43 protein-coding genes are annotated in these 46,811 nt (G+C 70.6%); 27 read left to right on the forward strand and 16 right to left on the reverse strand.

Annotated elements, in window-relative coordinates; translation table 11 throughout:
* A partial coding sequence (locus LY13_RS22575) for an integrase core domain-containing protein (RefSeq protein WP_253830564.1) occupies positions 1-307 on the forward strand: 307 nt, incomplete at its 5' end.
* A gap of 260 nt (positions 308-567) precedes the next feature.
* Here LY13_RS22575 and LY13_RS22580 read toward each other — a convergent pair.
* From LY13_RS22580 to LY13_RS22590, 3 genes are read right to left on the reverse strand one after another with little or no spacing between them, the layout of a single operon-like run.
* A complete protein-coding gene (locus LY13_RS22580) occupies positions 568-1,452 on the reverse strand; it encodes an ABC transporter permease (protein ID WP_253830565.1) in 885 nt (294 codons plus the stop codon).
* On the reverse strand, positions 1,440-2,426 hold the full coding sequence (locus tag LY13_RS22585) for an ABC transporter ATP-binding protein (protein WP_253830566.1): 987 nt from the start codon (positions 2,424-2,426) through the stop codon (positions 1,440-1,442). Before LY13_RS22585 ends, LY13_RS22580 begins: the two co-directional genes overlap by 13 nt.
* Entirely contained in the window at positions 2,423-3,478 is a 1,056-nt protein-coding gene (locus tag LY13_RS22590; protein WP_253830567.1) for a sigma-E factor regulatory protein RseB domain-containing protein, read from the reverse strand. Before LY13_RS22590 ends, LY13_RS22585 begins: the two co-directional genes overlap by 4 nt.
* Positions 3,479-3,645: 167 nt before the next feature.
* Here LY13_RS22590 and LY13_RS22595 point away from each other — a divergent pair, with 167 nt between their 5' ends.
* The 6 genes from LY13_RS22595 (at position 3,646) to LY13_RS22620 (ending at position 7,504) form a co-directional block, all read left to right on the forward strand.
* Positions 3,646-4,350, forward strand: a complete 705-nt coding sequence (locus LY13_RS22595; protein ID WP_372493879.1) for a response regulator transcription factor — start codon at positions 3,646-3,648, stop codon at positions 4,348-4,350.
* Positions 4,351-4,403: 53 nt separating this feature from the next.
* A complete protein-coding gene (locus tag LY13_RS22600) occupies positions 4,404-5,711 on the forward strand; it encodes a HAMP domain-containing sensor histidine kinase (protein ID WP_253830568.1) in 1,308 nt (435 codons plus the stop codon).
* Between the two features lie 8 nt (positions 5,712-5,719).
* Complete coding sequence (locus LY13_RS22605) at positions 5,720-6,112, forward strand: (deoxy)nucleoside triphosphate pyrophosphohydrolase (RefSeq protein WP_253830569.1); 393 nt, start codon at positions 5,720-5,722, stop codon at positions 6,110-6,112.
* Positions 6,113-6,216: 104 nt separating this feature from the next.
* Positions 6,217-6,516, forward strand: coding sequence for a YciI family protein (locus LY13_RS22610; RefSeq protein ID WP_253830570.1), 300 nt, complete (start codon positions 6,217-6,219; stop codon positions 6,514-6,516).
* A 132-nt stretch (positions 6,517-6,648) separates the two neighbouring features.
* On the forward strand, positions 6,649-7,134 hold the full coding sequence (locus LY13_RS22615; RefSeq protein ID WP_253830571.1) for a hypothetical protein: 486 nt from the start codon (positions 6,649-6,651) through the stop codon (positions 7,132-7,134).
* A gap of 76 nt (positions 7,135-7,210) precedes the next feature.
* The gene (locus LY13_RS22620) at positions 7,211-7,504 is read left to right on the forward strand and encodes a hypothetical protein (protein WP_253830572.1); all 294 of its coding nucleotides are present in this window, start codon (positions 7,211-7,213) and stop codon (positions 7,502-7,504) included.
* A gap of 66 nt (positions 7,505-7,570) precedes the next feature.
* On the opposite strand, the gene LY13_RS22625 is transcribed toward LY13_RS22620, so the two are convergent.
* The 3 genes from LY13_RS22625 to LY13_RS22635 form a co-directional block, all read right to left on the reverse strand.
* Positions 7,571-7,792 carry a hypothetical protein gene (locus LY13_RS22625; RefSeq protein ID WP_253830573.1) on the reverse strand — a complete coding sequence of 74 codons (222 nt, stop codon included), beginning with the start codon at positions 7,790-7,792 and terminating at the stop codon, positions 7,571-7,573.
* Positions 7,793-7,912: 120 nt separating this feature from the next.
* Positions 7,913-8,311 (reverse strand): hypothetical protein, encoded by a 399-nt coding sequence (locus LY13_RS22630; RefSeq protein ID WP_253830574.1) that lies wholly within the window; start codon positions 8,309-8,311, stop codon positions 7,913-7,915.
* A gap of 305 nt (positions 8,312-8,616) precedes the next feature.
* Positions 8,617-8,805, reverse strand: coding sequence for a hypothetical protein (locus tag LY13_RS22635; RefSeq protein ID WP_253830575.1), 189 nt, complete (start codon positions 8,803-8,805; stop codon positions 8,617-8,619).
* A gap of 290 nt (positions 8,806-9,095) precedes the next feature.
* On the opposite strand from LY13_RS22635, the gene typA reads away from it, so the two are divergent.
* The 5 genes from typA (at position 9,096) to LY13_RS22660 (ending at position 17,428) form a co-directional block, all read left to right on the forward strand.
* Complete coding sequence (gene typA / locus LY13_RS22640) at positions 9,096-11,006, forward strand: translational GTPase TypA (protein WP_253830576.1); 1,911 nt, start codon at positions 9,096-9,098, stop codon at positions 11,004-11,006.
* Between the two features lie 250 nt (positions 11,007-11,256).
* Positions 11,257-13,203, forward strand: a complete 1,947-nt coding sequence (locus LY13_RS22645; RefSeq protein WP_253830577.1) for an ABC transporter family substrate-binding protein — start codon at positions 11,257-11,259, stop codon at positions 13,201-13,203.
* 332 nt (positions 13,204-13,535) lie between these two features.
* Positions 13,536-15,296, forward strand: a complete 1,761-nt coding sequence (locus LY13_RS22650) for an ABC transporter family substrate-binding protein (protein WP_253830578.1) — start codon at positions 13,536-13,538, stop codon at positions 15,294-15,296.
* 187 nt (positions 15,297-15,483) lie between these two features.
* A complete protein-coding gene (locus LY13_RS22655; RefSeq protein WP_253830579.1) occupies positions 15,484-16,500 on the forward strand; it encodes an ABC transporter permease in 1,017 nt (338 codons plus the stop codon).
* A gap of 1 nt (position 16,501) precedes the next feature.
* On the forward strand, positions 16,502-17,428 hold the full coding sequence (locus tag LY13_RS22660; protein ID WP_253830602.1) for an ABC transporter permease: 927 nt from the start codon (positions 16,502-16,504) through the stop codon (positions 17,426-17,428).
* 108 nt (positions 17,429-17,536) lie between these two features.
* Here the strand turns inward: LY13_RS22660 and LY13_RS22665 are convergent, their stop codons facing one another.
* On the reverse strand, positions 17,537-19,324 hold the full coding sequence (locus LY13_RS22665) for an ABC transporter ATP-binding protein (RefSeq protein WP_253830580.1): 1,788 nt from the start codon (positions 19,322-19,324) through the stop codon (positions 17,537-17,539).
* A gap of 118 nt (positions 19,325-19,442) precedes the next feature.
* On the opposite strand from LY13_RS22665, the gene mshB reads away from it, so the two are divergent.
* Genes mshB through LY13_RS22680 form a run of 3 tightly spaced genes read left to right on the forward strand, consistent with a single transcriptional unit; the run spans position 19,443 to position 21,546 of the window.
* Complete coding sequence (gene mshB, locus LY13_RS22670) at positions 19,443-20,276, forward strand: N-acetyl-1-D-myo-inositol-2-amino-2-deoxy-alpha-D-glucopyranoside deacetylase (RefSeq protein WP_253830603.1); 834 nt, start codon at positions 19,443-19,445, stop codon at positions 20,274-20,276.
* Entirely contained in the window at positions 20,273-20,740 is a 468-nt protein-coding gene (locus tag LY13_RS22675) for a hypothetical protein (RefSeq protein WP_253830581.1), read from the forward strand. Before mshB ends, LY13_RS22675 begins: the two co-directional genes overlap by 4 nt.
* Positions 20,741-20,748: 8 nt before the next feature.
* Entirely contained in the window at positions 20,749-21,546 is a 798-nt protein-coding gene (locus LY13_RS22680) for a hypothetical protein (protein ID WP_253830582.1), read from the forward strand.
* A 25-nt stretch (positions 21,547-21,571) separates the two neighbouring features.
* Here LY13_RS22680 and LY13_RS22685 read toward each other — a convergent pair whose 3' ends face one another.
* Complete coding sequence (locus LY13_RS22685) at positions 21,572-22,354, reverse strand: site-2 protease family protein (protein ID WP_253830583.1); 783 nt, start codon at positions 22,352-22,354, stop codon at positions 21,572-21,574.
* 376 nt (positions 22,355-22,730) lie between these two features.
* Here LY13_RS22685 and LY13_RS22690 point away from each other — a divergent pair, with 376 nt between their 5' ends.
* Both LY13_RS22690 and LY13_RS22695 read left to right on the forward strand, forming a co-directional pair.
* Complete coding sequence (locus LY13_RS22690) at positions 22,731-23,054, forward strand: WhiB family transcriptional regulator (protein ID WP_253830584.1); 324 nt, start codon at positions 22,731-22,733, stop codon at positions 23,052-23,054.
* A gap of 161 nt (positions 23,055-23,215) precedes the next feature.
* Entirely contained in the window at positions 23,216-25,531 is a 2,316-nt protein-coding gene (locus LY13_RS22695; RefSeq protein WP_253830585.1) for a hypothetical protein, read from the forward strand.
* 13 nt (positions 25,532-25,544) lie between these two features.
* Here LY13_RS22695 and LY13_RS22700 read toward each other — a convergent pair whose 3' ends face one another.
* Complete coding sequence (locus tag LY13_RS22700) at positions 25,545-25,979, reverse strand: metallopeptidase family protein (protein ID WP_183650370.1); 435 nt, start codon at positions 25,977-25,979, stop codon at positions 25,545-25,547.
* A gap of 177 nt (positions 25,980-26,156) precedes the next feature.
* Here LY13_RS22700 and LY13_RS22705 point away from each other — a divergent pair, with 177 nt between their 5' ends.
* The 8 genes from LY13_RS22705 to lacZ all read left to right on the forward strand — a co-directional run bounded on the left by LY13_RS22705 (position 26,157) and on the right by lacZ (position 36,813).
* Complete coding sequence (locus LY13_RS22705) at positions 26,157-26,558, forward strand: DUF3499 domain-containing protein (protein ID WP_253830586.1); 402 nt, start codon at positions 26,157-26,159, stop codon at positions 26,556-26,558.
* A gap of 191 nt (positions 26,559-26,749) precedes the next feature.
* A complete protein-coding gene (locus tag LY13_RS22710; protein ID WP_253830587.1) occupies positions 26,750-28,102 on the forward strand; it encodes a phosphomannomutase/phosphoglucomutase in 1,353 nt (450 codons plus the stop codon).
* Positions 28,103-28,189: 87 nt separating this feature from the next.
* Positions 28,190-28,447 (forward strand): Trm112 family protein, encoded by a 258-nt coding sequence (locus LY13_RS22715; RefSeq protein WP_253830588.1) that lies wholly within the window; start codon positions 28,190-28,192, stop codon positions 28,445-28,447.
* Positions 28,440-29,534 (forward strand): hypothetical protein, encoded by a 1,095-nt coding sequence (locus LY13_RS22720; protein WP_253830589.1) that lies wholly within the window; start codon positions 28,440-28,442, stop codon positions 29,532-29,534. Before LY13_RS22715 ends, LY13_RS22720 begins: the two co-directional genes overlap by 8 nt.
* Before the next feature lie 43 nt (positions 29,535-29,577).
* Positions 29,578-30,813, forward strand: a complete 1,236-nt coding sequence (manA, locus tag LY13_RS22725) for a mannose-6-phosphate isomerase, class I (RefSeq protein WP_253830604.1) — start codon at positions 29,578-29,580, stop codon at positions 30,811-30,813.
* Positions 30,814-31,313: 500 nt separating this feature from the next.
* Positions 31,314-32,090 carry an LPXTG cell wall anchor domain-containing protein gene (locus LY13_RS22730; protein WP_253830590.1) on the forward strand — a complete coding sequence of 259 codons (777 nt, stop codon included), beginning with the start codon at positions 31,314-31,316 and terminating at the stop codon, positions 32,088-32,090.
* A 755-nt stretch (positions 32,091-32,845) separates the two neighbouring features.
* A complete protein-coding gene (locus LY13_RS22735) occupies positions 32,846-33,355 on the forward strand; it encodes a hypothetical protein (protein ID WP_253830591.1) in 510 nt (169 codons plus the stop codon).
* 134 nt (positions 33,356-33,489) lie between these two features.
* On the forward strand, positions 33,490-36,813 hold the full coding sequence (lacZ, locus tag LY13_RS22740) for a beta-galactosidase, LacZ type (RefSeq protein ID WP_253830592.1): 3,324 nt from the start codon (positions 33,490-33,492) through the stop codon (positions 36,811-36,813).
* Positions 36,814-36,909: 96 nt separating this feature from the next.
* Here the strand turns inward: lacZ and LY13_RS26065 are convergent, their stop codons facing one another.
* Together LY13_RS26065 and LY13_RS22750 are read right to left on the reverse strand one after the other, a co-directional pair.
* Positions 36,910-37,821: an O-acetyl-ADP-ribose deacetylase gene (locus tag LY13_RS26065; RefSeq protein WP_308216382.1), complete on the reverse strand. Its 912-nt coding sequence runs from the start codon at positions 37,819-37,821 to the stop codon at positions 36,910-36,912.
* A 123-nt stretch (positions 37,822-37,944) separates the two neighbouring features.
* Positions 37,945-40,257 carry a hypothetical protein gene (locus LY13_RS22750; RefSeq protein WP_253830593.1) on the reverse strand — a complete coding sequence of 771 codons (2,313 nt, stop codon included), beginning with the start codon at positions 40,255-40,257 and terminating at the stop codon, positions 37,945-37,947.
* A 232-nt stretch (positions 40,258-40,489) separates the two neighbouring features.
* On the opposite strand from LY13_RS22750, the gene LY13_RS22755 reads away from it, so the two are divergent.
* Positions 40,490-41,134 carry a dTMP kinase gene (locus LY13_RS22755; protein WP_253830594.1) on the forward strand — a complete coding sequence of 215 codons (645 nt, stop codon included), beginning with the start codon at positions 40,490-40,492 and terminating at the stop codon, positions 41,132-41,134.
* A gap of 386 nt (positions 41,135-41,520) precedes the next feature.
* Here the strand turns inward: LY13_RS22755 and LY13_RS22760 are convergent, their stop codons facing one another.
* Both LY13_RS22760 and LY13_RS22765 read right to left on the reverse strand, forming a co-directional pair.
* Entirely contained in the window at positions 41,521-41,772 is a 252-nt protein-coding gene (locus tag LY13_RS22760; RefSeq protein WP_253830595.1) for a hypothetical protein, read from the reverse strand.
* 405 nt (positions 41,773-42,177) lie between these two features.
* Positions 42,178-43,560 carry an FAD-binding oxidoreductase gene (locus tag LY13_RS22765; RefSeq protein WP_253830596.1) on the reverse strand — a complete coding sequence of 461 codons (1,383 nt, stop codon included), beginning with the start codon at positions 43,558-43,560 and terminating at the stop codon, positions 42,178-42,180.
* A gap of 63 nt (positions 43,561-43,623) precedes the next feature.
* Between LY13_RS22765 and LY13_RS22770 the strand changes: the two genes are divergently transcribed.
* Positions 43,624-44,646: a helix-turn-helix transcriptional regulator gene (locus LY13_RS22770; protein WP_253830597.1), complete on the forward strand. Its 1,023-nt coding sequence runs from the start codon at positions 43,624-43,626 to the stop codon at positions 44,644-44,646.
* Between the two features lie 97 nt (positions 44,647-44,743).
* Here LY13_RS22770 and LY13_RS22775 read toward each other — a convergent pair whose 3' ends face one another.
* The 3 genes from LY13_RS22775 to hxlA all read right to left on the reverse strand — a co-directional run bounded on the left by LY13_RS22775 (position 44,744) and on the right by hxlA (position 46,689).
* On the reverse strand, positions 44,744-45,358 hold the full coding sequence (locus LY13_RS22775) for a GPR1/FUN34/YaaH family transporter (RefSeq protein WP_253830598.1): 615 nt from the start codon (positions 45,356-45,358) through the stop codon (positions 44,744-44,746).
* A gap of 268 nt (positions 45,359-45,626) precedes the next feature.
* The gene (locus LY13_RS22780) at positions 45,627-45,920 is read right to left on the reverse strand and encodes a hypothetical protein (protein ID WP_253830599.1); all 294 of its coding nucleotides are present in this window, start codon (positions 45,918-45,920) and stop codon (positions 45,627-45,629) included.
* A 139-nt stretch (positions 45,921-46,059) separates the two neighbouring features.
* On the reverse strand, positions 46,060-46,689 hold the full coding sequence (gene hxlA, locus LY13_RS22785; protein WP_253830600.1) for a 3-hexulose-6-phosphate synthase: 630 nt from the start codon (positions 46,687-46,689) through the stop codon (positions 46,060-46,062).
* Positions 46,690-46,811: the final 122 nt, after the last annotated feature.

The raw sequence follows: 46,811 nt of genomic DNA on the forward strand, positions 1-46,811 counted from the left end.
TTCCGATCGCGGTGCGCAATACACCGCGTCGGATTTTGCCCGCTACTGCGAGAAGAACCGGGTCACCACCAGCCTGGGCAGCACCGGCGTGTGCTGGGACAACGCCGCCGCCGAGTCGTTCTTCGCGAGCCTGAAAAACGAGTGCTATCACCGCCGCCGGCACGAGACCCGGGCCCGGGCGCGATTCACCGTCGCCGAGTACATCGAGGTCTTCTACAACCGCAGACGGCTGCACAGCAGCCTCGGCTACCGAACCCCAGCCGAAGCCCTACAAGCCCACCACGCCCCCGCAACAGCAGCGGCCTAACCAGCAGAAACCAGAGGAACTGTCCAAAATCTTTGACACAGCTCAGTGGTCCCGCGAGAGGCGAACTCCGGAACCCGGCCGCCCCCGGAACCCGGCCGTCCCACGAAGCGAAACCCCGGGAACACGAAACGACCCCGGAGAACGGGGCGCGCTCCGTCAACGGAACGCGCCCCGAAAACCCCTCATCGCAAATCCCCACGCGAAAAGCCTCACCGAAACCCCGGAATACGGTCGACCCCCGCTTCACCCGCAGCCCCGCATCACCCGTCCTTCGACACCAGCCGGGCATAGGCGAGCGATCCGCCGATGGCCAGGTAGCACGCGGCCTTCAGTGCGCCGCCGATCAGGTCGCCCGTGGGGATCGGGTCGCGCAGTACGTCGACGATCGACCACCACACCTCGGTGATCAGGAACGGGTGCAGCCAGGACAGGGCGTCGAGGCTGCCGAGCACGGTGAACACGATGATGCCGCCGAGTACCGAGGCGAGCACGACCATCGGATGTTCGGTCAGTGCCGAGATGGCGAGTGCGATCGCCCCGACGGCCCACAGTTGCAGCGTCACCCAGGCCACGGCCAGTGCGATGCGGCCGAACGCGTCCGGCAGCGAGAGCGTCGTGCCCGACAGCGTGTACAGCGTGTCGGCCCCGTTGATGACGAGCGCGGTGAGGATTCCGGTCATCGCGATCACGGTGGCCGCCACGAGCGTGAACGTCGCCACGCCCAGTGCCTTGACCAGCAACAGCCTGCCACGGCTGACCGGTGCGAGCAGCCATCCTCGCAGTGTGCCGGTGGAGGTCTCGCCCGCGAGTGCGTCTGCACCGGACATCGCGGCGGCCAGCGGGAGGAGCATGCTCAACGTCATCGCCAGCGCGGCGATCGGCAGGATGAGCACGCTGCCGGCAGCCGTCGTCAACAGCCCGCCGCCGCCACCACCGGGGCCGCCACCGGGACCACCGCCCGGGCCGCCGCCCGAGGGTGCCGTCGGATCGGACACCGCCAGTGCGATACCCATGATCACCGGGATCAGGGCGAGCAGGCCGAGCACGGCGAGGGTGCGCGGTCTGCGGAAGATCCAGCGCAGTTCGGCCCGTACGAGTCGCGACACGGGGGCCGTGCGCCGAGCCGGTGTCGTCATGACGTCCATGTCGGCGCCTCCTCACTGTCCTGGGTCAGCCGGGCGAACAGGTCCTCGAGTCCGGTGCGGCTGCGCCGCGCCTCGTGCACCGGTACGCCCGCGCCGACGAGCGTGGCGATCACGTCGGGTGCGGTGGCCCTGGTCAGTTCGACGCGCACACCGTCCGGAGTCGGCCGGGCGGTCAGGTGCGCGGCGCGCAGGGCCTCGACCGCCGGTGTCGCGTCCGGTGTGGACACCTCGAGGCCGGGCGACTCGGATTCGAGCAGCTCGGCCAGGTCGCCCTGCGCGACGAGCGTGCCCTCGTTCAGCACCGCCACGTGCGTGCAGGTCGCCTCCACCTCGGCGAGCAGGTGCGACGAGACGAGCACGGTGACGCCGTCGTGGTGCAGGTCGGCGATGACCGACCGGATCTCTCGCGTCCCCGCGGGGTCGAGCCCGTTGGTGGGTTCGTCCAGCACGACGAGCCTGCGCGGCACGAGCAGTGCGCCCGCCAGTCCGAGTCGTTGCTTCATGCCCAGCGAGTAGCCGCGGTAGCGGCGGCCGCCCGCGCGGGTCAGGCCGACGCGTTCGAGCGCGTCGTCGACAGCCGCGGGGATCCGTTTCGCCGTCAGCCGTGGTTCCGCGGCCGCGAGGCGCAGCAGGTTCTCCCGTCCCGACAGGAACGGGTGGAACCCGGGCCCCTCCACCAGCGCCCCGACATCGGGCAGCGCGTCGGCCGCCCGGTCCGGCATCGCGTGGCCGAGCAGCTGCACCTCGCCCTCGGTCGGCTGCACCAGGCCGAGCAGCATGCGGATCGTCGTGGTCTTTCCCGAGCCGTTCGGACCGAGCATTCCCAGCACCGCGCCCTCGGGGACGTCGAGGTCCACGTGGTCGACCGCGACCGTGTGGCCGTAGGTCTTACGCAGTCCTCGGGTGCGGGCCGCGAGGGCGGGCCCCTCCTGGAGGGAGGGACCCGCCACTGCGGGCTCGGCCTGGGCGGTCACCGGTTCTCCAGCGTCTGCTGCAGGACCTGCTGAGGCACGGCGCCCGCCGCGATCCGGCCGTCGTCGGTGATCAGCGCGGTGCCGATGCGGGTCTCGATGACGTGCCCGGAGCCGAACTCGCCCTGCACGGGCTTGCCGAACCGTTCGAGCATGCCGTTGACGTCCACGCCGTCGCTCTCGGCGCGCTCGCGCAGTTCCTGCGGCACGCGTCCGACCGCGACGGTGTCCCAGCCGTCGCCCGTGACCTCGAGCTCCGGCGCGCCCTCGGCGTCACCACGGGGTCCGTCCGGCCGGTCGCCCTCGGGCTCGGTGACCTTCGTGCCCTCCGGCGGGGAGAACTCGAACAGCCGGTCCGGCTGCGGACCGAACTCGATCTCGGAGAAGCCCATCTCGAACGCCGGGTCGGTCGTGCCGTGCGTGAGCACGGACAGCCGCAGCGGCAACCGCTTCTCCGCGTCGACAGCGACGCGCACCTCGCGTACGAGCGTCCGCTCGTCCGGTTTCGGCGTCAGCACCAGTTCGTACGCGGCGCGGCCCGCCACGCGTGCCGTCCCGTCGACCGAGACGTTCGACGACTCCTTCAGCTTGTCGACCACCTGTGTGGCGGCCTTCGCGGGATCGGCGCCGTTCGCCTTCGGGGCGCGGTGCTTCGCGCCGGCCTCGGCCGGGAGCTCGGCACGCGTCGCCGTGCCCGCCGCGGAGTCGTAGGACCAGAACTCCCGCTCGCCGAGCACGTAGGTCATCTCGCTCGACTGCTGTTCCAGCGCGACACGGCCTCTGCCGTCACCGTCGTAGTAGACGCGAGCCGACTGCGCGTCGAGTGCCGGCATGCCCGGCATCGCCGGGAGCCCGAGCTGGTTGTCGACGGTCGCCGTGCCCGACATCGCGGGCGGCTCCGCCTTCAGCACCGAGCCGACGAGCTGTTGCGCCCCGACCTCGGGCAGTTCGGGAGCGCTTTCCGCTCCCGCGGGCATCGCCAGCAGTCCCATGCCGAGTGCACCCACAGCCGTGCCCGCCACCGCCACCGTCGCCGCTTTCCGTTTCGTGTTCACGAGTCCTCCTCGTCACCCGAGCTGCCGCCAGTTTCCCAGTCACCGGCGTTTCCTGACACCGATGAGTCTTCGGGGTCGCCGCTGAGACCGGGCTGAGAAGGCTCGCCGCGCTGAGAAGCCGCTGAGAGATCCCGCGCTCGGGCCGGGAAACCGGCATCCTGACAGATGTGGAACCGCGAGTACTGGTCGTCGACGACGAAGTGGGCGTGCGCAAGGCGCTGAGCCGAGGGCTGGGCGCCGAGGGGATGGACGTGACCGTGGCAGCCGACGGCCCGACGGCGCTGAACCTCGCCGGGACCGGGGCGTTCGACGTCGTGCTGCTCGACATCATGCTGCCCGGCCTGTCCGGGTACCGCGTGCTCGAACGCCTCCGTGCGGACGGCGTCACGACGCCGGTGTTGCTCATCTCGGCCAAGGACGGCGAGATCGACCAGGCGGACGGACTCGACCTCGGTGCCGACGGATACGTCGTCAAGCCGTTCTCGTTCGTCGTGCTGGTGGCGCAGGTGCGCGCCACGCTGCGGCGCGCCGCAGCCGAAGGCGCCCACGGACAGTTACGGATCGGACCGCTCGTGCTCGACCGCGGGAGCCGCGAGGTGTACTGGCGCGGCGAACCGGTGCCGCTCAGTCCCCGCGAGTACGCGTTGCTCGATGCGCTCGCAGGCAGGGCGGGCACGGTCGTGACCAAGGAGGAGTTGCTGCGGGCCGTGTGGGGCGATCAGCGGGCGGCCACGCGCAACGTCGTCGAGGTGTACGTGGGGTATCTGCGGCGCAAGCTGGACGCGGTGGGCGCAACCGCGTTCGTGCGCACGGTGCGCGGCCACGGGTACATCGCAGGCGACCCCGAAGCGGAACGCGTGACGGGCGCGTGACGGACACATCCCGTCGCGCGAGCGGCCCGCGTCGCTGGTGGCGCAGGAGAAGTGTGCGCCTGCGCATCACGACGGTGACCACCGCCGTCGCGGCCACCGTCCTGGTCGGTCTCGCGCTCGTGGCCGGGCGGCTCGTGGGTCCGTGGCTGCTCGACGGGGTCGACGCGGACCTGCGGGCAGCCGTGGCGACGGGCACGCGTGCCGTCGCATCCGGTGCCACCCCGTCCACGTCGGACGGCCTGCGGATCCGCGTCCTCGACACGGCGGGCGAACCCGTCGACGGCGGCGCACGTCCCGCGCTCGGCGACGACCACGTCGGCGACCTCAAGGCCGGCCTCGCCGTGACCGTCGACGGCCGCGGTGACGCGGTGCCCGTGCGCTGGGCGGGCACCGTGGCCACGGCACCGGACGGCGCGCAACGCCTCGTCGCGGCGCAGGCCCCGCTGGCCGGTGTCACGGCGACGATCGCCGACGGCGGCCGGTTGCTGCTCGGACTCGCCGTCGCGGCCGCGGCGTTGGTCGGCGTCGTGACGTGGCTCGTGACCGGTGCGGCGTTGCGTCCCGTGGGCCGGATGCGCCGGTCGGTGCGGGCACTGCCGAGCGGAGGGCGGCTGCCCGAACCGGGTTCGGCCGACGAGCTCGGGGCGCTGGCGGCCGAGTTCAACGGGCTGCTCGCCCGCTACGACGAGGTCGGGCAGCGGCTCCGGAGGTTCACCGGCGACGCGGCCCACGAACTGCGCTCGCCGGTGGCGTCGATTCGTGTGCAGGCCGAGGTCGGTGTCGCGGCCTCCGACGGTGACCTCGCGCAGGAGACGCTCGCCGACATCCTGGTCGAGACCGAGCGGCTGTCGACGCTCCTCGACGGGCTGCTGACCCTCGCCAGGGCCGACGCGGGGGAGGTGCCCGCCGCCGAACCCGTCGAGCTGGTGACGGAGGTGCGCGCGGCGGTCGAGCGGGTCGGCGCCGAGGAGCCCGACGTGCGGGTCAGCGCACTGGTGCCGTCGGCGTGGGCGCTGGCCGCTCCGTCGGAGGTCGAACTCGTGCTGGACAATCTGCTCCGCAACGCCTGCAGGCACGCGACGAGCGGCATCGTCGTGTCGGTGCTCGCCACCCGCGCGTGGGTGCGCGTGGTCGTCGACGACGACGGCTCCGGCATCGACCCGGAACACCGCGGGCACGTGTTCGACCGGTTCTACCGGGCCTCCGACGACCGCGCGCGCAGTTCCGGCGGCACAGGGCTCGGACTCGCGCTCGTCGCCGAGGCGGTCCGCAGACGCGGGGGACGCGTCGTCGTGGGCGAATCGCCGGACGGCGGCGCCCGGTTCGAAGTGAGCTGGCGCAGGCACGACCGCCGACCGTGAGGAGCGACATGGAACGGGTGATCGTCGGCGCGGCGATCGTCGACGACGGGAGGCTGCTCGCCGCCCAGCGCAGCTACCCCGACGACGTCGCAGGGCTGTGGGAACTGCCGGGCGGCCGTGTCGAACCGGGCGAGACCGAGCATGCCGCGCTCGTCCGCGAGTGCCGCGAGGAGCTCGGGGTCGACGTCACCGTCGGCGAACGGGTGGGCCCGGACGTGCCGTTGCCGGGCGGCCGGGTGCTGCGGATCCATGCGGCGGCGCTGCGCGGCGGAGCCGAGCCGCGGGCGGTGGAGCACAAGGCGCTGCGCTGGGTCACGGCGGACGAGGTGGCCTGCGTCGACTGGTTGCCCGCCGACCGTGTACTCGTTCCGGACCTGGAGGCTCTGCTCTCCCGACCGTGACGGCCCGAGTGCAGGACACGCGGTGTGGAGAGTCGGCGTTGCGCTGCGGGACGCCGTGCCGTCGAGGCACTGCGTCGGGGGTCTGAGCGGCCTACCGTGGAGGTATGTACGTAGTACTGGTCACCTACACGGCTCCGGTGTCGGACGTGGACTACGCCCTCCCGGACCATTCCGAGTGGCTCACCAAGCAGTACGAGCAGGAGCGGTTGATCGCTTCGGGGCGCAGGGATCTGCACCGCGGCGAAGTGATGATCACGCGGCCGATGTCGCGGCTGAAGCTCGACGCGATGCTGGCGTCCGACCCGCTGTCGGTCCAGCACCTCGCCTCGTACGAGGTCATCGAGTTCTCCGCGAGCCGCACCTGCCACGAGCTGTATCGGATCAACGAGCTGCTGGCCGGCTGACGCCGAGCACGGGAGCCGAGCGGGACGGACGCCGACCCGCCCGGGCGGAGCACCGCGGTCTCGCGCGGGTCGCCGGCCTCGACGGCGAGGCATTGCTCGACCCTCCGCGAGTTCTGAACTAATATGTAACCTATGGCTGGTGCTCTCCCTGAGATGAACTACTCCGACCTGTCCCGGCGCAGCCATGTCGTCGCGGATGCGGTCGAGGCCGCGCCGGGGCGCGCCGTGCGGATTCGTCGGCGAGACGCGGCCGACGGGGACCTGGTGCTCAAGACCGAAGAGCGCGAGAGGGAAGAGCACGAGGTCATGTCCGCCACGACGAGCCTCTTCGTGGCCATGATGCGGGACGACGAGCGTGCCCGGAGACTGCTTGTGGAGGTCGTGCCCACCGCGTTCCCGTGGGTGCGGTTCCTGCCCCGTGAGGATGTGCAGGCTTTCGTCGTCGAGCTGGTCGAGACGCTCGAGGCTGCCGACGGGATCGATCAGAACCCGGCCCCGGTGTTGCAGGTGATCAACGAATGGCGCAACACGGCCAACGTCTGGGCCGACCCTGAGCTGATCGAGCAGCTGAACGCACCGGCAGGTGACTTCGGACCGGTTCCCGAGACGCAGGCGTGAGCCCGAAACGAGGCGACCGGGTCGCGCCGCCCCACCCGGATCGTCACCGCCGCCGCCCGAAGGCTCGGAATGGGAGGTGCGGTTCGCTACCGGTCCGGCGGTCAAGGGCTGGGACGAGTTGCAGCGCCAGGCGCCGGCCAACACCACACGTGCGTGGCAGCAGATGCGGACCAACCCGGGCGGGGACCGGTCCCGGCGGCACATGCCGCTGAAAGGAACCCTCGGCACGGTCGAGATCGGCGGAAGACCTCTTCCCCGCTGGCAGTACGAGGTCACCGCGGGCGGTCGGGTCTGGTACGCGATCGATGTCGAACGGCGCACCGTGTGGGTCGTTTTCGCAGGAACTGGACATCCCAAGGCAACGGAGTGACACGCGCACTCCGTCGGTGATTCGGTGACGGCCGGCCGCCACCGACCTGGGCCCCGACGGGGGTCGTCAGGCGGCCTTCGAGACCTTCGACCGCATCGTCTTGGCGGTCTGCAACGCCATGACCGGGCACTTCTTGCACCGCGGCTTCGACTTGCAGCACTTCTTCTTCAGCTGACCCGCCTTGATCATGCCGCGGACGGCGGACTTCGGGTCGTCCTCCTGTGCGAGCGCCACCGCCAGCTTGGTGCTGGCCTTGATGTGCTTGCCGGACTTGTGCTTCTTGCCCACGGGCACGCTCCAGAGGCGACGTCGATTGCCCCTGTTAGGTTAGGCCAACCTCAGTTCCTGTGAAGTGTGGTACTGCGCACAACAATCCGGTGATGGCCCGGAGGGGGCAGCTGGTTGTACCTACCGCGCACGAAGCATGCTCCGATTCTGGGCCGGTGGATCGGCTGCCGCTGTGACGGTGTAACCCTGTCTGCGCAGCACCTCGGCGGCGATCTCCGGTGAGTCGCGTACAACCGCACGCGTTTGGGTTTCGCGCCACGTCTGGCGCCCGTTCTCGACTGCGTTCTCCCACCCGGGTCGTGCGTCGATGTTGAACTCGACGACCAGCCTTTCGAGGAAGTCTTCCAGACACGGGCGGTACCGGGGGCCGCCGACGGGAATATGGACCTGTGAAAGCAAGCCTTCGTGCCGCGGGTTGCAGCGAGCGAGCAGTACCGAGGTCGCGCCACGTTCGGCATGGACGGTCCAGTGCGCGACGGGCGTTGAATGGGCCACGTGCAAGTAGTCCAGCCGCAGCAACGGTGTGCCCTCTTGGACCGAGGACAGTTGAAACGTCGATTTTCGCACCGCGAGGACTGGCGATCCTGGTCCGGTTCGCAATAGAACTCGATCCGCAGGTTGGCCACGTGCCGTTCGTCGTGATGAATGGGCAGCGGCCCTTTCTCCGGCTTCGTGGCGGACCGGATCACTCACCGATCCTCAAGTGGAACGATCTTCAGTCGTCGCAGGCCATCGGCTACTGACGGTGGGGTGCCGTAGGACGTTGTCCAGCAGGCTTTGGAGGGTTTCGGCGAACTCGATCGCGTTGTCGTCGAGGTCGAAGGTCACGCCCACTCGCCCAGGAGGAAGGCGATCTCGTCCAGGCGGTCGAGGGCGTCACGCTCCTCGACCGTCGCCGCTTCGCGGATGACGCGCCTGCGTAGTTCGTCGTGAGTCAGCCCCAGCTGGGCCAGCAGAGTGGCTCGATCCGCGACGAGCTCGTCGCGGGTAACGTTGATCACGTCGACCGTCATGGCATGCCCTCCTCTCGTCGTCGTTCAAGTACCAGTATCCGGCTCGGACCGACGTTCTGGGCGTCACACGGAGCGGTCGTAGCACGCTTCACACGAATGCCGTAACCCGGAGTTCGGACGCGGTCGCCGCGATCGCGGGGCGTCCGGCCTGGCGGGGCGGCGTGTGCGACGACGGTCACGAGGTGTGGCGCCGGGCACATCGGCGCCGCCGGTACGCTGGGAAAAGACCTGGTGTCGCTGCGACGGCGCAGGTCACCCCTCAACCCTCTTTTCGTATCAGGAGTTCTCGCGTGCCTGCACTCACCTCCGAGAAGGTCAGGACAGACCTCCGGAACATCGCGATCGTGGCTCACGTCGACCACGGCAAGACGACGCTGGTGGACGCCATGCTGCGGCAGTCGGGCGCGTTCAACGAGCGCGACGAGCTGGTGGACCGCGTCATGGACTCCGGGGACCTGGAGCGGGAGAAGGGCATCACGATCCTGGCCAAGAACACGGCCATCCGCCGCAACACCCCGGACGGTCCGGTGACGATCAACGTCATCGACACCCCGGGCCACGCCGACTTCGGCGGTGAGGTCGAGCGCGGCATGTCGATGGTCGACGGCGTCGTGCTGCTCGTGGACTCGAGCGAGGGCCCGCTTCCGCAGACGCGGTTCGTGCTGCGCAAGGCCCTCGAAGCGGGCCTGCCGGTCGTGCTCGTGGTGAACAAGGTCGACCGGGCCGACGCGCGGATCGCCGAGGTCGTGGAGGAGACCCACGACCTGCTGCTCGAACTCGCAGGCGACGTCGACGGCATGACCGACGAGGCGATGGACGCCGTGCTGAACATGCCGGTGATCTACGCGGCCGCCCGCGACGGGCGCGCGAGCCTCGAACGTCCCGTCGACGGGCAGGCGCCCGCCAGCGAGAACCTCGACCCGCTGTTCGGCACCCTGCTCGAGCACATGCCGCCGCCCGCGGCCGACCCGGACGCGCCGCTCAGCGCGCTGGTGACCAACCTCGACGCGTCCAGCTTCCTCGGCAGGATCGCGCTGGTGCGCGTCTACGCGGGCAAGATCCGCAAGGGGCAGACCGTTGCGTGGATCCGCGAAGGGGGAGAGATCCAGCAGGTCCGGATCTCGGAGCTGCTGGTGACGCAGGCCCTGGAACGCGTACCCGCGCAGGAGGCGACCGCGGGCGACATCGTCGCGATCGCGGGCATCCCCGACATCACCATCGGCGACACGCTCGCCGACCCGGAACACGCCGAGGCGCTGCCGCGGATCAGCGTCGACGAGCCCGCGATCTCGATGACCATCGGCGTCAACACCTCCCCGCTGGCGGGCCGCGGCGGTGGCGACAAGGTGACCGCACGCCTCGTGAAGTCGCGGCTCGACCAGGAGCTCATCGGTAACGTCAGCGTGCGCGTGCTGCCCACCGAGCGCCCCGACACCTGGGAGGTGCAGGGCCGCGGCGAGTTGGCGCTGGCCGTGCTCGTCGAGCAGATGCGCCGCGAGGGCTTCGAGCTCACCGTCGGCAAGCCGCAGGTGGTCACCAAGACCGTCGACGGCAAGCTGCACGAGCCGTTCGAGCGCCTCTACATCGACGCGCCCGAGGAGTACATGGGTGCGATCACCCAGCTGCTCGCGGCGCGCAAGGGCCGCATGGAGGAGATGGAGGGCTCCGGCACGGGTCGCATCAAGCTGGAGTACGTGCTGCCCTCGCGGGGTCTCATCGGCTTCCGCACGGACTTCCTCACCGAGACCCGTGGTGCCGGCATCGCCAACCACGTCTTCGAGGGCTACTTCCCGTGGGCGGGCGAGATCCGCACGCGGAACTCCGGTTCGCTGGTCGCCGACCGCTCGGGCCCGGTGACGACGTACGCGATGCTGCAGCTCGCCGACCGCGGCGAGTTCTTCGTCGAGCCCGGTGCCGAGGTGTACGAGGGCATGGTCGTGGGCGAGAACCCGCGTGCCGAGGACCTCGACATCAACATCACCAAGGAGAAGAAGCTCACCAACATGCGCTCGGCCAGCGGCGACGAGCTGGAGCGGCTCGCCCGGCCGCGCAAGCTCGGTCTCGAGGAGGCGCTGGAGTTCTGCTCGAGCGATGAATGCGTCGAGGTCGCGCCGAAGGTCGTGCGAGTCCGCAAGATGACCCTCGACGGCCCGGAGCGGGCCAAGGAGCGTTCGCGCGCGAAGGCCCGCGACCGCTCCTGAGGTAGCCGGCTGCCGCGGGTGTGCGTGTCCGGACGGGAGGGGAAGTCCGGGCACGCACCGGGGTGCGGATCCGCAGGCGGCCGCGGAGCCGTCGGCCACGGCGGGACCGCGATCGGGGGAACCACTCGACCCGGTCGTGCGTCGGCAATGGTGGCCTTGCCGCGAGTTGACATCCGGTCTGGCAGGCTCGAGCCGGTCCGGTGGTGGGTTTCGCGCCGGATGTTGCGACACGCGAGGGGAGTAGCGGCAGGTGCGCGCGATCGTTGGGGGGCGAGCAGGCCGGAAGGCGGCCGTGCTCGTGTTCGCGCTGGTGTCCGTGCTGGTGACGGCGTGTACGAACATGCCGCCCCCACCGGTGGTCAGCTCACCCGTCGCGGAGACGTCGAAGGCGGCGCCCGGTGACAGCTCGGACATCGCTGTGGCCGTGGACTCCATCGGCGGCGGTTACAACCCGCACATCCTGGCGGACCAGTCCACGACGACCCACGCGCTGGCGACGATGCTGCTGCCGTCGGTCTTCCGGAAGGGTGACGACGGCAGGCGGGTGCTGGACGAGCGGCTCATGCGCTCGGCCGAGGTCACCGCGCACGATCCGTTCACCGTCTCGTACCGGATCCGCCCCGACGCGTCCTGGTCGGACGGTGCCCCCATCGCCGTCGAGGACTTCGTCTACCTGCACGACGCGATGACGTCCCAACCCGGCGTCGTGGGCGCCGCGGGATACCGGCTGATCTCCGAGATCCGCCCCGCCGACGGCGGTAAACGTGTCGACGTCGAGTTCTCCGAGCCGTACCCGGGCTGGCGGACGTTGTTCGACCACCTGCTGCCGCAGCACCTGATGAAGGACGTTCCCGGCGGCTGGCAGAACGCCCTCAGCGACAGTTTCCCCGCCTACGGCGGTCCGTTCGCGATCACGACGGTCGACTCGGCACGCGGTGAGATCGTCCTCGAACGCAACGAGCGGTACTGGGAGGAGCCCGCCGCCGTCGACCGCGTCGTGCTCCGCCGCACCGATCCGTCGGCCCTCGCGGGGGCGCTGGGCAGTGGTACGGACCAGTTGGCCGTCGTCGGCACCGACGAGACGGGCAGGCAGCGTCTCGACGGGCTCGGCGACGACGTGTCCGTGTCGCAGGTGCCGCGGCCCTACGTGGTCTCGACGCTGCTGCGACCGGTGGCCACGCTCGCCGACGACCAGGTGCGGGAAGCCGTCGAGGCCCTCATCGACCGGGACGCGCTCATCGAGGCAGGCGCCGAGGGCGGGCCGTCGGGCCACGACAGAGCGGGGGCACACGTCCGGGCCCCTTCGGACACCGACTACCGCGCGACGTTGCCCGCGAACGCGTCGCCGCTGCATCCGCAACCGCGCAAGGCGCGCAGGCTGCTGGAGGAGGCGGGCTACGAGCGCGTCGCGGGCACCTGGACCCGCGATGGGCAGCCGTTGTCACTCGCGTTGGCCGCGCCGGGCCAGCGACAACCGTTCAAGGCGGTCGCCGACGAGTTGACGCGCCAGCTGGTCGAAGCGGGCATCGAGGTCAGGGACACGACCCCGGAATCGTCGCGGGAGCTGTTCAACCGCCTGCTGGCACCGGGGGAGAACTCCGACGGTGCGGTGCAGGTCGACATCGCCGTCGTCGGCCGACCCGTCAGCGGTGATCCGGCGTCGACGCTCGCCTCGTCCTACGGTTGCGCCCCGCTCGTCACCGGCGGTGCCGACGGCCGAGAAGACGAGGACGGTTCCGGGGAAGGAAGTACCGACGAAAGTACGGAATCGGCCGACGGTCGCTCCGAAGAACGCACCCCCGGCGGGACCGGTGACGGTTCTGCGGACGGCGCGGCGGAATCCGGCGAATCCGGCGACGGAACCGGCCAGGAATCCGAATCCGGCTCCGCGACGGACGAAACCGAAAGCGCGCAGAGCGGCGATGAGGAAGGCGGCCCCGTGCGGCCCGCGAATCCCGCCGGATACTGCGACCCCGAGCTGCAGCCTGCCGTCGTCGATGCGCTGACCGGCTCGAAGCCGCTCGACGAGGTGCTGCGGACGGTCGAACCGGCCCTGTGGGAGGCCGGCGTGACGATCCCGCTGTTCCAGCCCGCTGACACGGTGGCCGTCACCTCCGACGTCGAGGGTGTGCGAACCGCACCGATGCCCGCAGGACCCTTCGCGTCGGCGGTCGAGTGGAGCCGCGGCGAGAAGTGAGCCGGGCGGCCCGGACGCCCGCCGGACCTTTCCGGGGTTTCGATACCCGTGCTTGCGCCTCAGGGTTTACATTGCTCCTCACATGCCACTCGGTGGGCGGCAAATGTTTACCGAACGTAAGAAGTGGATGTCCGGACGCTAGGCGGAAGTCACCCTTTGGTCACGATCCCTAGGGAGATGGTGACTCGCAGTGCCTCATCTTCCTAGCGTTCCTCCGCATATGCGCCAAACGAGTGGCTTGGCGTGTCATATGCTCCGGCCAGACCGGCCGGAGGGTGTGGACTCTGCGGTGCGGACAACCGCAGAGTCTTCAGTGCTAGGAGGGCACACGAATGAGGAGATCCAAAGCAATCTCCGCCATGGCTGTGACGGCGGTGTCGGCTCTCGTGCTGACCGCCTGCGGCGGCGGAGAAGAGAACTCGGGCGGCGGCTCGACGGGCGACGTCTCGGGCATGGCCGAGGGCAAGGCACAGGAAGGCGACGTCTTCACGCTCGCCGACGTGCCTGAGATGGACCCGGTGACGGTCGCGATCGACGACCAGTTCACCGCGTACAACAATGACACCGCGGACGCGAACAGCTCGTACAACAACTACGTGCTGACCTCGGTGCTCGCTGCGCCGACCCTGCTCGACGGCAACAACAAGGTCCTGACCAACGGCGACGTCATGGAGTCGATCGAGGTCACCTCCGAGGACCCCTTCACCGTCGAATGGAAGATCAAGGACGGCGCCAAGTGGTCCGACGGTGAGGCGTGGGACTGCTCCGACTTCTACCTCGCCTGGCTGGCTCACTCCGGTAAGGCCGACGGGTTCAACGTCGCCTTCAGCACCGGCTACGAGCTGATCGACCAGCCCGAGTGCACGGACGCGCAGACGTTCACCGCCGAGTTCTCGCAGCCCTACATCGACTACAAGGGCCTATTTTCCTCCGGCGCCATCCTGCCTGCGCACATCCTCGAGCAGGAGGCCGGCGTCGACGACATCATGTCGGTCACCCCGGATTCGTCGAACGTCTCCGACGTCGCCGAGTTCTGGGCAGGCGGCTGGAAGGGCTTCGACGAAGACCTGATGCCGGGCTCCGGTCCGTACAAGATCAAGAGCTTCGACCGTAACTCCGGCCGGGTCGTGCTCGACAAGAACCCGGAGTGGATCGGCGCCAAGGGCGGTCCCTCGGAGGTCACCGTCCGCGCGATCCCGGACACGCAGGCCATGGCCACCGCGCTGGAGAACGGCGAGATCAACGTCGCCGCATCGACGCAGCCGGACGCCACCGCCGCCAACACGTTGCAGAACCTGGAGTCCCAGGGCGTCACCTACGGTTCCGCACCGCAGCTGACCTACGAGCACCTGGACCTGAACTTCGACCGCATCTTCTCCGACGAGGCCGCGCGCAAGGCGTTCTTCGCGATCGTGCCGCGGCAGGAGATCATCGACAAGCTGCTGAAGGGTGTCCAGCCGGACGCCGAGGTGCTGCAGAGCATCGTGTTCTTCCAGGGTGAGGACGGCTACCAGGACGTCTACAGCGACAAGGCCGGCCAGGGCGCCGAAGCGGCCGAGCAGATCCTGCAGGACGGCGGCTGGGAGAAGGGCGACGACGGCATCTACGCCAAGAACGGTGAGCGCTTCTCGATCGAGATCTCGCACAACGAGAACGAGCGCCGGCAGCAGACCGTCGAGATCATCCAGTCGGCGGCGGCGAATGCCGGTATCGAGGTCACCGACGACCAGGACGCCAACTTCCTTGCCGGCCGGGTCGACAAGGGTGACTACGACGTCGCGCTGTTCGGCTGGTCCTCGGAGCCGTTCAAGACCACGCAGAAGAACCTCTACTCGTCCGACGGCGGGCAGAACTGGCAGGGTTTGGAGAGCGAGGAGGTCGACCAGGCCTACGAGCAGGCCGTTGCGTCGACCAAGGAGGACGAGGCCCGGCAGCACTACCAGGAGGCCGACAAGGCGCTGGCGAACGCGTATGCGACGCTCCCGCTGTTCGCCACGCCGTCGATGTGGGGCTTCCGCGGTATCGACCGGGTGTACATGCAGTCCTACAACGGTGCGTTGTGGAATGTCGGTGAATGGGAGGCCGCCGAGTAATCTCGGCAGCTCGCCCGCCGCAGTGCCGTGAGCACTCGACCGCGCTGACGTGGACGTCGGGGGTCGGACCGATCGTCCGGCCCCCGACGTCCGACGTAAGTACCTGTTTACTCTGCAGTGGTAACCACTATCGTGGCGCGAGCAGTAGCGCATGATTCCGGGCGGGGCTCGGACTAGGAGCAAGTCGTTGAACCTGGTTGTCTACATCCTTCGCCGATTGGCGATTTCGATTCCGATCCTCTTTGTCGGAAGTTTCCTGGTTTTCTGCATGGTGGCGGCCGCGGGTGATCCTCTCGGCGAACTGAGAACGCAACCAGGGGTGAGTCAGGAGTCGATCAATCAGCTGTCGCAGCAGCTGGGGCTCGACAAGGGCATCGTGCCGAGATACTTCGACTGGCTCGGTGGCTTCCTCACCGGCGACTGGGGTATCTCCATCGCCCAGGGCTCGAACATGCAGCCCGTCTTTCCGAAGATCATGAGCGCCTTCGAGGTCACGATCCAGCTGATCCTGGCCGCCGAGATCATCGCGCTGCTGCTGGGTGTGGCCGTCGGTGTGCTCGCGGCGGTGAAGCAGTACTCGCCGATCGACTACATCGCGACCACCATGGCGTTCATCTTCTTCTCGATGCCGATTTTCTGCGTGGCGATCGTGCTGAAGATGTACGGCATCGACCTGAACCTGATGATCAACGATCTGGGCTGGGATTCCTGGCTCGGCAACCCGTTCCTGAAGACCACGAGCCCCGAGTCGCTGAGCGGGGACGGTTTCTTCGACTCGATCATCGGCTACATCGGCGGGTTGTTGTTGCCGACCCTGTCGATCATGTTCATCAGCTTCGCCGCCTACAGCCGGTTCCAGCGCTCGTCGATGCTGGAGACGATGAACATGGACTACGTCCGAACGGCGCAGGCCAAGGGCATTTCGCAGGGTCGCGTGATCATGCGGCACGCGTTCCGCAACGCGCTGATCCCGGTGACGACGCTGTTCTCGGTGAACTTCGTGACGGTCGTGACCGGCGCGATCATCACCGAGCGGGTGTTCGCGTGGAACGGCATGGGTTCGGTGCTCGTCGAGGCCGTGAACAAGAACGACCCGAACACGCTGATGGGCTGGATCGTGGTCATCGCCGTCGCGGTGGTCGTCGCCAACCTCATCGCAGACCTGGTTTACGGCATTCTGGACCCGAGGATTCGCGTTGGCTGACTTGAACTCGATGGAGGCCGGTGCCGAATCCGGCCGCGACAAGAACACCGGCGGAAGCGGAGCCGAGGCGCTTCCCGAGGCCCGTAGTCAGGGCACGATGGTGCTGCGGAAGTTCCTGCGGCACAAGCTGGCCATGGGCAGCGTGGTCGTACTCGCGCTGATCATTCTGGCCTCGATTATCCTGCCGCTGTTCTACCCGCACAGCTACGCCGACGCCTCGTTCTCCTCCTATGTGGAGCCGAGTGGAGAGCATCCGCTGGGTACCACGCAGGTCGGCAAGGACATGATGGCCCAGGTGCTCAGGGGGACACAGTTCTCCTTGCTCATCGCGATCACGGTGGCGTTTCTGACGACGATCGTCGGCGTCGTCCTCGGCGCGCTCGCCGGCTATCTCCGCGGGTTCGCGGACTCGGCGATCTCGCGGCTGACGGACCTGTTCCTGATCGTGCCGTCGATCGCGGCGGCGGCGATCATGGTCCGGGTGTTCGACGGCAGCTGGTACGTCGTCGCGCTCGTGCTGGCGATGTTCGCGTGGATGCCGATCGCCAGGATCACCCGTGCCGAGGCGATGTCGTTGTCGCAGCGGGAGTTCATCGAGGCGGCGCGTGCGTCCGGTGCCGGAACCGGGCGCGTGGTGTTCAAGCACCTCGTGCCGAACATGGTCGGCACGATCACCGTGAACGCCACGCTCGCCGTGGCGCAGGCCGTGCTCGCCGAGGCCGCCCTGTCGTTCATCGGCCTGGGCGTGCAGCTCCCGGACACCTCGCTCGGCCTGGTGATCTCGGACAACTACGAGCAGATGCAGGGCAGGCCGTGGCTGTTCTTCGGCGCCTTCACGGTCCTGGTGCTGATCTCGCTGACGATCAACTTCATCGGCGACGGGCTGCGGGACGCCTTCGACCCGCGGCAGCGCGGCGTCAAGGCCTGACCCACGGCGCGGCGTCACGGCTGACCCACAGCCCGGCACACGAAAGGGCGGTTGCCGTTTCCTCGGGGAAACGACAACCGCCCTTCTCGTGTGTGGCGTCCGGCAGGCTCACTCGGCGAGCGTGTACCTGCCCGCTTCCCAGGCCTCGCGGCGCTCACGCTGCTTGGCCGGGTCGGCCACCGGGGCGGCGGCCAGCAGCCGCTTGGTGTAGTCGTGCTGCGGGTCGTGCAGCACCTGGTCCCGCTCGCCGACCTCGACCAGCTCGCCCTTGCGCATCACGGCGACGCGGTCGGCCAGCAGGTCCACGACGGCGAGGTCGTGGCTGATGAACAGGCACGCGAAGTTGAGCCGCTGCTGCAGGTCCAGGAACAGGTCGAGCACCTTCGCCTGCACCGACACGTCCAGTGCGGACGTCGGCTCGTCGGCGATGAGCAGCTTCGGGTCCAGCGCCAGGGCCCGCGCGATGGCGATGCGCTGGCGCTGACCGCCGGAGAGTTCGTGCGGGTAGCGGTTGCGATAGTGCGCGGACAGCTGCACCTGGTCGAGCAGTTCCGTTACGCGCGCGGTGAGGGCGTTGCCGGACAGCACCTTGTGCAGTACCAGCGGTTCGGCGATCGACTCGCCGATCGTCATCTTCGGGTCCAGTGTGGACGCCGGGTCCTGGAAGACGATCGAGAAGTACCGGCGGAAGGGCCGGAGCTTCTTCGTCGACAGCTTCGTGATGTCACGGCCGCCGACGGACACCGTCCCCGACGTCGGGTCGAGCAGCCGGATCGCGCACCGGCCGACGGTCGACTTGCCGGAGCCGGATTCGCCGACCAGGCCGAGGATCTCGCCCCGCTCGATGCTCAGCGACACGTCGTCGACGGCGCGGACCTTGTTCTTGCGGCCACGGCCGGGGAACTCCAGCACGAGGTTCTTCAGCTCGAGCGCGGGCGCCTCGTCCTGGACGTCACCGGCAAGCTCCTGCTCGACCTCCTTGAGCCGCTCCGCGACCTCGGTATCGGAGATCTCCGGTTCGGGGGATACGTCCGGTTCGGATTCGAGGAGCCTGCGGCCCGCGGGGCGGGAACCGAGCACGGGAACCGCGGCGAGGAGACGCTTCGTGTAGTCCTCCTGCGGGTCCGCGAACAGGTCCGCGACCGGCGCCTGTTCGACGATCTCGCCGTTGTACATCACGAGCACGCGGTCGGCGAGGTCGGCGACGACCCCCATGTCGTGCGTGATGAGCACGATCGACGTGTTGAGCTCGTCGCGCAGCCGGCGCAGCAGGCCGAGGATCTCGGCCTGCACGGTCACGTCGAGCGCGGTCGTCGGCTCGTCGGCGATGATGATCTTCGGGTCGCACGAGATGGCCATCGCGATGACGACGCGCTGGCGCAGACCGCCGGAGAGCTGGTGCGGGTACTGCGTGATCCGCTTGTCCGGCTCGGGAAAGCCGACCAGCTCGAGGAGTTCGACGGCGCGCTTGTCGGCGGCGGCCTTCGACATGTCCTTGTGGTGCGCCTGCAGCGACTCCCGCAGCTGCCAGCCGATGGTGTACATCGGGTTCAGCGCGGTCATGGGCTCCTGGAAGATCATCGCCACGTCGTTGCCGCGGTGCTTGCGCAACTCCTTGGGCGAGAGCCCGCCGAGGTCGAGGTTCTCGACCCTGCGCGCGCCCTTGATCGACGACGTCTTCGGCAGCAGGCCGGGGACGGACATCGAGGTCACGGACTTGCCCGACCCGGACTCGCCGACGATCGCGAGGATCTCCCCGGGCTCGACGTCGAAGCTGATCCCCTTGACGGCGTCGACCGGGCCGTCCTCGGTCTTGAACGAGATGTGGAGATCCGAAATGGACAGGACTGGCCCGGTTGTGCCGGCGACCTGCGGTGACTGTGTTTCTGTGCTCACCAGATGCCCTTCGAGTGCGGGTTCGGGTGCCACGTTCGGTGGTCGTGGACGTTGGCCGCGAGGATAGTCGACATGGGCCGTTCGGGGGACGGGTCGAAGGAACTAATGTTGAGCTGTGATCTCGGACGATGACGGACACGGCCTCGTGTTGGTGCACGCGCACCCGGACGACGAGAGCATCACGACGGGCGGCACGATCGCCCGTTACGCAGCCGACGGCGTTCCTGTGACCGTGGTCACGTGCACGCTCGGCGAGGAGGGCGAGATCATCCCGTCCGCGCTCGGCGAGCTCGGCGCGTGGGCGGGCGACCAGCTGGGGGGCTACCGCAACGGAGAGCTCGCCGCCGCGGGGCGGGCGCTGGGCTGGACGGGCCACCGGTATCTGGGCGGCATGGGCCGCTGGCGCGACTCCGGGATGGCGGGCACGCCGTCGGCCGAGCATCCGCGGGCCTTCACCGGCGGTGACGTCGACGAGCAGGCCGATCAGCTGGCGGCGATCCTCGACGAACTGCGGCCGCAGGTCGTCGTCACCTACGACGCCCACGGCGGGTACGGCCACCCGGACCACATCCGCGCCCACGAGATCACCATGGCCGCGGCGCCGCGTGCCTCGTCGGTGCGGCGGGTGTTCCACACCGTGTCGTCGCGACGGGCGACCGTCGAGGGCCTCGCGGCGCTGCGCGGTGCGGGCGACGTCGGGTTCCGGATCCCCGGCGACGACGAACTGCCGACCACGCCGGACGCGGACATCACCACGGTCGTCGACATCCGCGCGCACCGGTGGCGCAAGTTCGCCGCGCTCGCCGCCCACGAGACGCAGGTCGCGGTCGGGCCGGACTGTTTCGCCCTGTCCAACGGCATCGCCCAGCCGGTGCCCGCCGCCGAGCACTTCGTGCTGGCCCACGGTCCGGCCGAGGGCGCCGAGACCGACCTGTTCGGAGGGCTCCGATGAGCGACAGGCGACTCGCACCCGCACGGACGGCCGCATGGCTCGCCCTGCTCTCGCTCGACGCCGTGCTGCTGGCGTTGTTGGAGCTGTTCTTCCTGCCGTTGCGGCTCGACGGCACGTTGCTGCCGCGGGTCGGGGACGCACCGTTCCCGATCGCCGTGGTGCTCGCCGCCCTGACGACGCCGTGGCTGGTGTCGGCGGCCAGCAGGCTCGGCGAGCGCAGGCTGGGCATGGTGCCGCTCGTGGTGTGGGTACTGACCGTGTTGGTGGTGGGCATCGCGGGCCCCGGTGACGACCATGTCCTCATCGCGGACCTGCGCACGCTGCTGCTGCTCGGCTGCGGGGCGGTGCCCGCGGCACTCGTGCTCGGCGGTGTCCTGGGCCGTGCGGCACGGGAGTCGCGCGACCGTGCGTCGTCGGCGCCCGCGAAGCCCTCCCGTCCGAGCCCGACACCGACACGGAGGTAGCCGTCGCCATGGCCGAGCACATCACCGACGCCTACGTGGTCAGCGTGCTGCGTCCCTACGTACGCGCCACCGGTCCGCTGGTGGACGCCCTGCGGGAGAAGGACCCGTTCTCGGTGCTGGCGCGCGAGGCCGAGGATCCGGTGATCGACGACCCGAGGTTGCGCGACCGGCTGCTCCACGGGCTCAACGCCGTGAAGCTGCCGGGGACGGCGGCGTGGGCGGACATGGACATCGGCGCGCGCACGACGTGGTGGACGGGCCGGGTCGGCCGGTTCACGTCGCTGGTCGCCGCGGTTCCGGGGATCGCGGGCGCCGTGTCGGACCTGCTGCCGGTGCAGGACACGCTCGGTGCGGCGGGACAGGGTCTGCTGCTGTGCGCCCTGGCAGGCGAGCGCGGCCACACGGACGTCGCCACGCGCGTCCGGCTGATCGCCTGGGTGCTGTTCGAACGCGACATCCCGCCGGAACTCGCCGAGGGCAGAATGGCCGACCGCGGCGCCGAGGACGCCGAGACGGAGCGGCTGACCGAGGAACTCGACGGCGAACGCTCGGCGCGCGGCAGGACGTCGCTGAAGACGGTGGCCCGCACGTTGTGGCGCCTCGGCCGGTCGCTGCAGGAGATCCCCGATGAACTCGAGAAACGGCCGAGCGGCCGCTTCTACCACAAGGCACTCGGGCTCCTGCCCGGAATCGGCATGGCCGCCGACTACCTGGGCGAGCGGTCCGGGCTCAAACGCGTCGCGAAACGGGCGGACAGGTGGTTGGCCGCCCACCCGGCCCCCGCCGCCGGCTCCGACGGGGCCTGAACCGGCCGGGACCCGCCCTGCGGGATCAACGCCAGAACATGAACGCCAGTTGGCCGAGCTGTGCCGCGACGTCATTGCCACCGGCGGCGCCGAAGATGGCGTTCGTGACGTCCCACAGCGCGGCGCTGACGCCGGGCACGGCGATGATGAACGCGAACAGCACCAGCGGTGCCCACGGCCGCGCCTTCATGCCGAACTCCCGCGCCTGCGGCGACAGGTACGGCTCGATCGCGCCGTAACCGTCCAGCCCCGGCACGGGCAGGATGTTCAGCACGAACGCCAGGATCTGCACCGAGGCGAGGTACGACAGGCCGATCATGAGCCCCGCGGGCAGCGGGGCGAGCACGATCACGAGCGTCAGCACGATGCCGATCGCGAGGTTGCTCAGCGGGCCCGCGAGTGACACCCACGAGGACACCGTGCGGGAGCGGAGCGCCCACCGGTTGATCCACACCGCGCCGCCGGGCAGCGGGATGCCGCCGATGGCGAGGATGATCAGCGGCAGGACCAGCGAGAGCACCGGGTCCGTGTAGCGGCGGATGTCCATCGACAGGTAGCCCTTGAGCGCCACCTCCCGGTCGCCACCCCGATAGGCCACGATCGCGTGACCGAACTCGTGCAGCGTGAGCGACACCGCCCAACCGCCGAGCACGAGCAGGATGATGCCGAGCGTGCCGACGACGTCACGGTCGACACCGCCGAAGTTCACCGACAGCGGCGGGAACAGGGCGCACAGTGCGCCGCCCACGGCTGTGACGGCGAGCAGGGCGTAGAAGAGCGGGCTGGGCCGGACCACCGAACGTTGCACGGTCCCATCCTCGCGCATCGGGTGCAGGGCCGGTGTAAGCGGCGGGGTCGGACGCGGCGGGTGGTCCGGACCGGGCGTCCGTCGATCGGGGCCGTCGGGTCGACGCACCGCGTACGGCGTGGTGGGATCGACACGCGAATGAGTTGTGAGATCGCTGTGTGGTCGCCTCGGCGTGTCCGCTTGCGCAACGGCCGCGATCTATCCCCCATCCTCGCTACTCCGCTTGACCTCGCCGCACTACACAGGTGTAATCACATTGATGTCATTCGCTGCCAAAGGGGGGCAGTGCAGGGCAGGTTCGCACTGCGAACCGGTCTGACGGGCTCAGGGGACGAACACCGCCAGCCTGGGAGTGCGTGGAAGCGAGGAGGCGGACGTGCGGTTGGACATGACGGGAACCGAGTGGGGACGGCCGGTGGACCGGGCTGCTCAGACTGACGGCGAGTTCGAGGCTCTCGCGGAGCTCCTCGACATCACCGACGAACAGGAGTGGCAGGAACGGGCGCTCTGTGCGCAGACCGACCCGGAGGCGTTCTTCCCGGAGAAGGGCGGCTCGACCCGGGAGGCCAAGCGGATCTGCCAGGGCTGCGAGGTGAAGGACGACTGCCTCGAGTACGCGCTGGCGCACGACGAACGCTTCGGCATCTGGGGCGGACTGTCCGAACGGGAGCGTCGGAAGCTCAAGAAGCGCGCGGTCTGACACTGCTCGCAGGGCACGAGCACCGGAAGGCGTACTGTGCGCACGCGAGTGCGCGCGAGGGGCGATCCGGCACGTGCACCGGCGACGTCGGTGCACTGTGACGTCGCTACAGGCCGTTGCACGGTGACGTCGGTCCACGATGACGCCGCTGCGTCGCCGTCGTGCCGGTCGTCCCCGTGCTGCTCTCCGTGCTGGTGATCGTCGAGTTCCGGAGTGACGCAGTGCCCCGAACATCGCAGTCCGGTCCGGCCGAGTCCGGTGGCGGTCCGGCCGAGCACGACTCGTCGTGCCCGGCCGCCGAGTCGGAGACGAACGACGAGCCCGACACGCATGCCGAACCGGACCGCGGCGAACGGGACGGCGAACACGGGGTCGACGCGGACGGCGGGGCCGGCGACGACCGTGTGAGCGACGACGAGCCCGACGACGCCGGTGCTTCCGACGAGTCCGACACGGCAGGCGGGCCCGGCGACGCCGGCGCTTCCGGGGCGCAGACCGTGTCCGACGAGACCGACAGTTCCGGCGATGCGGTCTCGGGGCGGGGGCGCGGCCGGTTCGGGCCGTCGGCGGTGCGGCGGTTCCTGCTCGCTCCGCCGACCGTGCTCGCACTGGCACTCACCGTCCTGGCACTGCTGCTGCACGGCGTCGCGGCCGACCGTCTCGGCGTGGATCTCGCAGGCGGAGCGTTGCTGCCGGTCGGGGACCTCGGTGACGTCTGGTCCGCCTACCTCGACGCGTGGCACGGTGTCGCGGGCGGCACGACGAGCGCAGGCTCACCGGCACTGGCGGTACTGGGCGGACTGGGCGCCGTGCTCGGCGGTCCCGCGGTCGCCGTGTCCCTGCTCCTGCTGCTCGACCTGCCCGTCTCGGCGCTCGTCGCCTACGCCGCGACCCGCAGGCTCAGCGCCGGCCGGTGGACCCGCGCAGGCGGGGCGGCGGCCTACGCGCTCGCGCCCGCCGCGACCGACGCGGTCGCATCCGGGCGGATCGGCGTCGTCGTGGTGCACATCGCGCTGCCCGCGGTCGTCGCCGGGATCGCGTCGTTGCTGCTCGGCGGTGAGGTGCGCCGGCTTCCGCTCAGTGCGTTGTGCGCGCTGGGGATGGCGGTGCTCGGCGTGTTCTCCCCGATCACGTACGGCATGCTCCTGGTGGGGCTGCTCGCCGCGTTCGTGGCGCTGCCCGTTCCGGGGGGACGGTCGTGGAAGGGGCTCCCTGCCCTCGGCATGGTGGTGCTGGGGCCACTCGCGCTGGCACTGCCGTGGCTGCCGACGTTGGTCATGCATCCCGCACTGTTGCTGCACGGGCTCACCGGACCCGCCGACACGGCGACGGCCGCGAGCCTGGCGGGCCTGCATCCGTCGGGCGGCGTTCCCCTCGGACTCGTGCTGGTGGTCGTCGCCGTGGCCGCGGTCGTCACGGCGGCGTCCGCGCGGATGGCCGCGGGGGCGGCGCTCGTCGTGATCGGCTGCGCGGGCGTGGCCGTCACACAGCTGGTGCGGGCGGAACCGGTCACCGGCGGCGGAGACATGCCCGGGTACGCCGGGGCGCCGCTCGTGGTCGTGACCGCGGGACTCGTCGCCGTCGTGCTCGGCGCCCGCCGCGGTGCGGGTGACGGCGGGTTGCCCGTGGTGGCCGCGGGCGGAGCGGCCGTCACCCTCGTCGTGCTGGCGATGGTGGCGTTCCTCGACGGGCCCGGCGAGGTGCGGGACGGCGGCGGCACACGACTGCCCGCGGCGCTCGCCGACGAACTGGCCGACAGCGGACGCGGCGCGCTGGTACTCGGCCGCGACGGGGTGCCGGTGCCGCCGCCGGACCGGCTCACGGCGGGCCGCACCCCGCAGTTCGGCGACGACACGCTCGCTCCCGCGGAGGGGATGGCCGAGCGGCTCGAAGGGTGGCGCAACGGGTTGCTGGCCGGTTCGCGTGACGCGGTGACGAACGCCGCCGCGGCCGGGGTCGAGTTCGTGGTGCTGCCGCCCGGTGAGAACGGCGGTGCGCTGCGCGGCGAGGCGAGTGACCTGGTGCGCTCGGCTCCGTCGACGTCCGACGGCCGCACGGTGCTGCGGCTGACCCCGGAGGCCGGTCAGGTCACCCTCGTGTCCCCGGAACAGGCCCATCGCGCGGTCAGCGGCAGCGCCCCGAGCGACGAGCTCATGCGCGGCTCGGCGATCGCCCCGGTCGATGCGCGCCTGCCCGAGGCGCGCGTGCGCGTGTCGGAGGGGCCCGACGGCAGACTCCTGGTGCTGGCCGCGGAGTACGAACCGGGGTGGAGCGCGACGGTCGACGGAGAACCGGTGCCGATCACACCGGCGTGGGGGCATCAGGTGTCCGTGGCGGTGCCGGAGTCGGAGTCCGAGGTCGTGGTGCGTTACGCCGCGCCGTGGCACTCGGTGTTCCTGCTCGTCGGTGTGGCGGCCCTGTTGTTCACGGTCCTCACGGCCGTGCCGGGGAAGCTGCGGACGTCCCGCGGCCGGTGAGGAGCCGGACGGCTCAGTGGCCGCCGTCGATGATGTCCGGTTCCACGCCGATGTAGGCCGCGATCTGTTCGACGAGCACGTCGTGCACCAGGTCGGCCAGGTCGGACGGGTCCTGGGCGCGCGCCTCGAGCGGCCTGCGGTAGAGCACGATGCGCGCGCGGGTCGGCAGCCCCGACCTGTCGACGCCCGCCGGCACCAGCCGCGACAACGGCACCGCGCCGTCGTGCAGGACTCCCTCGTCGACCGTGCCCGGCGGGCCGTCCTTGACCTCGGGAACGTCGTCGACCGCGACGTCGAGCTTCGTCAGTTCGCTGCGCCAGCGCCCTTCGATGGGTTCGAGCGCATCCAGCACCAGCGAGTCGAACCGCTCGGCCGGAGTCGACGCGGCGGGCAGGCTGGCCGGATACAGCGGACCGCGCAGTCCCCGCCCGTGGCGGTCGCGTCGCATACGCCGTCGAAACCGTGCACCTCGAGCCGTCGTCACCGGGCCCAGGGTACCCATCCGCCCGCCCGGACGGCACCAACCGTCCCGGCGACGTCGGCACCGCCGAGATGGGCGGGGGCGGGCGACGGGCGGGCGTGTCAGCTACCCCTCACCCGGGAGGAGGGGCTATCGTGATCAACCGTGCGGAGCGTGCGGAAGTGTTCGCGGACGGGCTGTCATGAGCCCGCCGTCGCCACGCTGACCTACGCCTACAGCGACTCGACCGCGGTGGTGGGTCCGCTCGCCACGTCATCGGAACCGCACTCCTACGACCTGTGCGAGGCGCACGCGATGCGGCTGACCGTGCCGCGTGGCTGGGAGGTCGTGCGACACGAGGGCGATTTCTCCCCTCCGGAACCCACCGTGGACGAGTTGACCGCGCTGGCGGAGGCCGTGCGGGAGGCGGGCAGGCCCGAACCCGCGGAGCCGCCTGCCGCGGTGTCGGATCGCTCCGGCGACTCCGGCGGCTCCGGCGCGATGGGTACGACGGGCACGGAGCCGGGCAGGCGTGGGCATCTCCGTGTTCTTCCCGGGCACGCGTAGCCGGGCGAGACCGTGGGCCCGCGCCGACTGGCGCGGTGAGCCGTGGCGTCCGGAACACGCTCGGTGACACGCTCCGTGATCCGGAACCCGTGACGTCACCGCTGCGTTGGCATGATCGGGCGAATGGGTAGGCTCCGGGGCGAGATTTCAGGCTCTGGGGAGTCACCAATCGGATGATCGGGGAGTGAGGCGTGTCAGACCTGTCGGCCATCGTGAAGGCCTACGACATTCGTGGCGTCGTCGGTGACCAGCTGGACGCAGGCCTGGTGCGGGACTTCGGTGCCGCGTTCGCCCTGCTGATCAAGCCCGACTCGCCGTCGGTGGTCATCGGCCACGACATGCGTGACTCGTCGCCGGACCTGGCGTCGGCGTTCGCCGAGGGCGTGACGTCGCAGGGACTCGACGTCGTGTCGATCGGCCTGGCCAGCACCGACGAGCTGTACTTCGCGTCCGGCAAGCTCGCCATGCCCGGTGCCATGTTCACGGCCAGCCACAACCCGGCCGAGTACAACGGCATCAAGCTCTGCCGTTCCGGTGCCGCGCCGGTCGGCCAGGACACCGGGCTGGCGGAGATCCGCGACACCGTCGAGCACGGTGTGCCCGAGTTCGCGGGCCAGGCCGGGGAGATCACCGAGCGCGACGTGCTGTCCGAGTACGCGGACTACCTGCGTTCGCTGGTCGACCTGACCGGCATCCGCCCGTTGAAGGTCGTCGTCGACGCGGGCAACGGAATGGGCGGTCACACCGTGCCCACGGTGTTCGAGGGTCTGCCGATCGAGATCGTCCCGATGTACTTCGAGCTCGACGGCACGTTCCCCAACCACGAGGCCAACCCGCTGGACCCGAAGAACCTCGTCGACCTGCAGGCGAAGGTCCGCGAGACCGGTGCGGACGTCGGCCTGGCCTTCGACGGCGACGCCGACCGTTGCTTCGTGATCGACGAGAGCGGCGATCCGGTGTCGCCGTCGGCCGTGACCGCGCTGGTGGCGAGCAGGGAGCTGGCGAAGGAGCCGGGCGGGGTCGTGATCCACAACCTGATCACGTCGAAGGCCGTGCCGGAGATCGTGGCCGAGCAGGGCGGCACGGCGATCCGCACCCGCGTGGGCCACTCGTTCATCAAGGCGGAGATGGCGCGCACGGGAGCGGTGTTCGGCGGCGAGCACTCGGCGCACTACTACTTCCGCGACTTCTGGCGTGCCGACACCGGCATGCTCGCCGCGCTGCACGTGCTCGCCGCGCTGGGTGAGCAGCCGGGCACGCTGTCCGAGCTGACCGCGCGGTACTCGCGTTACGCCGCCTCCGGTGAGATCAATTCGACGGTCGAGGACCAGGCGGGCAGGCTGGCCGCGGTGAAGGAGACCTACGAGGGCCGAAGCGGCGCGTCGGTGGACGAGCTGGACGGGCTGACGGTCGACTTCGGCGACCGCTGGTTCAACCTTCGTGCGTCGAACACCGAGCCGCTGCTGCGCCTGAACGTCGAGGCGCCGGACGAGGCGGCCGTGACGGCGCTGACCGACGAGGTGCTGGCGATCGTCCGTGCGTGAGCGGTCCACGGCCCGGACCGACCGGCCGTGGGCGAACACTTGTCGACTGCCCTCCGAGGGGAGGGCCAACCGTGGTAAATAGGAAAAATGGCCGTCACTCTCGATCCGCAACTGCTCGACATCCTCGCGTGCCCGTCGGCGGACCATGCTCCGCTGACGGCAGGCACGCCGGATGACCCTGCTGCCGACGTGCTGACCTGCACGTCCTGCGGCAGGCGGTACCCCGTGCGGGACGGCATTCCGGTGCTGTTGCTCGACGAGGCCGACGGCGGCGAACCGGCCGCCGACCCCGCGGGCACGGGCGATTCGGGGACCGGCGGCGATTCCGGGGCCGGCAGTGTTTGACGACACGCTGCTCGACGACCCCCGCAGGCTCGACGACGCCGACACGGGCGGGGTGCTGCGTGCGGCCGCGATGGCCGGTGCGCAGGTGCGGTCGACCATCGAGGCCGCGAACGAGCTGGAGCTGCCCGAACGGTTGGACATCGGGCGGCCCCGGTCGCTCGTGATCATCGTCCGGCCTGGGGCGGGGCACGGTGCGGCGCACCTGCTGACAGCCCTGTTGGCGCCGGCCTGCCCGGTGCCGGTCGTGGTGACCGACACGGTGCCGCCGTGGATCGGTGCGCTCGACGTCGTGCTGGCGCACACCGACGACCCCTACGACCGTGACCTGGCGGTGTCGCTGGAGCGGGCCGCGCGCTACGGCGCGACGGTCGTGCTGTCGGCGCCGCCGGAGGGTCCGGTCGCGTCGGCGGTGGCGGGCCGTGGCCTGGTGCTGTCGCCGCGGGTGGTGGGCCCGCCCGAGCTGGCGTTCCCGCGTGCGTTGACGTCGGGGCTGCTCACCGCGGGTGCGCTCGGCCTGCTGGTGTCGGACGTCGACGGCCTGGCGGATCGGCTGGACAACGAGGCGGCCCGGGGCCACCTCGAACACGAGTCGTTCGTGAATCCGGCGAAGTCGCTGGCGCTGCGGATCGCCGATCGGACGCCGTTGCTGTGGGGGCTGGACCACGCGGGCGTCGCCGTCGGGGAGCACGCCGCCTATGCGCTGGGTGCGCATGCTGCGATCGTGGCGGACGTGTCGGACTACCGGCAGGCGCTCGCCCGCCCGGCTCTGCACGCGATCGCCGCACGTGGTGGTGACGAACGGGACATCTTCGCCGATCCGGATTTCGACGAGGTCGGCGGCGCTGCGCCGCCGCGTGCCCTGCTGTTGGCGGTGCGCAGCGGCCCGGGAGTCGACGACGCGCGGTTCCGCGTGGGGGAGACCCTGCCCGCCGCGGACGTGCTCGCACCCGCGGAGGAGCTCGCCGACGCCGACGACGTCGCGTGCGCCGCCGTGCTGGCGTTGCGATTCGAGTTCGCCGCGGTGTACCTGGGGCTCGCGGCTGGAACCATCGGGGGAGCCGGCCGCGTCGCGCCGCTGTCACTGTGACGGTGGCACGGCCGGGCGAGGCCGGCGAGGAGTGGAGTTGACCGTGGAGCTGCTGCAGGGCGCGGTGCGGGCGTACGCGTGGGGGTCCCGCACGACGATTCCGGAGCTGCTGGGCCGACCCGTCCCGTCGCCGCATCCGGAGGCCGAACTGTGGTACGGCGCGCATCCCGGCGATCCGGCCAGGGTGCGGCGGGCCGACGGCAGCGAGGTGAGCCTGCTCGAGATCGTGGACGCCGATCCGCAGGGCCAACTGGGCACGCGGTGCGCCGACCGGTGGGACGGCAGGTTGCCGTTCCTACTGAAGATCCTCGCGGCGGAGGAACCGCTGTCGATGCAGGCGCACCCGTCCGCGCAGCAGGCCGCCGAGGGCTACGCCCGGGAGGAGGCCGCGGGGATTCCGCGGGACGCGGCGAACCGCAACTATCCCGACCCGACGCCGAAGCCCGAGTTGGTGTGCGCGCTCACCGAGTTCCACGCGCTCGCCGGGTTCCGCGATCCGCACCGCACCGTGCGGCTGTTGCGCGAGATCGAGACGCCCGGTCTGGCGCACTACGTCGAGCTGCTGGCCGAGCAGCCGGATCCCGACGGCCTGCGTGCGCTGTTCACGACGTGGATCACCCTGCCGCAGTCGGCGCTGGCCGAGCTGCTGCCCGAGGTGCTCGACGCCTGCGTGCGGCACGTCGGGGAGAAGGGTGAATTCGCCGCCGAGTGCCGCACCGTGCTGCAGCTCGGCGAGGCGCATCCGCGCGACGCGGGCGTGCTGGCGGCGCTGTTGCTCAACCTCGTGACGCTGCACGCCGGTGAGGCGTTGTACCTGCCTGCGGGGAATCTGCACCTGTATCTCTACGGCACGGCCGTCGAGATCCTCGCCAACTCGGATAACATCCTCCGCTGCGGGTTGACGCCGAAGCACGTCGACGTGCCCGAACTGCTGCGCGTCGTCGACTTCGGGTGCGGTGACATGCCGGTGCTGACCGGCGAACCCGACGGCACGGTCGCGGTCTACCGCACGGAGACGCCGGAGTTCCAGCTGTCGCGGGTCGACTGGGACGTCGTCGACCGGCGCGAGGTCGAACTGGCCGGTGCCGGACCGGAGATCCTGCTCTGCACCGCCGGTGAACTACTGCTCTACGACGACGAGGGCACGAAGGTCGAACTGCGGCGGGGCGAGTCGGTGTGGCGGCCGGCGTCGGATCCGGCGGTGCGGGTCCGTGCGGTCGGGGAGGACACCGCGCAGCTCTTCCGCGCCACCGCGGGCACGTCCTTGCGCGGGCATTAGTGAGGCTTTGCGCTGCGTGTTCGCCCGGCCGCCCTGCGCGGGAGGCCGGCGGGCGCGGGCTCACGGTTTCCGCTCGTCGCCGTCGCCGGCTGATCGCGGCCACGCTCGCGATGCGGCAGGGCATGGTGCTTGGCGAGGTGGGCGCAGTCGTCGACGACGCCGAACGCCGTATCCGTGACGTCGTCCCCGCCGCGCGGCTCATCCATCTCGAACCAGATCTGGACCGGACACCCGCGTAGGTACGGGTGCCGTCCGCAGTATCGGTGGCGTCGACACGGCGCCCCGACGGCAACTGAACGCGTATCAGAGCGACATAGGATCACGGTGAGTGATTTCTTCTGTGTCGAAACGCAGAGGGCATGACTCGATCAGGTCACTTCTGGATTACTTCGGTTCCTGAAATGTGTGGCCGATGACCTGTCGGGTATACGGTTCGAACCACTGTAAGCACGTTGCAGGCGTTTCATGTCCGTATGTCTGATCTTCACAGGAGTCTCCTGATGTCTGTTGGTCCACGTTTCCGGCTGCGTGCGCTCGCCACCTCGGCGATTGCGTTGGGCGTCCTGGCCGCTTCGGTGCCGGCCGCCACGGCGACGGAACACGAGCCCGACGAGGAGGACCCCCGAGCCGAGGTCGTCGAGGGCAACGTCGACGAGGGCATGCCAGGCGCCTGCGAGAAGGCCGGTCTCGACGGCGAGCCGATCGACAAAAGCGATGTCGAGTTCGAGATCGGAGAATCGGAACGGTTCCTGACCATCACCGAGGTTCCGGCGGATGTCGAGGTCACCGGAATTATCGTGAAGGGCGGCCCCCGCTACAACCGGTACGAGCCGGGTCAGAGGGACATGCGCTCGGAACCCGTGTGGGAGGACCTGCACTCCCCGTTGAACAACGGCGGGAACATTCCGCAGATCAGCCACTGGTTCCTCTGTGGTACGACCACCCCGGTGACGACAACGCCCCCGGTGACGACGACGCCGCCCGACACGACGACGCCGCCGGTGACAACGACGCCCGACACGACGACGCCGGTGACGACGACGCCCGGCAGCACCACCGGTCCGGAGACGACGTCCACAACGGATTCGCGCGGCCCGTCCTCGGCCCCGGGTACGTCGACCACGACCTCGCAGGATGCCGTGGCCCCGGCCGGTGACACCGACGACCTCGCCTCGACCGGATTCGGTCAGGCATGGTTGCTCGGCGTCGGTGCCTTGCTGCTCGCGGGCGGTGGCGCCCTCGTGATGCTGGCCAGGAAGCGCCGCACGGACGGCTGACCTGCGACATTCCCGCCAGGCCCCGGTCGCGTGGACACGCGGCCGGGGCCTGGCGTTCCGCGTTCCTCCTCCCGCGGGAATACCCTGAATCATCGGGTCGGCCGATTCGCCGCGACCGTTCGCCGGGCTGCACCGGCAGGTGCGCGCGGATCGGTCCACAGTCCTGATGAGACGGTCCGACAGGGACGTCCGCGTGAGACGAGGAGGCGCGACGCGACGGAGTGACAGGCTCCGCATCACCCGCTGTAGGCACGACGTACGAAAGAAGGTCCCGGGCTCGGGCGTGCACGCGTAAGGTTCCGACCGGAATGTCACTGCCCGTCACGACGGGCGGGGCTGTCTCCCTGCTTCCGGACCGTTCGGAGTGCCCTCATGCGCGTGACCCGTTCGTTCGCCCTGGCCGTGGTGACCGGTGCGATGGTGTTGGGCACCGCGGGCCTCGCCGGTGCGGACCAGGACACCGGGTCGCACCCCGTCGACCCGCCGGGTGGCGTGCTCGTGCCGGGCGGGGACCACGGCAACGGTCCGGGTGACGGTGGTCCGGACGACGACGGCCCTGCCGACGACGACGGCGCCGCTGACGGCGACTCCGGCGAAGGCAGCCCAGGCGAAGGCAGCCCAGGAGAAGGTGGGGACGAACGCCGCGGCGGTGACAACGACCGCCGGCCCTGCAACGACGACCGGCGTCCCCGCGGCGAGCTGGCCGTCGACCCCGACCACGCCGGTGCCGGCCGGGCCGCCGTCGACGACCTCACGTGGACCTCGGGGACGGCGGCGTCGGCGGGCCGACCGGGTGGATCGGCCCCTGGTCCCACTGCGAGGACCCACCGCAGGCGCCGACGAATCCCGGCAGGCCGCCGCGCCCCGAGCCCGCCCCCGACGTGCACGCCGATCCCGACCGCAGCGACGACACCGGGTCCGGTTCGGAAGCCGGAGTCACAGGCTCGCCCGGCCCCCAGCCGGCCGACGAGCCGGACGGCTCCACACCCGAACCGACCGCGAACCCGACCACGGAGTCGACGGCGCACCCCTCGGACGGCCGTCCGCCCGCGAGCCACGAGTCGTCGGCACCGGCACCGGCACTGTCACCGCAGCGCGCCGAGGCGGATACCGGCGACGGGGACGACGACGGCGGCGCCGGCGCAGGCACCGCGTCCGACGACCGTGGGATCGGCTTCGGCGGCGGACTGCTGGTCATCGGCGGCGGTGGCCTGCTGGCCGCCGCGGCCGCAGCGATCCTCGCCGCGCGCACACGCCGCATCTGAGCCGCGCCGTTCCCGGCCACCCTCGGCATCAATCAACATCGCACACGTTCGATTGCGATGTCTGTGTGACTGTGTTGACTTTTGCGTGATTCACTTTCAAAGTGGGGACGATCGAGGAACGGAGTGGTTCACCGATGTCCCTGACCGGGCCGGACAATCAAGTCAACGACGATCAGCCGGCGGGCGCCGGTGCTTCCCCCGCGGTCAGCCGCCGTGGGGTCCTGGGGGTGGGCGCCGCGGTGCTCGGCGGCCTGGCGGTGCCGGGCGTGTCCGCCGCCTCGCTTCTGCCGTGCGCACCCGCCGCGGCCGCGCAGGAGGGCGGCCGCAACGAGTACCCCGAGTGGAACAACAACCTCGAGCTGTTCGACGTCGGCTCGGAGCCGCCGCACGCGACGCTCATGCCGTACGCCGGGCTGGACCAGGCGCTCGCGGCCGACCGCACGCAGTCGCCGTTCCGTCTGGACCTCGACGGCGAATGGCGCTTCCGGCACGCCGAGAACCCGGCGTCCCGGGATCCGGAGTTCTACCGCAAGGGCGTCAACGACCGGCACTGGGACACGATCCCGGTACCGGCCAACTGGCAGCTCCACGGGTACGACTTCCCCATCTACACCAACATCACGTATCCGTGGTCGGGAGCCAACGGCAAGGGCGAGAGCCCGGAACCGCCGTTCGCGCCGACGAAGTTCAACCCCGTGGGTCAGTACCGGCGCAGCTTCAAGCTGCCGCCGAACTGGCGAGGCCGCAGGACCTTCCTGCACTTCGAGGGCGTCAAGTCGGCGTTCTACGTGTGGGTCAATGGTGAGTTGGTCGGCTACCGGGAGGATTCCTACACCTCGTCCGAGTTCGACGTGACGCGCTTCGTCAAGCCCGGTCACAACGAGGTCGCCGTCGAGGTGTACCGCTTCTCCGACGGCGACTGGATGGAAGACCAGGACATGATCCGGCTGTCCGGCATCTTCCGGTCGGTCTACCTGTTCTCGACGCCGACGGTGCACGTGCGGGACTTCCGGATCGACACGCCGTTGCGGGACGTCTACACGAACGCCGATCTCGCCGTGACCGCGAACGTCCGGGACTACACCGGTGCGGAGAAGGGGTCGTTCACGGTCGAGACGCAGCTCTACGACGACGGCGGGAATCCCGTGTGGACCGAGCCGCTGCGGCAGTCGGCCGACTTCGGTGCCGCGGGGCGGGACGAAGTCGTCGCGCGCGGCAGCAAGGCGGTCAACGGGCCGAAGCTGTGGTCGGCCGAACATCCGAACCTCTACACCGCGGTGCTGGTGCTGCGCGGCCCCGCCGGCGACGTTCTCGAGACGTTGTCGACGCGCGTGGGCTTCCGCGAGTTCGCCATGGTCGACGGGCTCATGCGGATCAACGGCGAGCCGATCACGATCAAGGGCGTCAACCGGCACGAGCTGCACCCGGACCGCGGGTCGGCGCTGACGCGCGAGGACATGGTCGCCGACATCCGTGTCATGAAGCGGATGAACGTCAACGCGGTGCGGACCTCGCACTATCCGAACAACCCGCTGTTCTACGAACTCGCCGACGAGTACGGCCTGTACGTCATGGACGAGACGAACCTCGAGACGCACGGCATTCGTGACGAGTACCCGGGTTCGCATCCGGAGTGGACGGACGCGGTCGTGGCGCGGGCCAAGAACGTCGTGCACCGCGACAAGAACCACGCCAGCGTCATCATCTGGTCGCTCGGCAACGAGGCGGGCGGCGGCAGCAACTTCGTCGCCATGCACGACTGGATCCGCTCGTACGACGACATGCGGATCATCCACTACGAGGGTGACGACCGGCCGGAGGTCAGCGACGTCCGGTCGGCGATGTACGAGAGTCCGTCCAGAGTGGAGGACCGGGCGAGCGAGTCGGACACCCGTCCGTACGTGATGATCGAGTACGCGCACTCGATGGGGAACTCGACGGGTAACTTCCGTGAGTACTGGGACATCGTGCGGGCACACGACGTGCTCCAGGGTGGCTACATCTGGGACTTCGCGGACCAGTCGCTGCGCTGGCCCGTGCCGAACGGCCGGGGCACGTATCTGGCCTACGGCGGAGACTGGGGCGACGATCCGAACGACGGCAACTTCTGCGCCAACGGCGTCGTCACGGCGGATCGCGGCTTGAACGGCAAGGCCGCCGAGGTCAAGCACGTCTACCAGGACATCCTGCTCTCGCCGGACGACCCGAGTTCGGGCCGGGTGACGATCACCAACGAGCACCTGTTCACCGACGTGAGCGCCTACGCGGGAAGTTGGGAACTGGTCGCCGACGGCGAGGTCGTCGAGAGCGGCGAGCTGACGCGGCAACAACTGTCCGTGCCGCCGTCGTCCAGTGCGACGATCACCGTGCCGTTCACGAAGCCCGCGAACCCGGCTCCCGGGGCGGAGTACTTCCTGCGGCTGTCGTTCACCACGCGCGAGGACACGCTGTGGGCCGATGCCGGGTTCGAGGTGGCCAAGCAGCAGTTCCTCGTCGACGTCGGCAGTCCCGAGGTCGAGCCGGTGCCGCTCGACTCGGTGCCCGCGCTGGCGGTCGACGACTCCGGCGGTTCGGTGACGGTGACCGGTGACGACTTCACGGTCACGATCGCGCGGGACACGGGCGTGATCACGTCGTACGTCGCGAAGGGACGGACGCTCGTCGAATCGGGCCCCGTACCGAACTTCTGGCGCGGTTCGACCGACAACGACCTCGGCAACGGCCAGCCCGACCGCAACGGTACGTGGCGGCACGCGGGTGCACGGCGGACGGTGACGAACGTGTCCGTCGAGCGGGTACGGGACAAGGCCGTGGTCGTCACGGTGGAGGGCACCCTGCCGACGTCGACGGAGTCGTCGTACACGACGGTCTACACGGTCTTCGGCAACGCGGAGATCAAGGTCGACAACACGCTCCACCCGGGGTCGGCGTCACTGCCGTACATCCCGGAGGTCGGCACGATGCTGCGACTGCCTGCCGGGCTCGACACCATGCGGTTCTACGGTCGCGGTCCCGAGGAAAACCATTGGGACCGCAAGTCGGCCTCCGACGTGGGCGTGTACGACTCGACCGTCGACGAACAGTGGACGTCGTACATCCGGCCGCAGGAGAACGGCAACAAGACCGACGTCCGATGGCTCGCCATGGTCGGTTCGGACGGGGCCGGCCTCCTGGCGACGGGCGAGGCGCCGCTGGAGATCAACGCCTCGCACTTCACCCCCGAGGACCTTTCCGGCGACGCGCGGCACGAGTATCAGCTGACACCGCGAGGCGAGATCGTGCTGCGGTTGAACCACCGGCAGACGGGCGTGGGCGGCAACGACTCCTGGGGCCAGCGGCCCCTCGACAAGTACACGCTGTTCGCCGACACCGACTACGCCTACAGCTACCGGCTGCGGCCACTGTCGAACGTGGACGAGGCGATGGCCCTGTCACGCAAGCCGACGGCGACCTCGTGACGGTGGCCTGAGGCCGCGTCGGGCGGGTGGGGACGGCGAACGTCCTCACCCGCCCGACGCGTCAGCCGGCCCGCGCCGGATCGTCGTGCGATGCGGTCAGGCGGGTTCCGGCGGGTGGGGGTAACGTTCGTCGCCGATCTGCCACCCGGGACGGCTGTCGAAGTGTTCGCCGCGGGCGACGGGAAGAGCGCGGTTGCGTTCCACAGTGGAGAGCATGCCGTCGTACCACCGGGCGTAGTCCGGATCGGACACCCGACGGGTCAGTGCGGGCTCGGCGTTCTCAAGGAGATCGGCGACCTCGGCCGGCGACGTGGCCGCCGTGACTTCGGTGTCCAGGAAGGACGTCTCGGACCCGGTCGTGTACTTGACGGTCGGCGTGTCGGAGCCCTGCGCCGACACCTGTATCCGCAGGTGCATCCCGGTCGGGGCGATGCTCGCCATGACTCGTGCGTGTTGCTGGCCGCGCCGGTGCAGGACCCGCACGGCCTGCAGGATTCGCAACGGTGTCTGTTGGATGGTCGCTCCGCGCAGATCCGTCAGGGTGTCGTCGTCGAAGGCGACGAGTCGGACATCGGTCACGTCCGTCCTGGTGCCCGCGACGGTGTAAGCAGCGGTGAGTGCGGCGTCGCGTCGGGGCCAGCCGTAGGAGCCCGCGCTGATCAACGGAAAGGCGACGGTGCGGGCGCCGAGCTCGTCGGCGACCTCGAGCGCGCGGCGGTAGCAGGATTCGAGCAGGCCGCGGTCGCGCTCACCGGCACGGAAACTCGGGCCGACGGTGTGGATCACCCATCGTGCGGGCAGGTCGCCCGCCGTGGTCCAGCCGGCGTCGCCCGTGGCGAGTCCGTCGGGGAAGCGCTGGACGCAGTCGTCGAGGACGGCCGGTCCTCCCGCACGGTGGATGGCACCGTCGACGCCGCCACCGCCGCGCATGCCGTTGTTGGCCGCGTTGACGACGGCGTCGACCTCCTGCTGCGTGATGTCACCGAGGACGGGTGTGATGGTCGGCATGCGCCGATTCTCGCGCGGCCCGCCCGTGCCGCGGCCGCTCAGGTGCCGCGGCCGCTCAGGTGGTGCGGCCGCTCAGGTGGTGCAGACGGTCAGGTGGTGCAGACGGTCAGGTGGTTCAGACGGTCAGGTGGTGCAGCGGGGTTTGCCGAGGACGTCCCCGAACAGTGACACCTGTTCGGCCAGGCCTGCGGACAGGTCGGCGTCCTCCAGTCCCGCGGCCATGACGACGGCGCGGTCCCACTCCGGGTCGCCCACGTAGTCGGCGTGCTTCCGCACCCCTGCGGCCCAGCGCCTGCCGCTCACCGGTTCCCGCATCGGGTCGGGCAGCCAGTGGTCACCGCCGAGCACCAGCACGCCCGTCGGTCCCTGCACCGCCGGTTCGACCGCGCCGATGCTGCCGTCGCCGCAGTAGCCGACGCCGAGCAGCATGTCGCCCGCCACCTGGTGCCGCCACGTCGTCGCCCCACCGCCGAACGAGTCGGTACCGCGGCACAACCCGCGCCACCGGCCGTCGAGTTCCCCATTGAGCCGTGCCAGCGACGCCGACGGGAACATCGCGGGGAACGCCCGCTGGTAGCCCCACTGCAACGGGGCCCCCGCCGTCAGGAGCCCGAGCCGTTCCCGCTCCTCGTCCGACAGCTCGTCGGCCAGCCGCGCGGCCGCCAGTACCGTCAGCAGTCCACCCACGTGATACCCGGCGAGCACCACCCGGGTGTTCGGCTCCTGCAGGTGGGTGCGCGCCCGGCCTGCCAGTTCCGGAACGACCTTCAACGCGTACGACGGCGGCACCACGGGGTGTGCGGCCCGCGGCCAGAAGCACGCCAGGTCGGTGAACGCGCCCAGATGCCTGCTGCGCTGTTCCCCGGTCGCGGCGGTGTAGACCGCGCGGAGCAGTCCCGCCGCCAGCGCGCCGAGCGCCAGTACGCCCGCCGCCGACAGCGGCATCAGCCAGTCCGGCATCGGGCCCATGAACACCCGCAGGGCCGCTAGCGCCACGGCGCCCGCGCCGAGCGTGGAGGCGAACGTCAACACGAGGCGGTGCAGGTACTTGCGCTCCCAGCCTGCCCGCGCCCACGCGGCCGACGCCTCCGCGTCGTCCTCGGCAGGCGCATCCTCGCCCTGCAACAGCGTCACGATGTCCGGCACGCCCCGGCGCACGCGGCGCAACGACGAGCCTGCGGCCGCCCACACGGCGAGCAGCGCAGCGACGACGAGCCCGGCACCCCACAGCATCGTGATGAGGTCGTACCCCTCGGGCAGGGCCAGGCCGTCCGCGCCGAGCAGGCGCCGCAACGCCACCGCGAGGCCGGCGCCGAACCCGCCGCCGAGCAGGCCCGCGAGCGCGAGCGCAGGCGCCGCGGCCCAGCCGCCCGCCCACGGGCGGAGCCTGCGCGGCAGATGCGCCCACTCGCGGCGCGCCAGCAACGCCGTCGGCACGAGGACCAGCGCGAACACCGCACACGCGCCGAGCAGCGCGGCGCCGACGAGTTCCACGGTGGCGTTCGTGCCCGGCAGCGTCCCCGGCAGCGGTGCGCTCACGACCGCGGCCGCCACCGTCACCGCGATCGCCACGCCGTACAGCGCCGTCCGCACGGGCGACGGCAGCACCCGCCGCGCCGGGGTGACGCTCACCAGCAGTGCAGACCCCAGCAGCGCCAGCGTGCCGACCCACAGCACCGCCGCGGGTGTGTCCGCCGGCATCGTCAACGGGCCACCCAGCAGCAGCAACGCCGTCACGCCCAGCGCCGCGACGACGTGCACGCACCGCAGCGCTGCGGTATCGGCGACGTCCGACAACCCGCCGCCGAGGTGGTCACGCAGCGGTTCCACCTGGTCGTTCGGCCGCCAGCTCGTGCGCGACACCCCGAACAGCACCGCCGCCACCGCCAGCAACGGCAGCAAACCGGCGGCGGTGCGCAGCCCGGGAACGTCGCCCAGCCACGACGGCGCCGAATCCAGACAACCCGACCCCGCCGTGAGGCACTGCGCGGCGAACAGGTCCAGGGTCACGACCCCCAGCTGCGCCACGAGCAGCATCGTCAGCAGGACCGCCGCGACCCGCAGCATCCCGCGGCACACGCGGTTCAGCACCGCCGAGACGCGGGAGTCCTCGGGGATCGGCGGCAGCATCCAGTGCGCGACGTTGGCCAGCGAGAACGGGAACAGCAACGCCCACGTCGCCTTCGCCGCGCCGCCCGAGGTCATCCGGCTCCACAGGTAGCCCTCGAGTGTGCGCGGCATCGACCGGCCCAGCGCCTGCAGCACGGGGCCCGGCGCGGGCCTGCGCAGCCGATCGGACGGGCGGACGATCCGTCCCGTCCCGTCGCCGTCCACGTCGACGGTGCCGACGGAATCGAGCAGAGACTCGCCGGTCGTGCCGATCAGCCCGGGCACGCGAAGTTCGACGACCCGGGTGTCGGGGCCGGGGAGAGGCACGTGGCACGCCTCCTAGCTGGGTTGACGCTCGTGAGATGGCCGAACCGCCACGGTAAACGCCGAACCCGGCTGTGCGCTGTCGACGCACCAGCGCGTCCGCCGGTTAGCCCACCCGGGTGGTGCGTGAGGTCGCCCGGCGACCCCAACGAGGCGCTCCGCGCCCCTGGCCCGCCCGCCGGCCCGACCGCCGCCCCCCAGCGAGACGCTTCGCGTCGCTGTCTAGTCTGCAAGTGTGGGGCGATTGGTGGTCATCGAAGGGCTGGACGGCGCGGGTAAGCGCACGCTGACCGAGGCGCTGACCGCGGCGCTGGGGGACGCCGGCGCGAGCGTCGCCACGACCGCGTTCCCCCGCTACGGCGTCAGCGTGCACGCCGACCTGGTCCGCGAGGCTCTCCACGGTGACCACGGCGACCTCACCGAATCCGTCTACGGCATGGGCCTGCTCTACGCGCTCGACCGCCGCGACGCCGCCGACGACATTCGCGACCTGCTCGCGCGCCACGACGTCGTGCTGCTCGACCGGTACGTCGCCTCCAACGCCGCGTACCAGGCCGCACGGCTGCGCGAAGGGGCCGACAGCGACGTCGTGCGCTGGGTTCGCGCCCTGGAGATCGACCGGTTCGGACTGCCCGTGCCCGACGCCCACCTGCTGCTGCGCGTGACTCCCGACGTCGCCGCGTCCCGCGCCCGCGGCAGGGCCGAGGCCGACGCCGCCCGCGCCCGCGACGCGTTCGAAACCGACGACGGGCTCCAGTCGCGCTGCTCGGCCGTCTACGACGCACTCGCGGCGGCCGACTGGTTGTCACCGTGGCACGTGATCGACGGCGCCGAGCACGTCGACGCCGCCGACCTCGCGAAACGCCTCCTCGCCCGCTAGGGGCTGCCGCTGGGTGCTGTTCGCGGTCCAGTTCGGCCCGCCGTCGATCACGCGGTGGCCCGAATCGCCGCTTTCCTGTCGCTGCGGGCGTTCTCGTCGCTGTTGTCGCGGTCGTGGTGGGAGGACGGGTTCGCGACGTGCGGTGTAGGTCGCTGCGTGGGGTGTCGTCACCTGTGTGACTCCGTGGACGGGGTTGTAGTGGGTGTGCCAGTCGGGGTGGTCTTTGAGTCGGTGGTGTCGTCGGCATCGGGGTCCGCCGTTGGCGACGGAGGTGGTGCCGCCGTCGGCGGTCCAGGGTTGTTGGTGGTCGTGGTCGCAGTGTCGGGCGGGCCGGTGGCACCAGGGCATGATGCATTCGCGGTCTCGCACTCGTACGAGGTCGCGGATCAGGGCGTTGGGTCGTCGTCGGGTTCGGCCCAGGTCGACCGGTTCGCCGGTGCCCGGGTCGCAGAGTACGGCGCGCCAGGTGCTGCGGGGTTGGTCATGATGTCGCGGGCGATCGGGGCGGGGATGGGTCCGTATCCGTCGAGTTCGCAGCCGTCGTCGGTGATGGTCAGGGCTGTGTCGATCGGCATGTGCAGGTGCACCATCGCCGCGGCCTCCGACGGTGCCGCCACCCCGGGGTCACGGCCCAACAACAGGTCCGCTGTGACGTCGGCCCGCAGCTGGTCCAGGGTGCGGCCGTCGCCGTCGCCGTCGCCGTCGCGGTTGCGGTGGATTCTCGAAGGTTGTCGGCGACGAACCGAGTGCAGGGCCCCGGCTGCACGCCGAACATGCGCGAGAACACAGCCGCACGGAACCGTTCCTGCGAGGGGCGGCCGGGAGACGGGAGAACTGCGGAGCACGCGTGCCCGAGCGCAGAACACGCACCCCGAATACGTGCCCCAGAATCGACAACACGGTCCCCCGAACTCGCAACACGGCCCCCGGAAACCGCAACGCGTACCCCAGAATCGACAACACGCGCCCCGGAGTCCGCAACACGGTCCCCCGAATCCGCAACACGGGCTCCTGGGGACGCAACACGGGCTTCGGGGTGGGGATCACCGCGGCGGGAGGGGGTGGTTGGCGGGGATCGTGTCGCCGGGGTCGATCCGCTGCCGGAGGCGCAGCAGGCGGTCCGCGGTCGCGGGGGTGAACGCCGACCGGACGTCGGCGCCGGCCTGCCTGCCGAACGCGAACGACAGGTGCGCGCCCAGCGTGTCCGGGGCGAACGGTGCCAGCACGTCGGCGTGCAGGGTCGCCGCCTCCTCGTCGGTGGCCTCGGAGGTCGGCGCCACCGGCGAGAGCACCGACATCAGGTACGCGGCCTCGCGATGTCCGACCGCCGACGCCACCCGTGGCGATCGCGCGAACGCACCTCCCAGGTGTCGCAGGCCCGCCACGCACATCACCGGCGCCGCGGGGCCCACCGTGGCGGGCAGCCGGACGAGCGCGCCCGGGTCCAGGGCGCGGAGCATCGCGGTCCGCGAGCGGTAGGCGTGCGGCCGGTCGGGCTCGTCGAAGATGGCGCCGGACTCGGCGAACGCCCGGGTGCGCACCGTGTCCCGCACGGCCGGGACCAGCTCACGCAACCGGTCGACGTGGTCCGCGTCGCCCGCCTCGGCCACGCAGAGCTGCAGTTGTGCGATATGCCGTCCCCGCAGTTCCTCCGGTACGCCGGGAACGTCGGGGAACACGAGCATCGCGACGCCGGAGGTCACCGTGTCCGGAACCTCCTCGGTCCACCGGCGCCAGCGGTCGAGGACATCGCCGGCCTCGGCGACGTCGACGTAGAGACTCCCGCCGTGGACCTCGGAGACCTCCACGAGATCGAGCTCCATCGCCGTCACGATGCAGCCGCCCGCGCCTCCGCCGCGCAGCGCCCAGAACAGCTCGCGCTCCGGCTCGTCCTTCGCCGACGCCGTGACCCGGCGCAGCACGCCGTCGGCGGTCACCACCTCCAGCGCTCGGACGTGGTCGGCCGCGTATCCGTAGCGCCGCCCCAGCAGTCCGATGCCGCCGCCGAGCGTGTACGGCACCGCGCCGACGTGCGGCGAGCTGCCCGACAGCGGCGCCAGGCCGTGCGGGGACGCGGCGTCGAGCACGTGCTGCCACGTCGCGCCGCCGTCGATCCGTGCCGTGCGTCGCGCCGGGTCGACGTCGACACCGGTCAGCCCGCGCAGGTCGACAAGGACACCGCCGTCGAGCGACGTGGTCGGGCCGTGGCCGCCGACGCGGGCGCTGACGGCCAGGCCATGTCCCGCCGCGTACGTCACGGCCGCGCGCACGTCCCCGGCGGACCGGGCGGCCACGACACGGCCGGGCCGGTGCGACACGGCCCGCTGGTAACCGGTACACGCGGCGTCGAACCCGTCGTCGCCGGGCAGGAGCAGTGCGCCGTCGAGGGCGGGCGGTTCTGCGGAGGATTCCGTCGCGTTCGTCATGGCGGCGACCGTACGAACCGTCGAGGACACACCGTGTCCGCGAGTGATGGCAGGGTGGTCGGCATGTCCGTTCGCCAGGAGATGCCGGGCCGGTTGCTGCGCCTGTTGGCCCTGCTCCAGAGCAGGCGGGAATGGTCGGGCCGGGAGCTCGCCGAGCGCGTCGGCGTGACCACGCGGACGCTGCGCCGCGACATCGACCGGCTGCGCGGGCTCGACTACCCGGTGGAGAGCACCGGCGGCACCGGCGGCGGTTATCGCCTCGGCCGAGGCGGCAGGCTCCCGCCGCTGGTGCTGGACGACGAGGAGGCCGTCGCCGTCGGCGTGGCCCTCGCGACGGCGGCGTCCGTGAACCCGGCGTTCGGCGAGAGTGCGACGAGGGCGCTGGCGAAGCTCGGCCAGGTGCTGCCCGCGCGGCTACGGCCGCGGCTGGCCGCAGCCGGTGCGGTCGTCGTCGCGCCGCCGCGCGGGGTTCCCACCGACGACCTGGCGGGGACGCCCGCGGACTCGGGGGACGGGGCGTCCGAGGGTGTCGATCCGGAGCTGCTCGGCACCCTCGCGGCCGCGTGCCGGGACGCCGAGGTGGTCTCGTTCCGGTACACGGGCAGGCGCGGCACGTCCGCACGTCGCGTGGAACCGCAGCGTCTCCTCACCGCGGAAGGCCGGTGGTACCTGGCGGCGCACGACCTCGGACCCGACGCGCCGCGCACGTTCCGCCTCGACCGCATGCGGGACGTGCGCGCGACGGGACGTCGGTTCGTGCCACGACCGGAACCCGACGACCCCGTCGCCCACCTGCGCGAGTCCTTCGCCGCCGCGTCGTACCGGCACACCGCGCACGTGACGGTCGACCTGCCGGTACCCGAGGTTCGCCGGTGGGTTCCCGCGCTGCCGGGTGAGCTCATCGCCGACGGACCCGGTCGGTGCCGGGCGCGGGTGTCGGCCGACTCGGCCGAGCTCGTCGTGCAGTACGCGGCACTGGTTGCCGCGGTCGCGGCCGCCCGCGGTGCCGCGGCCACCGTCGATGCCGGTCCCGACGTCGCCGAACCACTTCGCAGCCTGGGCACCACGCTGGGCGCCACCCCGTGACCGTCGTCCACGGACCCGCGGCCGTGCCTACGGCGACGCCGGGTGGGGCGCCGCCTGTGCGGCCGCCCACCCGGCGTCGGATCCCCCTCGGATCGGTTCAGCTCAGCACCGGACGACCCAGCGGAAGGGGCTTGCCGCCCGTCGCGGTGGAGAGCACACCGATGAACAGGTAGATCCCGACACCCGCGAACACGAACGCCACGTAGCCGGCCGCCGTGATCGCACCGGGCGCCTCACCCACCGTGCCGTACAGCACGAGTGCGAGCGCGACGGTGATCAGCCCGAACAGCAGCGTGAACGCGGCGGGCAGGCGCAGGGTGCCCAGCGTCAGCACGCCGATCGTCACGACCCAGGCGATCAGGAACAGGCCCTGCGTGGCGATCGCCGCGTCGGCGGAGATGCCGAACCAGCCGTGCGCCAGGCCGAGCACGAGTGCCGCATAGCTGAACCAGAATCCGCTGAACACGGCGAACACCGCGGCGACGGCACCCTGGCCCAGCAGAACGGCCCAGATCGCGGCGACGAACTGGCCCACGCCGGTGGCGGGCACGATGATCGCCATCGAGGCGCCGACCGCGTCGGCCGGAACGTATCCGGTCTGCACCAGGGCCAGGGCGAGTGCGCCGACGATGAACGTGGGCAGGCCGATCAGGGCGGGGTCGCTGTCGGGCACGGCGCGTGCCGGTGCCTCGTTGGCAACGTCAGTGGCCATCGTTACTCCTCTTTGAGCTGCGATTGATCCTCGGATGCGGTCCGTACGGCGGCTTCCGGGCGCGGTCGCGTCGAACAGGAGACGAGACGGCGTGGCGTGCGCTCCGCGGCGAGTTCGCCTCACCGCGGCCGACGACCGGGCGGGCGCCCGCCCGATGCCGGGTCTGCCGCCCGTTCGGGCGGTCGGCGGGCACTGTGGGCCGGGAACGCCCCGGCACCGATGGTTCGGGAACGCCCCGGCGAGGTGAGCCGGGGAACGTCCCGGCGTGCTACGAGAGCTTGGGCCAGAGCGGTGACAGTTCCGGGTGGTCGTCGTCGATCACCCGATGTGCCAGGGCGATCGCCTCCTCGGGTTCGATCTGGTCGCCCGCCGGGTCACTGTGGGCGACACATTCGAAGAGGTAGGCCAGTTCGTCCGCCTCCACAGCGGACAGGCCGGTGTCGCGTTGCGCTTCCACGTACCGCATCCGCAGTACGGTCGCGGCCTGCAACAGCAACGAGCAGTACGTGTCGGGTGCGCCGGATCTCTCGTCGAGCCGACCTCGCGATTCTGTGCCTTTCACGCCGACTCCTTTGTCTGGTCGCGGTGATCTGGTCACGGGACGGCTCACCGCGCCGCCGAACGACGGCTCGCCGTCGCCCGGCGGCGGGCGGGTGGCCTGTCGTGGGGGTGTGCTGTGGGCACACGCGGCCTGAAACGTGTCAGGCGGTGGCGCGCTTGCGGAGTTCGCGGGCGGCCACACCCGGGTCCGGGGCGTTGTAGATCGCTCCACCGGCCACCGCCACCGTCGCACCGGCCTCACGCACCGACCCGATCGTGTCCGGACCCACACCACCAGCGATCGAGAACGGCACCCCGGCCTCCCGACCATCAGCCAACAACTGATCGATCGAATACCCCGGCCGCGCCTGCTCGTCCAGACCCGCATGGATCTCCACGAACGACACACCCAACTTCGCCACCTCACGGATCCGAGCCACCCGGCCCTGCACCACCGTGATCATGTCCGCCACCACACTCTTGCCGTACTTGGCACCCGCAGCCACCGCACCACGCACCGTGTCGTCATCCGCAGTACCCATCACCGTCACCAGATCAGCACCCGCCTCGAACGCCAACCCGGCCTCCAACTCACCAGCATCCGCCGTCTTCAAATCCGCGAACACCAACTTGTCCGGATGCGCAGCCTTCACCGCACTCACCGCACCAATACCCGCCGACTTCACCAACGGCGTACCCAACTCCAAGATGTCCACGTGCTCGGCCACCTGATGCGCCAACGTCAACGCCGCCGGCAGATCCACCACATCCAACGCCACCTGCAACCGCACAACAAACTCCTCACGAAGAAACACAAAAACCGGACCCGGCAACAATCACCCACCACCCCGAAAAACCACAACAACCAGCACATAAAAAACCCCAACCCCCCAATACGAACAACCAATAACCG

The sequence above is a fragment of the Prauserella aidingensis genome, assembly GCF_024171865.1.
Lineage (GTDB): Bacteria > Actinomycetota > Actinomycetes > Mycobacteriales > Pseudonocardiaceae > Prauserella > Prauserella aidingensis.

Excerpts from the sequence above, each read along its gene's own strand:
- LY13_RS22580 (WP_253830565.1), bottom strand. The coding sequence starts at position 1,452 with ATGGACGTCATGACGACACCGGCTCGGCGCACGGCCCCCGTGTCGCGA.
- LY13_RS22715 (WP_253830588.1), top strand. The coding sequence starts at position 28,190 with ATGGCCGTCACTCTCGATCCGCAACTGCTCGACATCCTCGCGTGCCCG.
- LY13_RS22765 (WP_253830596.1), bottom strand. The coding sequence starts at position 43,560 with ATGACGAACGCGACGGAATCCTCCGCAGAACCGCCCGCCCTCGACGGC.
- LY13_RS22770 (WP_253830597.1), top strand. The coding sequence starts at position 43,624 with ATGTCCGTTCGCCAGGAGATGCCGGGCCGGTTGCTGCGCCTGTTGGCC.
- LY13_RS22650 (WP_253830578.1), top strand. The coding sequence starts at position 13,536 with ATGAGGAGATCCAAAGCAATCTCCGCCATGGCTGTGACGGCGGTGTCG.
- lacZ (WP_253830592.1), top strand. The coding sequence starts at position 33,490 with ATGTCCCTGACCGGGCCGGACAATCAAGTCAACGACGATCAGCCGGCG.
- LY13_RS22730 (WP_253830590.1), top strand. The coding sequence starts at position 31,314 with ATGTCTGTTGGTCCACGTTTCCGGCTGCGTGCGCTCGCCACCTCGGCG.
- LY13_RS26065 (WP_308216382.1), bottom strand. The coding sequence starts at position 37,821 with ATGCCGACCATCACACCCGTCCTCGGTGACATCACGCAGCAGGAGGTC.
- LY13_RS22605 (WP_253830569.1), top strand. The coding sequence starts at position 5,720 with ATGGAACGGGTGATCGTCGGCGCGGCGATCGTCGACGACGGGAGGCTG.
- LY13_RS22680 (WP_253830582.1), top strand. The coding sequence starts at position 20,749 with ATGGCCGAGCACATCACCGACGCCTACGTGGTCAGCGTGCTGCGTCCC.
- LY13_RS22635 (WP_253830575.1), bottom strand. The coding sequence starts at position 8,805 with ATGACGGTCGACGTGATCAACGTTACCCGCGACGAGCTCGTCGCGGAT.
- LY13_RS22615 (WP_253830571.1), top strand. The coding sequence starts at position 6,649 with ATGGCTGGTGCTCTCCCTGAGATGAACTACTCCGACCTGTCCCGGCGC.
- LY13_RS22775 (WP_253830598.1), bottom strand. The coding sequence starts at position 45,358 with ATGGCCACTGACGTTGCCAACGAGGCACCGGCACGCGCCGTGCCCGAC.
- LY13_RS22700 (WP_183650370.1), bottom strand. The coding sequence starts at position 25,979 with ATGCGACGCGACCGCCACGGGCGGGGACTGCGCGGTCCGCTGTATCCG.
- LY13_RS22610 (WP_253830570.1), top strand. The coding sequence starts at position 6,217 with ATGTACGTAGTACTGGTCACCTACACGGCTCCGGTGTCGGACGTGGAC.
- LY13_RS22675 (WP_253830581.1), top strand. The coding sequence starts at position 20,273 with ATGAGCGACAGGCGACTCGCACCCGCACGGACGGCCGCATGGCTCGCC.